Here is a 57,671-nt window from a genome sequence, read left to right as displayed (position 1 = left end):
TCTCCGACGGTTTGGAAGGCCTCGGTGCCGCTCTGGCCGCCATGGCGGAGCAGGGCATCCAGATGGTTTACACTGATCTGCACATGGTTGTTGCCGAAGGTGATTTCGTTTTCACTGCATCCGAAGGTGCGCTAGGTGGCGCACCGACGGCTTTCTTCGACCTGTTCCGCGTGGATGGCGGCAAGATCGTCGAGCACTGGGATGTGATCGCGGATATCCCTGCCAAGATGGCTCACGAAAACGGTAAATTTTGATGGAGAACAAAATGAAAGCACTACTGACGACAGCTTTCATGCTTTTAGGGAGCGCAGCAATGGCACAAGACAATGGGGTGATCGAGATCATTACCATGAACCTAGCTGAATGCGTCACGGCCGAGGCTTTTGCACCCATCGACAAGGCGATGGAAGACGAACACGTTAGCAAGCAGCCCGGGTTTATCTCGCGTCAGTCGGCATTCAGCGACGGCAAATGGGCGGTTGTTGTAAACTGGAAAAGTCCAGAAGAGGCCCAAGCCTCGATGGATAGCTTTGCTTCTGCCCCCGGCCGCAGAAACATTCATGAGCATGATTGATGCATCCACAATGGCTATGACGCGCTACAATCTGGCGCCTTAGGCTTGCGAATTCAGGAAAGGTACCCGTGTTAGTTCACGGGTACTTATCCGTTTTGGTGGCCGCTTGATCATGGGGTGTCTTGGGGGGATTAGAGCTTACAGCGCATCGCAGAGTTCACCTTCGGTGGGGTGCAGACAAAGTAGAGCGGATTGGGGCAGAAAACGGCCCATCTTACTAGGTACGTGCAGCTTCAAAGGCTGCCCACGCAGCTTCGAAAGCGTCGAAATCAAATCCGTCCTTGCGTGCGGGTTCAAGAACCAGTTTTTCAGTGTCGAGCAGACGGTGGATGGCCTCTTCCAGATCTGGAAGAACCTCGGGCGGAATGACAAGCGCGCCATGCCGGTCGGCGTGAACCAAATCTCCATCGGCAATCTCCAAACCGAACACGGATACGGTTGTTCCGATCTCTTTTACATGCACAAACCCATGGCTGGGGCCGATGGAGCCGGCGACGACTGGGAATTCGTCGGGTAGATCCCCCAGATCGCGCATTACGCCGTTGGTCAATGCACCAGACAGGCCAAAGCCTTTGTGAACCGTCGTGTTGATCTCGCCCCAATATGCGCCGATGCAATGTGGGAAATCGATGTCTTCCACAACCGAGATGGCTGGGCGCGGCCCTTCGGCCATATGACGATAGTAATCCATGCGGCGGGATTTGATGACTTCCGGTGGTTCTTCTGGCGGCGCCACAGCTGCGATCTTTGCAGTGCGTGCGTATCCGACCATGGCGGGTGCATCGGGATGTGAGGCCAACATCGTGCCACGTGTGAAAGCGTTGAACCCGCGTTTGCCTTGCGCCACTTCGATGGCATTGCACACGGTCGGTGTGTCGACCTTCTTCAGCAGGTTTAGAAGCGTGTCGTCCATTTAATCCTCCAGCCAGCGGGCAAGCGCTGCATTGGTATTTTCCGGTTGCTCTAATGTCGGCAAATGACCGGCCCCCTCGATAATTTCGAGCCGCGCATCCGGGATCAACTCGGCCATCAGTTCGTGGCGAGACACCGGGCAGAGCGTATCTTCTCGCCCGCACAGAACCAATGCGGGGAGATCGGTGTTTCGCAATGTCTCGGACTGATCGGGGCGGTCCATCAGGGCACGCGATTGGTTCAGAAAGACATGCGGCCCGAGTTCGAGCGCCATATCCATGCAAAGATCGAGGATCGCAGCTTTGCGCGGGCCGTCGCTTAGATAATTGGGTTTCATTTCGTCGCGCATGACCGAGGAAAGATTGCCCTCGCGCACGGCCATCATCTGGGGCAGACGACGGGTTTTTACCACCTCTTGTTCGGCCAAGGGGTTGGTGTCAAGAAGGGCTATACGCTCTACCCGCTCGGGGGCCTGCTTCAAGATTTCCATCGCAACGATCCCGCCCATCGACAGGCCCAGCAACGCGAACCGCGACGGTGCATAAGACAAAATACCCGCTGCCAATTCCTCGACGCTGGAATGCGCCGAGATCGGAGCACAAATGACGGCCCGACGGCCCGAAAATGCAGCGATCTGGGGCTCAAACAGCCTCGCGTCGCACATCATGCCGGGGATCAGGACAAGTGGCGTCATTTGACCAACGCTGCCCCTTCGGACAGGGCTGACAGTTTGGCATAGGCGATGTCTGGGTCGACCGCGCCAAAGCCCGCAAAGGTACCAAAACCGCAGTCTGATCCGCCGATCACGCGGTCTGTGCCGACGATGTCGACGAAGCGTTCAATGCGCTGTGCAACCAATTCAGGGTGTTCCACAAAGTTGGTGGTGGTGTCGACGACGCCGGGCACCAGAACCTTGTCATCAGGAATGTCCGCCTTGCGATTGCGGAAGGTCGTCCATTCATGCCCGTGACGGGGGTTAGAGGTCTCAAACAGCACATAGCGCGATTTCGTCGACATCAGCGTGTCGAACATCTTCGACATTGGAATGTCACAGCAATGGGGACCTTCGTAGTTACCCCAACAAATATGGACGCGCACTTTATCGGCAGGCACGTCGGACAACGCGTGGTTCAATGCCTCGACATGCAAGTTCGCCACCTTGATGAACTCGTCATCTGAAAGGTCGGTGAACAGCATGTGACGCGACAGGGCAAGGTCTGGGCAATCCAGTTGAAGATCCAGCCCCGAAGCAACGATGGTTTCGTATTCCGTCTTCATAGCGTCGGCCAGAGCTGCCAGATAGGCCTCACGCGATTTGTAGTAGTCATTCTGCAGGAAGAGCGAAATCACACCGGGGCTGGCGGCGTTCATGAAACCACGTTCCGCACCATGCTCGTCCATTGCGGCCTTGAGGTTCGCGATGTCTTTCTCAAGCTCGCCTTGCCCCTTGGACTTCACCTCACCCACGCACATTGGGCGCGCATATTGCGGCGTGCCACCGTCATCCGCCAACCGCTGCAGAAAACCCGGGAACATCTTCAGATCGGCGGGCGCGTTGCGCGGGCTGTCACCCCCAAAACCGGTGTAGCGATCCTTCACATAAGTGGCATAGGAAATCTTGGACGTTTCACCGTCCGAGACAATGTCGATCCCAGCCTCAACCTGTTTGCGAACTGTGTCCGAGACGGCCGAGGTCATACACGTATCAAATGCGGCCTGATCAAATGGCGTTTCGTTCTCGCGCGCGAAAATGAAATCCACGACGTCCTGAGTGCGCGGCAAAGAGCCCACATGAGTTGTCTTAATCTTGGTCATAATGGGCGCTCTCCCTTTGATTATTCTACCGAACCGGTCAGGCCAGCTGGGTCGTCCGTTGCGCGGATACGATAGAGGCTGGCTTCGCCCGTCATAGACGGCGTGACGGAATGCGCCTCGCCTGCTTTGATCAGGCAGGTGTCGCCTGGGTTCAGAACACTTTCTTCCCCTTGGATACTGACTTTCCAATGCCCGCGCACAGGCATCAGAACGGTGTTCTGATCATGCGTGTGCACATCAGGCGAGATCGAGTTGCGCGACAGGAAATCCACCTCGAACCCGGGACGATCACGCAGGATCGCGTCGGCACCAATGACCGTGGCAGGCTGTTTGTCTGACAACGCCATCAAGTCCCAGTATCGTGCAACGTGATTTGGCAGAACGTCTGCCGTGGTCGGCTCGGCCCGCTTGGCCAGGTCTTCATCTGACATGAGCGGCATGGGATTGACGTTGTGGGGCAGTTCATCGCCCTTCTTCGTGTCATAGAGCACCCCGTTTTCGCCCAGCACGAGGCCATGGTCCGCCGCATCCTCGATCACCTGTGGTGCCCAATGCACGCCACCACCAGCGTCGTCGCCGCCAAGGACCGCCATGATCATTCCATAGTCAGTGCCGATGTTTTCAAACCCGCGAAATATGCCGGTCGGGATGTTGAAGATGTCACCCTCTTCCAACGTCACCTCGCCAGCATCACCCCAACGGCCCCAGAAGAACCGCCACTTTCCCTTCAGGACAAAGAAGACCTCGGCGGTGTTGTGGTCATGCAGCGAGTTGCGACAACGTGGTGGTTGGCCAGCGGCGCCAATGTTGAATCCGATCTGGTCAGCGATATGCACGTGCTGGTCAGGGCTTTCAGACACACCGCCACCGATGATGGTGAAGTTTTCCTTCTGATCCGACCCCGGCGTATGGGCGTCGATGAAGGCGGTTTTACAGGGCTTCAGATCGCCGTAGCGAACGATGTGGTTCTCAATGTTACTCATTTTCTAATCTCCTTTGGTTTGGGTTTGAGTGGTTCAAACCCGCCCTCCGGGGGGACGATTGTTTAGCCGACGCGCGCGCAAAGATGCCAAGAAGCCATGACGATGTTTTAGCTGGAAGGTTTCGAAAAGTTTCATTCCTCATCCTTCCAAACTTCGCTTCGTTCGGGTCGAAAAAGAAATTTCAAATGATGTCCTTGTGAATGCTTCAAGGTTTTCAGCGTTTCTTCATTGAGTTCGCTCAGGTCGTTACCGCCCCAAGCTTCCGAAATTAGATGGAAATGCTCATTTGATGAGTTGCCCTCAGGAAGCTCAAGCGCCATGAGCCGCTCAACGATTACATCGCGTGCCTTCCTATCCATGAATAAGATCGCTTCACCTTGCTCACCAACTGATAGACCAATTTTCATAGATCACCCGTCTGCATCAGGATCTGCTTCCAGATCGAGACATGGTCAAACAATGTCCATTCACGGCGCAATCCGTATGGTCCAAACTCCGCGTGGGTGAAGCCCATCACATAGACGTCAGCCCCAGTCGGCTGGCCAAACATGCCCCATCCATCGTGCTTGCCATGCAGGCTCCAACGGATAGCAGCACGCGGCGAAAGCATGGGATCTTCGCGCCCAATCTGGTGCTCGATTTTAAACTCTGCATTCGGGAAAGACGCGCGCAGCCCCATCCAGAGCTTTTCAGTATCCGCCCATGAATGCACGGTGGTTGAGGCTGGATGCTCGGTCTGTACGGCGCGGTCGTACTCGGCACGGATCACGGCAAAATCCTTGTCCATCATCCGGGTCAGGATGTCGGCCATTCGTGCTCCCCATTCGTTGTCGTTGCCGCGCCCTTTGTAAGGGCCTTCGACATCGACAGCGGGGCAGAACGGTTTGACGCAATGCGCCGGTCCACCTTCACGCGCGATCAGGTTGCGTGCGAATTTTTTGGGTTTCATTCCCAATTGCAAAACAATGCCTGCGGTGTCGCGGATCAGCCATTCATCGTTGATCTGGTCATTGATCGCGGCGCAATCGGCAATGGCGCGGATCACGAACCGCTTGCCGGTGGCAGGTCCGAAATAGCCGCCGCCCGTATGCGTACCCATGGTCAGCAAGCGGTGCGAAGATAGAAAACCATCGTCTTCGTTGCCGGACCAGATCACATCCTCGCCCGTCAATTCGCGGTCCGGAAATTCAGCCAGCGTGGCCAGCGTGCCATTCATCGTGCGTTGGTTGCCGATCGACACGCCCTCGGGAAAGCGCATCGGGATGTCTTCGGCATAATAGTGGTTCAGAGTGGCGATGCCGCGCTCTTCCCAGATCTCTCGGGTAATTTTCAGGATGTAGTCCGGGAAATCGGTAAACTTTGGGTTAAATCCCTTCATGTGGTCCATCCTTCTGGAATGCGGGCTGATCCGCGCAGGATCAGCGGGCCATCAATGGCGATCCGGCGTGGTTCGCCTTGGTTGTTTTCAATTTGGTCGAGCAGGATTTCGACCGTGTCAGCGACCATGCGATTGGCAGGTTGGCGCACAGTGGTCAGGTCATAGGCCGGCCAACCAGCGGCAGGCACATCGTCGAACCCCACGACCGAAACGTCGTCGGGCACCTTCAGGCCAAGTTCAAACCGCAGCGTATCCATGACTGCGACAGCCATATGGTCGTTGGCGACGAAGACGGCTTCGGGTGGGTCTGATGCAAACATCTTACGGGTGGCTTCGGCGGCTTTCTCCATGGTGAAATCGCCCGAGGCACGGGAATGCAAAGTAACCCCCGCCTCAGCGAGCGCCGAGATGAAGCCCGCCTCTCGGTCACGTTGGGTTGATGCGCCTTCCCACCCTGCGATGTGGCCGATTTTGCGATGCCCAGCGGCCAGCAGGAACTCTGCAATCTTGCGCCCACCAGCATAGTTGTCCGAGGTTACGGCTGACATGTTCGGGTCATCTTGGCTCCGGTTGAACAGCACCATCGGCACGCCTGCGGCCCGGCAGCGTTCGGACAGGTCTGACGACATGGCGACCGAGGCTGCGATGATTCCATCCACTTGATAATCAAGAATTTCCTCTACAACCGCGTCGATATTTCCTGCCGTTTGCTCGGCCAGAAAGATAAGAACGTGATAGCCACGCTGTTGCAGCTCGTTCGACAGTTTTTCAAGCGCTTCGGGGTAGAACTGGTTTTCCAGGTAGGCCACGATCAAGCCAATGATCCGGCTTTTGCCTGACACCATCGCCCGGGCCAGAACATTTGGGCGATAGCCCAGCTCAGCTGCCGCTTTGCGCACCTTCTCAATCGTCTTTTTGGAAGCGGAGGCCCCAGGTGTGAACACACGGCTGACAGCCGATTGGCTGACACCTGCGCGTTCGGCAACTTGTTGGGATGTGACCTTGGTTGTGTTCATTCTGCGGTCCAGCCTCCGTCGATCATCAGGGCTGAGCCGGTTACCAATGCCGAGGCATCGGAAGCGAGATAGGTTACCGCGCCCATGATATCTCCAACCTCGCCTACGCGCCCCAACTTGATCTTGTCTTCGATCCACGCACGTTTGTCTGGTTGCTCGAAAGTTGATCGGGTCAGGTCGGTCAGAATGAAGGTTGGGCAGATCGTGTTGACCCGAATGCCCGCTTTGCCCCACTCGATCGCCATGGATTTCGTGAAACCCTCAACCGCGTGTTTGGTGGCGCAATAAACCGCGCGATCCAGCCCGCCCACATGCGCCATCTGCGACGAGATATTGATCAGGCTTCCGGGTTTGCCCGCAGCAACCAGCCCCTTGGCGACCGCCTGTGTCAGGAAGTAAGCGCCTTTCACGTTCAGGTTTGCGACCGCGTCAAAATCATCTTCTGTCGTTTCGCTGGCCGGGCTATGGCGCGCCAGCCCGGCAGAGTTTACAAGGATGTCGAATGGCCCATTTTCTGCGATGGCTGCCTGTGTGCCCGCCACATCCGCCACATCCAAAGGCAGTGCGTTGGCGGACATGCCTGCCGCCTGCATCTCAGCAACCAGGTCGTCCAGAACGTCTGCGCGACGGGCAGCCAATGTTACCTGTGCCCCAGCTTCACCTAATGCGGCAGCGCACGCCAACCCAATACCAGAGCTAGCACCGGCCACTAACGCGCGTTTGCCATCAAGGCGGAATGAAGGGGTTTTGGGCAGGGTCATCAGGCGGCTCCTATCGGGTATGGAATGCGACCCGGAACGCGTGCTTTGTTGAACTCGCGCAACCGGGCAAACACATCTACGCCCAGCTGGGCATAGACGTCCAGCAGATCAACCAAAACCCAGTTTTCCCGAATGTGGTCGCCTTCGATCCGCCAGAAATCAAGGCTCTTCATGGTGATCTTCTGCCCAGCAGGGGCGATGCCCAGCCAACCGCCTCCGGTCACAGTCATTTGCATATTGGGCCAACCGGTCACGGCGACGTAATTGCCTTCAGCAAAGAAGTGCGAATTCAGCGTGCCGGTGGTACCGCCCTTGCGGTCGGGCAAAGCGTTCAAGAATGGGATCTGGTGCCAGTTGCGAAAGCCCGCAATGCCACGCGCAGTGCCGATACCTGCAGGCCCATACCAGTTCATGCGTGGGTGCCAGAAACGCTCGGCCTGCATGATTTCTGGCCCGCCTTCGGACGGATGGCGCGACAAGTGGGTGAGCATGTCAATCACCAGATCATGGCTGGCTTGACTGCGGGATGGATCATGATCCGAAAGCCCGTCTTGCGTCATCGGAGCAGGCACGCAGAACTCGCGCCCAAGACTAGGTGACATCGGCCAAGCGCCTGCTTGCATCATCACCTCGGGCACATCCCAGATCGCCTGAATCTCGACCACCGCGCCGCCATCCAGCCGAAAAAACTCGTGATAGCGCATATGGACCAGATGCCCGGTGGGCGGAATGTCCAGAAATGGGGCAACAAACGTGCCCATATAGTGACCCAGACAGCCGATCCACTGCGCCCCGTCACCATCCGTTCCCGTGACGATAAGCATGTCGCGACGTTCGAGATCAGGCAGGGCGTCAAAGAGCGGTGCATAGGCGCGTTCGTAAAGCTCGGTCCCGGGCATGTCGCCCAAGGGATGTGAGAGCCTTACCTTTGCGTCCTTGGCCAGAACCTTGGTCAGAGCCGCGCGCACTTCACCCTCGGAGAACTCCGACATGGCCGCGCGCAGCGGCGCGATCAAGGATTTGAGATACGCGGGCGTGCTCATTACTCGGCAGCCTCGCCATATGGCACGTTTTGACCGCCATAGCGGCGGACGCGCAGGTTGCATTGCTCGGCATGGCCTACGAACCCTTCAAGCAGGCAGAGCCGCGAGCCGTAGGCGCCGATCTTCGCCGCGGCTTCGTCTGTTGTGATCTTCTGATAGCTGTGCGTCTTGAGATATTTTCCGACCCAAAGTCCACCCGTGTATCGCCCAGCCTTCTTGGTGGGCAGCGTGTGGTTGGTGCCGATCACCTTATCGCCGTTTGAGACGTTGGTGCGCGGGCCAAGGAACAGCGCACCATAGCAGGTCATGTTCTCAAGGAACCAATCATCGCGGTCCGTCATCACCTGCACATGCTCGGACGCAATGTCGTCTGCAACCTCCAGCATCTCGTCATAAGTGTCACACAGGATAACCTCTCCGTAATCTTTCCAGCTGACGCCAGCGGTGCCTGCCGTGGGTAGGATTTTGAGAATGCGATCGACTTCGCTCAGGGTCTCTTCGGCCAGTTTGCGTGAGTTGGTCACCAGAACGGCGGGCGAGTTGTAGCCGTGTTCGGCTTGCCCCAGAAGGTCGGTCGCGCACATCTCTGCGTCGACGGTTTCGTCGGCGATGACCATGGTCTCGGTCGGGCCTGCGAACAGGTCGATCCCGACGCGACCAAATAGCTGCCGCTTGGCTTCGGCGACAAAGGCGTTGCCGGGGCCGACCAACAGATGAACGGGGTCGATACTTTCCGTACCAAGAGCCATCGCACCCACGGCCTGAATGCCACCCAGAACATAGATCTCATGTGCGCCGCCCAGATGCATCGCGGCGATCACGGCGGGGTTGGGTTCTCCGTTGAAGGGCGGTGTGCAGGCGATGATACGCGGCACGCCAGCGACCTTGGCAGTGGCGACCGACATATGAGCCGAGGCGACCATCGGGAACTTGCCGCCGGGCACGTAGCATCCGACCGACTGCACCGGAATGTTTTTGTGACCCAGAATGACGCCGGGCATGGTCTCGACCTCGATATCCAGCATGCTGTCGCGTTGGGCTTGGGCGAAGTTGACCACTTGTTCCTGCGCAAACTTGATGTCTTCAAGGTCGCGCGGGCTGACCTTGGCGATCAGGGCGTCGATTTCATCCTGCGTCAGGCGATAGCTGTCGCGGTCATAGCCATCGAACTTGTTGGCAAGCTCGCGCACGGCTGCATCGCCTCGCGTCTCGATGTCCTTCAGTGTTGCGGCCACGACGGCGGCCGTTTTCGCATCGTCTTCGGCGCGATCTGCTTCGGGTTTGCCACGTTTGAGGTATTCTATTGTCATTGCTTTTTCCTCGCTTACTCGGGACGAGGGGCTTCACGTTCGCCCCTGTCATATGCTTCCCAGCCTTCTCCGTTGAAAAGGTCGACACCCAACTGGGCGGCCACATGGGCGAAATCCACATTCACCCAGTTGTCGACGATCTTGCCATCTACCACTTTCCAGAAATCCATATAGCGGATCTCGACCCGTTTTCCTGTGGGTGCGATACCCAGAAACTCACCCGAATGGGTGGCTTCCTGACGGCCAAATGCTGCGGCCCATTCGCCCATATAAAGGCGGGCCTCGTCGATGCAGGTTTTGTCGGAAAATGCCGCCTGAAAGGGGCGCTGCCAATTGTCCTGAAATTCCTTCAGGCCGGCTTTCGTACCGCAACCCTGATTGCCCATCCAACGAAAGCCTTGGCTGAAAAATTCGCCAATATCGTTGATGCGGTGGTCATTCAGACCATCCACCATGGTTTCGATAACCCGGCGAGTGTCTTCGGTCTTTGACATGTCCGTGTCGCGGGTTAAGACCGCTTGTTCGGGGCGGGAACCTTTCATGTTGCATCCTCTGCAATTAATTGTGCGGCGCGATGGCCAATCATCATGGACGGGGCGTTGGTGTTTGCTGACGTGACAGCCGGCATGACGGAGGCATCCGCCACCCACAGCCCGCGTGCGCCACGCACTGCAAGGCGCGGATCGACAGGCGCGGCTCCGTTGCCCATGCGCAAAGTGCCAACAGGGTGATAGGCCGTTGCACCACGATCCCTAATGTGCGCCCGCAATGCGTCGTCAGACTGCACGGCTGGGCCGGGGAAGGCTTCTGGGGCATGCCTCGCGCCAAAATCCACCTGCTCCATCAGGGTTCGCAGCCGCTTCAATCCAGCCACCAGCGTGTCCATGTCCGAGCTGTCATTGAACAGCCCCAGATCGATATCTGGCGCGGCTTGCGGATCGCGGCTGGTCAGCCTCAGCGCGCCGCGTGATTTGGGACGGCAGACACCAACATCCGCGAAATAGCCCGAGCCATACACGTACCGTTTGCCTTCCCATCCCAACTTGAAGGGAATGAAATGGCTTTGAACGTCCGGGGCCTCGTCCAATCCGCGCGCGTTGAAGAAGCCGCCACCTTCGACGGTCGGGGAAGCGAAACGCCCACTGCGGGCCAACAGGTATTGGAACGGTGCAAGCGCCCAACCCGGCATTTGCGCGGGCGTTATGCCATAGCCCGATCCTGGACCCGCAAAATGCAACCCGGCCGCGGGGTGGTCATGCAGATTGGCACCGACCTCTTCTGCGTCGTATCGAACATCGATCCCAAGCGCTTCCAAATCAGCCCGAGGGCCAACACCAGACCGCATCAAAATCGACGGAGACCCGATAGAGCCCGCCGATAGGATCACACCCTTGGTTGCGTGCAATTCGCTGCCATCCACAAGGCGTATCCCGCAGGCCGTACCGTCTTTGAAAAGAACCTTGTCCACCTCGAACCCGGTCACGATACTCAGCCCGTCTGGTGCAGGTTTGACGAAGCCATCTGCGGCCGAGCGTCGGCGTCCATCCACCATGTTGAATGCGAACACACCAGCACTTTCGTGCTCGGGTGTCGGGGGCGTTGTTCCGTGTTCCGGGAACAGGCTGTGCAAGCCCTCGGTCAGCGGGTGCGCGCCGCGCATTCTGCTGGGGGTCAGGCGAGCTTCAATGGCCTCGAAGGCAGGTTCAACATCGGACCATGTCCAACCAGGAAGCTGCCAGTTGTCGAAATCATCCTTGCGCCCGCGAAACCAGACCATCGAGTTGATCGACCCTGATCCGCCCACCATACGGCCACGCGTAACGTTCAGGCGGCGCCCGCCAAGATGTGTTTGTGGCGTTGAGACATACCGCCAATCGCGTTTTGAACTGCCCATCATCCAGACCAGACCGAAGGGCATCTTCACCAATGGCGAATTATCTGTGGGGCCAGCCTCAAGCAACAAGACCGAACCGGCCTCGCGTCGGACCAGCTCGGCGGCGGCGATACAGCCGGCAGACCCTGCGCCAACGACGATGAAATCAGCCGACATGGTCATCCCGCGATCTCCAGATCAGCAAACAGATCAAGTCCGAGTTGCTTGAGCACGTGGGGAACATCCACAAAGACCCAGTTTTCGACCAGAAGTTCGTCCTCGCGGCGCCACCAGTCGCAGACACGCATGAAAACGCGCTCGCCAGTAGGTTCCTGTTCAAGGAAGGATTTGACATTGACGCCAGTCAGCGAAGGCCACCCGCCCGAACAGGAGTAGTTGCCATCGCCGAAACGCGTGAAATGGCGGGTCATGCCGTTGTTCTTTGATCCACCCGACCAGCCGTCGAATTGGCCTTCAAAGGGCACCTGGAAGGATGCGAAATGCTCGATCCCGATGAATGACCCGAACGCACCGGGGCCATACCACATCATGTTTTCGTGCCAATAAGGCCGCCAAGCTTCGTCCTTGGTCGCCAGCTTTAGCAACATGTCCGAGGTGATCTGGTAGCTTTTCGCACTTTCTTCCGGATCCTGCGGCTGGATCATGACACCATCTCGCGTAGCCGGTCCGTGGATCATGCCGGTATATCCACGCTCATTGCCCGGGCCGGTAGAGATGGGCCATTGACCCGATGCGATCATCAGTTCCGGGATGTCCAGATAGATATAGCTTTCCACCGAGACACCGTTTTCCATCCGGTGAAATTCACCGTATCGCAGATAGGCCAACCGACCCGTGGCCCGAATGCCTATCCAGTCACTGCTGAAGTGACCGACGTAATAACCAGTGGCGGTGATCCAATCGCCATCTTCAAACTGTCCTGCCATAACGATATCGTCGCGGCGATACAGTCCGGAAAAGGCTGCCTGAAGCGGCGCAATCACCGCATGGTGATAGCAGCTGCCGTTGCCAGTTTCGTTGAACGGGTGCACCACGTTGATTTGGGCGTTGGGTGAAAAGAAACGTTCTGTTGCCGGGGCGAAGTTGCCAGGATGGCGTTGCGCGGCGGCATATTCAAGGTAAGGGGTTCGGTCGAGGGAGCGCATTGGGCCGTCCTTTTAAACTGGAATTCTAATTGCTTCGACGGTGCGGGCACATGGCCCGGCCCGCGTTGAAGCAAATGGAATCCGCCCTGGTCTCCTTGACCGGCGCGCAGCGACATTCAAGCCAGCACTGCGCGCATGGGCATGGACCGATTGAGGGTTGCAGCGCCCCACCGCGTCACCCTTTGACCGCGCCGGCGGTCAAGCCACCAACAATCTGGCGCTGGAAGAACAAAACCATCAGGAATAAAGGCGCTGTCACCGAGACAACAGCAGAGACCGCGAACATCACATTGCCCTTGGTCTGAGTGGTGCCAAGGAAGCTGTTGATCTTTGGGATCATGGTTTGGTTTTCTTTCGACAGCAGCATCGCCGTGACCGCAAAGTCGTTGTAGGCCAGAAGGAATGAAAACAGTCCTGTGGTGATCACTCCCGGCCACATCACCGGAATGATCACGTTGCGAAACGCCTGAAAGCGGGTGCAGCCATCAACCATCGCGCTTTCGTCCAGCTCGGCCGGAATGTTTTTAAAGAACGAATGCAGCATCCACAGCGTGAAGGGTTGATTGATGGCAACCAGGACGATGATCGTTGTCGCGGTGTGACCCCAAAGGTTCCATTGGAAAAACACCGGCAAATATCCTGAAACCAGCGTGATTGGCGGCATGGCGCGGAAAATCAGGGCTGCCAGCAAGAACCAGAACGCGTAGCGATAGGTGGAACGTGCCAGTGCGTATCCGCCAAGTGTGCCAAGGGTCAAAGAAATCGAAACCACGAAAATGCAGACGATCACGGAGTTCAACGCCGCGCGCCAGAACTCTTCCTGAACCCATGCCCCATAGTAGCCGTCGCCGGTAAAGCTGCCGCCGGTTTCGGCCTGCGTCAGGGTACCCTTGATGGCGTTGGCCCAGTCGGCCTTAGAGAAGAAGTCGCCTTCGACCTTGAAAGACCCCCATAGCGTCCAAAGGAACGGAAAGGCGGCTAGGATCATCCAGATGGCCAGAACGGTAAAGACCAGAAGCGAAATGGCAGGGGGTTGGCGTTTCAATTTGCTAGACATATTTCACCTACTTCCGATCGAATTCGCGCCATGTGCGCACGAGGACTGGTGACAACAGAATGGCCACACCAAGAATTGTCAGAACCGAGGTCGCAGCCGCAGACGAAAGCTGTCGGGTTTCTCCACCTAGGTCGTTGTAGATCGCCCAACTTAGCGACGTTGCGTGTGCGTTGGCAGCAAAACTGACGATCGGCTCAAAGACTCTGAAATTATCCATCAGCTGCATCAGCGCGATGAAGGTCGTAAGGGGCAGCAAATGAGGGATAATGACGTGCCGTATTTGCAGCCAGCGGTTGGCCCCATCGACGCGTGCAGCCTCGAGCGTGTCCTGACTGACCGTCTGAAGACCCGCGTAATAGACGATGAAGGCAAAAGGGGCAGCATGCCAAACGCCATAGACCATCAGCATGATCCACATCAGCGGCGTTGACGCTTTGACAGATAGATCCGGATCGCCTGCCAGATACTGCAGCGTAGTTCCGATGATCCCACGTGCATCAACCATCCAGAACAGGATCAATGCGCCAACAAGCGGCGTGATCATCATGGGAAGTAGCGAGAAGAAGATCAGTACGCCACGCAGCCGTTTGGCCGCGCTGTTGACTGCCACGGCAATGACAAATCCAAGGATGATGACCAGCGGTGTGACAACAAACGTGAAGGTCAGGGTGAACCCAATTGCCTTATAGAAGGGCAGGTTCAGCATTTGCGCCCCGAAATCACGCCAGCTGTTGGTTCTGTTCCAGGTCGCGCTGACTTCGCTTGTGGCGAGGTGATTGCGGTCGAGATAGGTTTTAAACCCAGCAAACTGGCCCAAAGGCTTTGCTTCTTTCAAAGCCGCCGTGGCCTCTTGGTCAATGGTCGTGGATTCTTTGCACCCAAACAGGTCGCAGGTTTCAACAGTTTTGATGACCTGTTCATGCTCGACATGGAAGGACTGAACAATCACCGAAATGATTGGAAAGAAGATAAACAACAACATCGCCAAGGCTGACGGAAGAACAAACCAAAAGAACGATCTATGTTTCATTGTCCAGGTGCCTCGGGGTTGTCTGTTGATGCGAGGGATTGTCCGGGGCAAACAGTGTTGCCCCGGACCAGTTGAGTTTCCTTACTGAAGGAAACCTTTTTCTTTTGCGGCGGCTGTATACGCGGCTTCCGCGTCGGCGAGTGCTTGTTCAGCCGATTCTTTGCCCAACAGGAAGTCTGCCAAGTTGTCGCCCAAAGCTGTATGCAGCAAGCCCTGGTAAGGCAGCATCGGGTAGGACTGGGTGCCCATTTCGATGGCTGCGAATACGCCGTCATTTACTGGCGCAGGCGTGTAGCCTTCAATCATCCAGACGGCCTGGCTCATCGTTTCGTCGTTCAGAATGGCAGGGCTTGTGCCGTGCTTCATCGCGAGGAACGTGGCAACAGCATCTTCGTCTGAGATGTTCTTGGCGACAGTCCAGCCGTCCCACCACAGGGTCGATGCCGGGGTCGAACCACCACCAACGGTCAACGGCGCACCAACGGTGATGTTAGAGTAGACCTGCTCTTCAGCGCCTTCCTCATCCATCAGGTTGCCCATGCGCGAGCCCCACATGTTCATCAACATAACGTTGCCTGCTTCCATCTCGGCGCCGGTGGCGTTGCTGTCATGGGTCAGGAAATCGGGGTTCATGTACGCGGTCAGCGCTTTCATCATCTCAAGCGCGGCAACACCTTGTTCATTGTTGATTGCAACTTCTGCAGAGCCGGGTTTGAAGAACTCACCACCGTGGCCGACATACATGTTCACGAATTCCTCGGCGAGGTTCCAGCCAGCGGCGTAAGCGCCACCAACGGGATACTGGCTGATGCCAGCGGCACGGATTTTCTCAGCGGCAGCCAAAACGTCTTCATAGGTTTTTGGAACGTCAACGCCGATTTCTTCCAGCACGTCCTTACGATAGGCGAGCGTCTGGGCGTTTGCCATGAAGGCAACAGCCATGACTTTGCCACCGATGGTGATCAGCTGGTTTTTCGGGATGTCCTGTCCGTATTCGGCGACAAGATCGTCGAGCGGACGGATCACATCCTCGTTCATCAGGGCAACAACCGACGAGTTAGCGATAATGGCTGTCGAGTACTCAGCCGGGTTGCCCTGCATGCCTGCAACGTTGATCTTTTGGTGATCGGCGGTCAGATTCGATTTCACCTCGCCGCCGGCACATTGCGCGGCACCATTTGCGACTGTGTGAATGGCCGGAAATTCGTTGCCAACAATGCTGACATTGCCGGAGATCTGGCAATCTGCCATTGCCGTTCCGGCCATCAAGGCCAATGCACTGGCCAATGCTGCGTGTTTCAGAAACATATCGTCTCTCTCCCTGTTTGGTTGGATGCACCTTCGAAGCCTGCACCCGATTGCCCCGCTCTGCGGGAAGTTGCGAAGGTTTAACCTTCGATACGCGCCCCTGTTTCTGTATCGAACAGGTGGCAGTGATCTTTGTGGACACGGATGGATACAGCGTCGTCGATTTCCGCGCGGAAGGTCTTGTCTGCTTTCACGCTGACCAAGGCGCCGCTGATGCGGACTGACACCATCGTGGCGTCCCCCAAAAGCTCCATTGTATAGATCGGGGCGTTGATCTCGCCGCCGCTTTCAACGACCTCGGCATCCTCCGCCCGGAAGCCAAGCGTGACTTTGCCATCTGGCCCGTTCAGCCCCGAGATCTCGGTGTTCTTTGCGCGGAATACGCCGCCCTGTAATTCACCTTCCACAAGGTTCATAGCCGGACTGCCGATGAAGCTTGCGACAAAAGCATTTGCGGGGGCGTCATAGATTTCGGTCGGGCTGCCGACTTGCTGAACCACGCCTTGTTTCATCACAACAACGCGGTCGGCCAATGTCATCGCTTCGATCTGGTCATGGGTCACATAGATCGTGGTCACAGCCAGCTCGTGGCTGAGGTTCTTGATCTGCGCGCGGGTCGAGACACGCAGCTTGGCATCGAGGTTCGATAGGGGTTCATCCATCAAGAACACATTGGGCTCACGTACAATTGCGCGAGCCAAAGCCACTCGCTGGCGTTGGCCGCCAGACAGTTCAGCGGGCTTGCGATGTAAGAACTCATCCAGCTCAACCATTGCGCTGGCGCGTCGAACTTTTTCGTCATGCGTGGCAGGATCGATGCCCCGTACTTTCAGCGGAAAGCGGATGTTCTCATAGACGTTCATGTTTGGGTAAAGCGCGTAGCTTTGGAACACCATCGCCACATCACGATCTTTAGGCTCAAGGTCGTTGACGCGCTCACCATCAACCAGAATATCCCCTTCGGTCACATCCTCCAATCCCGCGATCATCCGCATTGTCGTGGTTTTGCCGCACCCTGAAGGTCCGAGCAGAACAAGAAACTCTTTATCGGCAATCGTCAGGTCGAAATTGTCGACGCCAACAAAACTGCCCCAGCGCTTGGAAAGATTGCGCAGTTGAATTTCGGCCATGGTTCCTCCCCGGGCGGAATCGTTTTGCATACGTTTGCAAAAGGCTAGACTCCACTCCGGCGCTTTGGCAAGGTATTTTTGCAAACGTATGCAAAAACGACTCAGGCAAGGCTTAGTCCCACATGAAAAACGCTTCTTTTCAGAAAGAAAAACAATTTGTTAGAGATTACTATGCCCAGTTTGATGCGGCGACGAAGGCCGAAATGCACTCGGTGCAGGAACAGTATGTCGCGGACGATTACCTATGGCGCGGCTTTCACCCCTTTCACGAGATTCGGTGTGCGAAAGAAGTCGCGGACCAGTTCTGGTCGCCCCTGAAAACAGCGCTTTCCAGCATGCAGCGGCGCATGGATGTGTTCATGGCCGGACAAAACACGATCGAAGGTCAGGGCGGTGTTTGGGTGGTCTCGATGGGTCATCTGATGGGGTTGTTTGATAAACCTTGGCTTGGCATCCCACCGACAGGCAAAATCGCCATGCTACGCTATTGTGAGTTTCACCGCGTCGAAAATGGCGAGATCTCCGAGACCGCGATGTATTTCGATATTCCACATCTGATGATGCAAGCAGGCCTTGAACCGTTTCCACCTCAAACTGCTGCCCATCTGGTACAGCCTGGGCCGATGACCCATGATGGTTTGATGTTCGATGCGCAGGATCCCGAAGAAGGACGTAAAACGCTGGACATTATCCAACAGATGATCCGTGATCTTGGGCAATGGGACAGTGAACTTAGCCTTGAAGATGAACTTCGCCAAACCTGGTCAGAGGGCATGATCTGGTGGGGGCCTGCAGGAATCGGAGCCACTTACACAATCGAGCGTTACGCCAAACAGCATTCCGGCCCATTTCGCGCCGGGCTGACCGATCGCACAAGAACCCAACATATTGCGCGATTGGCCGAAGGTAGTTTTGGCGGCTTTTTCGGATGGCCGAATTTCATGGCGACGCCAACAGGCGGGTTCATGGGTATGCCAGCGACCCAAACACCAGCCGAATTTCGGGTGATTGATATCTACCGCCGCGACGGAGACAAGCTGGCCGAAAACTGGATCTTCATTGACCTGCTGCATTTCTGGAACATGCAGGGCATCGACATCCTTGCCCGCACGACCAATATTGCAGCAGGCCACGAAACCGGTGCCCGCGGAGCCACGCCATGATTGACGCACACCACCATCTTTGGGATCTGAAAGCGGTGCACTACCCGTGGCTGATGGCAAAAGGCGTTAGGCGGTTTTTTGGGGACCCGGCGCCCATCCAACGGGACTACTTGCTGGATGAATTTCGTGCAGATGCAGCCCCCCACGGCTTCACAGGTTCAGTGCACATTCAAGTCGGCGCCGAAGATGGCTTGGAAGAAGCGCGTTGGGTTCAATCTGTTGCCGATGCAAACCCGGACTGGCCTTTGAAACAAGTGGTGTTCTGTGATCTCACCGCGCCGGACCTGAACAAGCAGCTGGATGCATTTCAAAGCCTATCTACCGTTGTTGGTGTGCGCCAGATTGTTGGCCGTGCGCCGGAAGAGGATGCGACGACCGGAACGAACGACCTTTTGAACAACCCAAAGCTTGTCGAAGGTTTGCGAGAAGCTGGCGCACGCGGTTTAAGCTTCGACTTGCAGCTTATCCCTGAACTGATGAGGAAAACGGCACAAGTTCTAGAACGTGCGCCCGATACGAAGGTCGCTCTCTGCCACGCAGGGTCCCCGCATGACCGCTCAGCCGAAAGGTTGGCCAATTGGGGGGTGAAATTAGAGCACCTCTCGGCGCTGCCACAGGTGTTTTGCAAACTGTCCGGGCTGGGGATGTTTGATCACAACTGGACGAACGAGAGTATTCGCCCAATCGTGGAAACTTGCCTGAACCAATTCGGCCCTGAGCGCAGCATGTTTGGCTCAAACTTCCCGGTGGATAAGCTTTACTCGGATTATGGGTCTGTTGCTGACTCCTATCGTCGACTTGTTTCGCCTTCAAACCACGATACGGTATTCAGGAACACGGCCAGGCATTTCTACTTATTTACAGAGACCTAAAAGCAGGAATTGGCTTCTTTCAAGCCGACCGCGCTGCAGCATCAACATGTGCCGACAAACGTCAGCTTAGGGCCGATCCTTGAAGGTCTTGAGCCATCTACACTACAAAGGATGCTGCGCTGACCCTATCGACCGCAAGGAACTCAGTTCTTAAATGCTGCAAGAAGCTCTAAGGGCAGAAATACGCACCACTCCAGCCATATGGTTGACCGGCAAGAAGGCCAGCTTTCATCCGACCGGAAAATGGCCCAGAGCTCTTTGGTATGCGCAAACTGATTTACATCAATCGGCATGCGAGCGTTTGGGAGAATGCGGCGGACGAGACTAAACTTGATTGAATGAGCATATCTGAGTGTTGCGAAGGCCAATTCATGAGCACCAACTCAACTTAAGCCTCATCACTAAAGTCAGTATCAATTCAAAGGAACATGCGTACGAAGGCGCTACTCCAGTCGATTTTGAACAGTACACGGAACTCGATGCACGGTTTTACGAAGTCTTTTGCGAGCATTGCGGCAACATCTACCTACGAAACGGATATCAGACAGTCGGTGATATGGCACAAACGATGCGGGCGCATCTCTCTAAGCGCTCGGAACAGACGGCAAAATCGTTTTCTGAATATGGATCAACCGTTGCACACTTGACCGAGGGCAAGATCAAATCGGCAGCAACTGTCCTGAAGCGGCGGAAGAAGTGTGGAACGTCGCGAAACTTTGACTCTATGCGCGGGATTTTCTGAATCATTTCAGCATAGCGCGTCATTCAATTCTGACCCAAACGTCAAGCATTTCTGACCTAATATGATAATGCAGCCGTTCGTTGTGTGTGCCGCGAAAGCCGGGTGCGAGCCCAAAGTGCCCGATGCTGCGCTTTGCACAAATGTCAGCTTCGGTTGACTTCTTCGGATAATGCCAAGGCAATCTGTCGGGTTTCAGAGCGTTGTCGAGAGGTATGCGGAAGGTTCATTAGGATGAAGCGGCCTGTTGTACAGGAACGTTCGTCCGCCCTCACCAGCGTGCCGGACGCCAAAGCTTCTTCAATCAATGGCAGATGTCCCATCAGTATGCCGGCGCCCGCCTTTGTCTCCTCAACTGCGAGGCTATACAGCGAAAAATGTGCACCTTTTTGAGGGCTGTGTAGCTTCACTCCAACAGTTTCTGACCATAGTCGCCAATCATCGATCCAGACCTGATCGTGCAACAATGCACAGTGATTGAAATCCTCAAAGCTTGTCAGAACCGATGGCGCGCACACAGGGACAATTTCGTCCCGACAAATGGAGATTTGGTTTTCTGCTGGCTCGGGCACGCCAATGAATAGTGACAGATCGAACAGTTCACGCGACAGGCTGGGCGGAGTTTCCATCGCTGTGACGGAGAAATTGATCTGCGGGAAAAGTGTCCTGACGCGCGCAAGTCGCCTTGGCAGCCAAAGCTGGGCGAGCGCCGGAAGGGCAGCAATGTGAAAATCTGTATCCGGCCTAAGGTTGCGTAGTGCATGGGTTGCGTCTGCCAACTCGTCGAAGGCAACGGTGAACATCGGCAACAGGTCAGCCCCCGCGGAGGTCAGCGTGACGCCCTGAGCGTTGCGGCGAAACAAGGGCGTGCCGGCCCAGCCTTCGAGCGTCTTAACGTGCTGCGAAATCGCACCAGCCGAAACGTTCAATTCTTCTGCTGCGGCAACAAAACTTACATGTCTTGCTGCGGCTTCAAATGCCCGCATTGCATTCAGAGGAGGTCCTTTGGGGCGCTTGGGCGCAACGCTCATGGGTGTAGCCTTAGTTTTTCTATGCCAAGAAATAGCATTTCTGTTTTGCGCTGTCACCTCAATCAAATGCACACTACCGAAAATGGAGGATGTTCGATGACGCTCATGAAAAGAGACTGGGTGCCCAGTAACTGCGAAACACGGGTACAGAACATTGTAAGCAAGGCGTCTAGAATGTCATCTGTTGACCTTCTATCGCGAATTGAAAGTCTTGCCGAACAGAACCGCGTGATACACGAGGAAGAGTGCTTCAACCTCAACCCAGCCACCAATGTGATGAACCCCAAGGCCGAAGCGCTTTTGTCCTCTGGCATCGGCTCGCGCCCGTCATTGGGGTATCCTGGCGACAAATATGAAATGGGTCTGGAAGCAATTGAAGAGATCGAGGTTGTTTCCGCTCAGTTGTGTGCCGAAGTGTTTGAAGCGCAGTTTGCCGAAGTTCGGGTGCCGTCAGGGGCGTTGGCCAACCTTTATGGTTTCATGGCGACTTGTAAGGCAGGCGACACAATCATCGCGCCGCCTGCATCAATCGGCGGGCATGTCACGCATCACCAAGCGGGATGCGCAGGGCTTTTCGGTGTGCACACCATTGATGCCCCGGTGAATGCCGATGGCTACACTGTCGATTTGGATCAGCTTCGCACATTGGCGCTATCCGAACGCCCAAAGCTCATTACAATCGGTGGCAGTTTGAACCTGTTTGAGCATCCAGTGGCCGAGGTGCGAGCAATCGCGGATCAGATCGGTGCAAAAGTCATGTTTGATGCGGCTCATCAATGCGGGATCATTGCGGGCAAAGCATGGTCCAATCCGCTTGCTGAAGGCGCACATTTCATGACGATGAGCACTTACAAGAGCCTCGGCGGTCCGGCTGGTGGTTTGATCGTCACCAATGATGCCGACATAGCCAAAGCACTCGATACCATCGCGTTTCCCGGAATGACGGCCAACTTCGATGCGGCCAAAACGGCAGCTCTGGCTGTGACCATGTTGGATTGGAGAGACTATGGCGAGGCCTATGCGCAGGAGATGATTGCCCTGTCCAAGAACCTGGCCTCGTCATTGAACGACATTGGCGTGCCAGTATTCGCTGGTGCTAGCGGCTTCACCAACTCACATCAGTTTGCAGTAGAGGCATCTGTCTATGGTGGTGGTCAAGCGGCCTCCAAGACCCTACGCAAGAACGGTTTTCTGGCCTGTGGCATCGGGCTTCCCATCGGCGCTGTAGAAGGTGATATGAACGGTCTTAGAATTGGTACACCTGAATTGGTCCGCTGGGGTATGACGGCCGGCGATGCAGACCGATTGGCCCAGTTGATAAAACGCGGCCTGACGGAGCCTAGTATGGCAAGCGAAGTCGCAGACTGGCGGCGAACGTTCAGTAAAATGTGTTTTGCCCACTAACGGGCAAGCGGTCGTTCGATTGTGCCTCGGAAAGGGCTGCTTTGTCCCGCATCCGGTGATTTCAATCTCCAAAAACGAATGACCGCAATGGTGGCGGGGCTGATGGCCCCGCCGCTTTCATTTCGTGGGCCAGCGGGTTTTGGACAAACCAAACGCCCCTGGCCGTCAGGGTGAGGGCGCTGCCCTCCCCCTCGGGCAACCCTATTAGACAGGGCCGTGTCCTCGGCTGCGCCTGCGGGCCGCACCACCCCTGTCGAATAGCATTGCCTCGCCCCCTCCCGCGTTCGCCACGTAGCAGATCAGCAGGAACAGGCGGCTTCGCCGTCTGACCTGCTAATCAGCCCTGATTTTCCGAAAGGGAGGTCAGATCAACGCAACAGGCCACACGGGCAAAAACGGGAATTGGGTCACGTTATGACACTTGGGTCAGGTTCGTATGACATTCAACAAGAAGAAAGTGGCGCTCTGGGGAGGATTCGAACCCCCGACCCCCTGATTCGTAGTCAGGTACTCTATCCAGCTGAGCTACCAGAGCGCGGTAGGCGGGGATGTAACTGGCCCGACGGGGGTTTGCAAGGGCGAAAGTCGACCTTTTTTCGAATTTTTCGACCTTATGGACCTGACCGGCGGAGCCGATTTTTACGGTGGTCTTGAAAGGGTCAGCGCGCCCAGCGGTTCAGTATGCCATGAAGGTTCTGCGGGATCTGATCACAACCAGCTTGGGCATCTTCCGTGTGTTCAGAAAGCTGAGGGGCGGGGGAGGGCTGGGTCACGCCGTTCAGCTTGGTAAAGCTGTCTCGCGCTGCATTATGTGGGTGATTTGGGGCCTCTGCCAATGACAAGACAGGCGCGCAGCAGGCATCCGTTCCTTCAAGGATCTCGGCCCACTCATCGCGGGTTTTTTCCTTGAACTTGGTGCTGAACTTCTCGCGCAGGATTGGCCACGCGGGAACGTCGTGTTGTTCAGGAAGGCCGGCGTCTGCCAGCCCGATGCGCTCCAGAAGCTCGGCATAGAATTTCGCCTCAAGCGCACCGACAGACATGTGGCCACCACAGGCGCATTCATAGACTGCATAGAAGGGCGCGCCACCATCCAGCAGGTTGGCCTCGCGTTCATCCGCCCAGATCCCTGACCCGTAGAGCGAATAGATCATAGCCATCAGATGCGCGGTGCCGTCCGTAATGGCGGCATCTACCACCTGACCCTTTCCAGTTGTTTTTGCAGCGTGCAACGCAGCCAGCATCCCTGCGACCAGATACATGCCGCCCCCGCCGAAATCGCCAAGCAGGTTAAGGGGCGGAACCGGATGAGCGCCACCGATGGCATGAAGCGCCCCGGTGATCGCGATGTAGTTGATATCGTGCCCTGCAGATTGCGCCAGCGGACCGGTTTGGCCCCAGCCGGTCATGCGACCATAGATCAATGCGGGATTTTCGGGGAAATCCTTTGGTCCTAGCCCCAGACGCTCCATCACCCCGGGGCGCATGCCTTCGATCAGCATATCTGCGCGCGTGATCAGATCATGGGCGTGCTTCAGGTCCGCGTTGTCCTTGAGGTCCAGTTCGACATAACCCCTTCCGCGGTTCAGAACATCCGCCGTTTGAGGGATGAGGGGTTTAAGGTTCGGACGTTGGATGCGCACCACATCCGCCCCCATATCAGCCAACCACATGGCGGCAAATGGAGTCGGGCCAAGCCCCTGTATTTCTACAACTTTCAATCCATCGAGCGGGCGCATTAAGGGCTCCGTATTAGGTGTCGATCGAACGTGCGATCAACTCTTTCATAATCTCGTTCGTGCCACCATAAATCATCTGCACTCGTGCGTCCGCATAGAGACGCGCGATCGGGTATTCGGTCATATAGCCGTACCCACCGAACAGTTGCAGGCATTCGTGCATAATCTCGTTTTGCACTTCGCTGCCCCAGTATTTCGCCATGGAGGCGGTCGGAGCATCAAGCGTCCCTTCGATAAGCTGCGCGATGCAATCATTGACGAAGCTGCGCAGCACCTCTGCCTTGGTTTTGCATTCGGCCAGCTTGAAACGGGTGTTTTGAAAATCCATCACGCGCTGGCCAAAGGCTTTGCGCTCTTGCGTGTAAGCGATAGTTTGCTCCAGGGCGAAGTCAATTGCGCCCAACGCCTGAATAGCAATCAAAAGCCGCTCCCACGGAAGCTGCTTCATCAGTTGGTAGAAGCCTTGCCCCTCTTCACTGCCCAGAAGGTTGGTCAGTGGAACCTTTACGTCTTCGTAAAAAAGCTCGGACGTGTCGTTGGCTTTCATGCCCAGCTTTTTCAGGTTCTTACCGCGCTGAAATCCCTCGCACTGATCGGGTTCAACAACGATCAGCGAGATACCTTTCGATCCCGCGTTCGGATCGGTCTTGCAAACCGAGATGATCAGATCCGCCGCTTGGCCGTTGGTGATGAAGATCTTGGAGCCATTGATCTTGTACTGGTTCCCATCTTTCTCGGCCCGCGTTTTTACCGCCTGCAGATCAGAGCCTGTACCCGGCTCGGTCATGGCAATCGCGCCTACGATGTCACCTGACGCAAGTCCTGGCAGCCAGCGGGCTTTCTGTTCTTCTGTGCCGTAAGCGGTGATGTAGTGGGTCACGATTGACTGGATGCCATATCCCCATCCACAATCCCCAGTGCGGGTTTGTTCATAGATTACAACGCTTTCAAAGCCCATGTCTCCGCCGGCGCCGCCGAACTCTTCGGGCGTGGCGCCCCCCATGATGCCTGCTTGACCAGCTGTGCGCCAAAAATCGCGATCCACAATACCCTGATCGACCCAGCGTTCTATGTTGGGGCTAAGCTCGTCTGCAAAGAAACGATTAGTCATGTCAGCAAACATGCGGTGTTCGTCGCTAATCCAGCTGGCCGAAGGCGAAAACAGGGTCATTTTGGGCTCCGATTTTGAGTGTTTTTTTGAACTATACGCGGGTCTTAGTGTAATCGGACTGGTAACGTGGCGTTACACGGGTTAAGCCGACGCAAGGGAACGTGTGCATTTACGCGACAATGCCCCACAAACCGCCGATGCGGGTATGTTTTGCGTGCGTTGCTTGCGCGGATCACGTATTGAGATTGGAAAAAGACTTTAGACGGAGACTGCGGTGACTACTGCACGGGTGGATTATCTCAAATATGCGCTGCTTGGATTGCTGGGCACAACAGCGACACCAGCGATGGCGCAAGTCGGAACCGAGACTTCAAGCTACACGCTGTTCGGTACGCCGGGCTTGATCCTGATGCCAACCGCCGAGGTAGCGCAAGACAGCGAATTGGCGTTTTCCTATTCGCAATTCGGCCCAAACGCGAATGGCACACTGACCTTTCAGATCCTGCCCCGCTTATCGGGCAGTTTCCGATATACCAAACTGGATAACTACTGGAACAGCGGTCCTCTGCGCGGTCAGGATTTCTTTGATCGCAGTTTTGACCTGCAATATCGCGTCCTGAATGAATCGAAATACCTGCCGGCCGTATCGGTTGGCATCCGTGATTTTATCGGCACCGGAATTTACTCGGGGGAGTATGTCGTCGCAACAAAGGGCATTGGTGACAAGCTGCGGGTGCACGGTGGTTTGGGTTGGGGGCGTTTGGCCTCGCACAATCCGATCGGCCGGATCGGGGATGTACGGCCCGATTGGGATTTCGGACAGGGTGGCAATCTGAACTTCGGCCAGTGGTTTCGCGGGGATTTCGCCCCGTTTGCCGGTCTGAGCTACAAGGTCAATGACAAGCTAACCTTCAAGGCCGAATACTCGTCAGATGCCTTCGTGCGTGAAACCGAGCGCGGGACGATGGAGTATAACTCGCCCTTCAACTTCGGCATCGACTATGAACTGTCACCGGCCTTCCACCTGAATGCATCTTACGTCGCGGGCAGCATGTTTGGCGCTGGTTTGACCATTCGCCTGAACCCGCGCAACCCGCAGGCGCGTTCGGGTAATGAAAAGGCACCACTTCCCGTCAAGCCGCGTCCGGCGCGAGCAAATTCCGCTGCATGGAGCACCGATTGGGTGTCGACGCCCGAGGATCAGGCAAGCATTCGCAAAGTGGTTGCTGATGCACTTGGCAAAGAGGGCATTCGTCTGAAATCGCTTTCGCTGGGTGCAACACGTGCCGAGCTGAAAATCGACAACAAACGTTACAACTCGCAACCGCAGGCCATTGGACGTACTGCGCGCGTGCTAACACATGCCCTGCCGCCATCGGTCGAGAGCTTCAAAATCACGCTCACGCAAAACGGTATTCCATTGTCCACGGTCACAATGCGCCGCAGTGACATTGAAAAGCTGGAACACGCACCCGCAATCGACATTTACGAGCGTGTAACAATTGACGAGGCTGATCCGAATTCGCTGAAGAACTCGGATCTTCCGAATTACGACACGCGGTTTACTTGGGCGCTGGCACCCTACATGGCGATCAGCTTCTTTGATCCTTCCAGCCCGGTACGCGGAGACTTTGGTCTGCGCCTCAGTGCGAAATATGAACTGGCCCCGAACATCATCCTGTCTGGCGCCATTCAGAAAAGCATCTGGGGCAATTTGGATGATGACCAACACCTCGATACATCTGTCCTGCCGCACGTACGGACCGATGGGGCGCTGTATGCTCAGCAGGGTGACCCTGCGATCGAGCATCTGACCGCGTCGTGGTACGAGCGCCCGGGTAAGAACCTCTATAGCCGTGTGACCGTTGGTTACCTGGAGAAGATGTTTGGCGGTGTTTCTGCAGAAGTGCTTTGGAAACCAGTTGATAGTCCATTAGCTGTCGGTGCCGAAGTCGCTTGGGTTAAACAACGTGACTATGATCAGCTGTTTGGTTTCCGCGACTACGATGTCGTGACGGGGCACGTGTCCGCCTACTATGACTTCGGCAATGGCTTCTCGACCCGCGTTGACGCTGGCCGATATCTTGCAGGGGATTACGGGGCGACATTCTCGGTCGACCGGACCTTTGCGAATGGCTGGAAAGTTGGTGGTTATTTCACCAAGACCAATGTTTCGGCCGAAGATTTCGGCGAAGGCTCATTCGACAAAGGGATCCGCATCTCGATCCCATTTGAGTGGGCGCTGGGCACACCATCGAAAAATGAATCAGCTGCAGAACTGCGGTCTCTTGAACGTGATGGTGGTGCGCGCCTGAATGTCGATGGACGCCTGTTTGATTGGGTGGAAGAAGGTCACGGCGATGCCTATGCTGGCCGCTGGGGCAAGTTCTGGAGGTAACAGTGCTGGGTTTTAATCTGAAATCGCCGCTTCGCGCGGCAGCTTTGGTTATGTTTGCGGTTGCAGGTCTTACAGCATGTGGATCTGACAATGACGAAATCGCGCTTTCGAAAGCGACGGCTGGTTTCTTGAAACAGACCGGCAAGAAGATCACGTCCAAGGTATCCGGAGGAGGTGGCAATACAAAAGCCGCCGCCGCTCAACCCGCTGCCGCAGCTGATCCAAATGCATTGATCGCTAACGCGCTTTCGGCCACAAAAGGTCCGATTGCGATTGTTGTTCGTCTTGATACCAACGCCGTTCTTGCTATGAACCCGGTGGGCCGAAACGGGGACTACGTTACCTGGGGCAGCGCGCCGGGGCAGGGGATCACCTATAAGCGTGGTGTGATGACTAACACACGTGGATTGGGTGAAGATCTGATGTCTTCACGTGTTGATACTGCGATTTCGGCAATCACTTCGCGACGCGATGCGGATTATTCGCGCGAGCATTTCTATCTTGGTGATTTGGGTCAAACCAGTCAGTTGACACTTAACTGCTCGCTGCGCCGTTCAGGCACCGAAAAGGTGGCAATTGGCGAGGTCAATGCAAACTCTGTCATCATGAAAGAAAGCTGCCGCAAAAACGATATCGCCTTCACCAACATCTATTGGGTTGATGGGGCTGGTCGCGTGTTGAAATCCAGCCAATGGGTTGGGCAACGTATGGGCAGCCTAGCGATTCAAAACTTGCGCATGTAACGGGCATTCGCCTACGCGCTATGATCGCGCGTAGGCGTCTTCGTAGCGTGTAATGTCATCTTCGCCTAGATAAGCGCCGGTTTGCACTTCGATCAGAACGACATCTTGCGTGCCGTTGTTTTCCAATCGATGCTGCGCGCCCAAGGGAACATATACGGATTGGTTGGCGGGCACGTCGAAACTGTCCGGACCAATCGTAACAGTTGGACAACCTTCAACAACCACCCAGTGCTCAGACCGATGTTCGTGCGACTGTAAAGAAAGCACACCACCGGGATGCACGGTAATAATCTTGACCTGAAAGCCGGGTCTGCTGACCAATCGCTCGAACCAGCCCCAAGGGCGATAGTCGCGCGGCATGGTCTTTGCTTGCACCTTGCCCAGCTTGCTCAGGTCTTTTACCAGCTCCCCAATCTCGGCTGATCGGCATTTGTCCGCGACCAGCACAGCGTCTTTGGTTGCGACGGCAATCATGTTTTCAAGCCCCAGTCCCACCAGCAATTGCTCTGGATCATCGGCGAGCAACAAAGATGACGTGCAATCCACCGCATGGCTGTCACCCAGCGTGACCGTTCCATCATTCGAGGTCTCGGACTGTTCTTCACGCCATATACTCTGCCACCCACCCAGATCTGACCAACGCCCGCCAAACGGAACTACGTGAAGATCACGCTGTTTTTCCATGATTGCGTAATCGATCGAAACGTCAGGCAGTTTTTCCCAATCGCCTTTGGGTAACCGGGTGAATCCCAAGTCACGTTCTTTGTTATCCAATGCCGATTGAACTGGCGCGATCATGTCGGGTGCGTGTTCTTTGAAGGCATCGATCATTTCTCGCGCGCGGAAAAGGAATATCCCTGCGTTCCACAAGTGACGCCCCCCTGCGAGCATTTGCACAGCAGTTTCGGGATCGGGTTTTTCGGTAAAGCTTTTCAGCGGCATGGTGCATTGGTCGGGTGTGGGCTTGCTGGAAAGTTCCAGATAGCCGTAGCCGGTTTCAGGCCGATCCGGTGTAATTCCAAATGTGGTCAGATGCCCATCAGCGACAGCTTTCATCCCCATCACAACACTGGTCGTGAAGTGATCATGGTCTGGCAGTAAATGATCAGCTGGCGTGACAATGCATATTGCGTCGGGATCCTTGTCATAGGCTGACAGGGTTGCGGCCAGGACTGCCGGGGCCGTATTTCGCGCGACAGGTTCTAGAAAGATCTGTTCCGGCAAGCTGGCGATCTCGCCCATCTGCTCAACGACGTGGAAGCGGTAGTTCTCGTTGGTCACAACGATAGGGCGCAAATACGCCGAACCTTGAAACCGTTTGATGGTGTCTTGAAACAGGCTATCCGCACCGGCCAGTTTTCTGAACTGCTTGGGATAGGATTGTCGCGAGATTGGCCAGAGCCGAGTTCCGATCCCGCCTGCCAATACAATCGGAACAATCTTTTTCACGTTGGAGATTCTCCGGATGCATGATGCCTGAGCCCAAGACGTACTACACACGCCTTGATAGAATCATGTCCTGTCCAACAAAAAACGGCAAGCCCGAAGGCTTGCCGTTTCAAACGAAAGCTTCTTGCGAAGCAGTCGTTTTTATTCGCTCGACGAATCCGAAGCAGCGATGATGCCAGCAACCAGGGCCAGGCCCAGCAGTGCCATACCGGTGTTACCCAGCGAGCTTGCAGCTTCTTCAACTACTACTACTTCTTCTTCAACAACCGGGTCGCTGTAACCGCCAGCAAAAGCAGGTGCGGTCAGGGCGAACATGCCAGCAGCGGCAAGGGTCATGACTTTTTTCATGTCTCATACTCCATAATTAATTAGCGGGCGCCGCTTGTTTAGCGAGCCGTCCATGATTGTTTTGCACACTCGTGACTGCATTGGAAGTCTGATTTTTGGATCAACGCCCATATGATAGGTAAGTTTTTGCCCCTGTGGCAGTGTTGCAATACCCATGATCAGCCCGAAAATATCTGGGTAAGGAAAACCGCACCACAATGTCGGGAATTGGGGCGAATCCCTGCGCCAGCACCGGTATGGCGCAGATTTCGGCGCAAAATGTTCTTTCTATGGCCGGGTGATTCCATCCATTCGCGCACTGCGAGCTGCGCCAAACTGCGATAGCTATGGCGCCCAATTGGCTTACCGGACGGGGTGGTAAATACACATTTTCCGGAAGAGCGAATCATGAACCGACGACCGTCGATATTGTACAGGCGCATGACGCCGATATTTTCGGCGCCGGTCTTGTACTTGAGCCCAGATGACTTCAAGCGTTTGCTGAGCGTCCTTGAAGATCCACCTGAGGCTTTGTGGCTCAACTTGCCGGACCGCGCCATCCATACCGAATGCTTGCTTGCTTGCCGCCGTAGACCACTGGCTGGTGCAAGCTTTGCAAGGCCATGTTTGCAGCGATAAAAGTTCACCTGTGCAAGGATTGCTGCATCCAACTTTGCCTGGTTTAACCGTTTGGAAGATATGATTTTTTCTTCTCCGGACACACGCTGAACCGCGCATTTTGCATGGGCGGAATTCGGCGTCACGACAATGGTTAAGCAGGCCGTCAGAACAAGGGGCAATATTTTGCGCAGCATTTCAGGCTCCGGTTCAAGTGGTGTGATATGGTCTAGCATGTAATCATTGTGCGAGTCATTGAGGAATGCAGGGCGAATTTCAGGCCATAATATGGCGCTTTCCATTGACTTGACGCGGTGTTTCCCGCACCAAAGTTCTACTGATTTATTAATTACATGAGAGAAAAGACCGATGAAAATCGCGATGATTGGAACGGGCTACGTTGGGCTTGTATCGGGTGTTTGTTTTTCTGATTTTGGGCACGAGGTTGTGTGCGTCGACAAAGATCCGCGCAAAATCCAGATGCTTGAGGCTGGTAAGGTTCCGATTTACGAGCCCGGCCTAGAAGATTTGATGGCTAAAAACGTTCAGGCGGGCCGTCTGACCTTCACCGAAGATCTAAAAGCAGCGGTAAAAGATGCCGATGCCGTCTTTATTGCTGTTGGAACGCCCACACGGCGCGGAGATGGGCATGCGGACCTGACTTATGTCTTTGCCGCGGCCGAAGAAATTGCTGATTCGCTGGATCACTATGCGGTAATCGTCACCAAATCGACTGTCCCTGTTGGCACCAACCGCCGGGTTTCCGAGGTTGTTGCAAAGGCCAACCCAAACCTCGAATTTGATGTGGCTTCGAACCCAGAATTCCTGCGTGAAGGTGCCGCGATTGATGACTTCATGCGTCCGGATCGTGTGGTGGTTGGCGTTGAAAGCGACCGCGCTGCAGAGGTTATGGCGGACATTTATCGCCCCCTATTCCTGCGCGACTTTCCGATCGTCACAACTGATTTGGAAAGTGCCGAAATGATCAAATACGCGGCCAACGCCTTCCTGGCGACCAAGATCACCTTCATGAACGAGATCGCGGCGCTGTGTGAGCGCGTGGATGCGGATGTGAAACAGGTTTCCAAAGGTATTGGGCTGGATGGCCGCATCGGAAACAAGTTCCTGCATGCAGGGCCGGGCTATGGCGGCAGTTGCTTCCCGAAAGACACCAAGGCGCTTGCTCGTATCGGTCAGGAAAACGGTATGGCGATGCAGATCACCGAAACCGTGATCAATGTGAATGAAGATGCGAAGCGTCGGATGATTGATAAGGTTATCGACATGTGCGGGGGGGCTGTAGCAGGCAAAACCATTGCTGTGCTTGGCGTCACCTTCAAGCCCAACACCGATGACATGCGCGACGCGCCCAGCCTGACCATCGTCCCAGCCTTGATCGGTGGTGGCGCGACCGTCCGCGTGGTGGACCCTCAGGGTCTTGCAGAAGGCGAAGCACTTTTGCCGGGTGCACATTGGTTCGAAGATGCGTATAAGGCTGCCGAGAATGCGGATGCGGTTGTGCTTTTGACCGAATGGAACGAGTTCCGGGCACTTGACTTGAAACGTCTGGCAGAGTGCATGGGGACACCAGCAATGGCCGATCTGCGCAACATCTATTCGCCATCGGATGCGGAGCGCGCAGGATTTACGACCTATAGTGCCGTTGGTCGACGCGGGTTTGGCACCGGAGAATGGAATGACTGAGGCAACCTTCCAAGACTGGGAGGCGGCAGGCAAAGAACGGAACGGGCAAAAGTTGAAACGACTTTTCGACATTGTGTTGGCACTTGTGCTTTTGGTGCCAGTGATTCCCGCGCTTGCGGTGCTGTATGTTGTCGTGTTGGTGAAGGATGGACGCCCGTTCATTTATCGCTCGCGTCGCAACACAGCGTTTGATCAGGAATTTGACCTGATGAAAATCCGCACGATGCGAACCGTACCCGAGCATGAGAATGTTGGTATCACCGGTGGGCACAAAAAAGGTCGAATCACCAAGCTTGGTCGCTATTTGCGAAACCACCGCTTGGATGAGCTGCCGCAGCTGTGGAACGTTTTGAAGGGCGAGATGAGCTTTGTGGGCCCCCGCCCGCCAGAGCCACGCTATGTTGCCGAATGCCCAGAGATCTACAAACAGGTGCTTTTGGATCGGCCCGGGATTACGGGCTTAGCCTCGATCATTTTCCATTCGCATGAGGAAAAGATGCTGGCCGAATGCGAGTCTCAAAAGGAATCGGAAGAGGTCTACATCCGGCGCTGCATTCCCCGAAAAGCGCATCTGGACATGATCTATCACCGGAACAAATCGCCGATGCTGGATATGTATGTACTGTACCTGACAGCGGCAAAGCTCTTGCCGCTGCCCGGGCGTCGCGCCGCCCGCATTCGTGGGCAGTAGAACGCTGGTTGCTAACGGCTACAGTGCGGTACCATCAGCAACTTTCAGCCATGAAGACCCGTCACAATAAGCCAGTTGCGCGCCTCCTGTGGCGTCTGACACGAATGCAACCCCACCTGCGCCAATGGTTGCGGGTGTCGGCAAGTTGGCGGTTAGAACTGGGGCCAGCTTCATTACGCCATCCACGTCCAGCTTGGCATCCGGCGTCTTGCCAATCCCCACATCTCCGTCCCCGGTTGCGACAAGTGTGTTGTTCCATGTCGATCCGTCCGGGCTTGTTTTGACCGAGAAGTCGTCGCTCCCCGCCAACCCCATTTCCGCACGCCCAGACCAGTTGTCTTGAAACAGAAGTGACCCAGTGTCGCTAAGACCTGCCTTGTTGATCTTCAACTGATGTGAGCCGCCGGCATGCGACAGAAGCGTCGCCTCAGACGAGACTGCAAGCCGGTTGGTGGCATCGGCACTTGTGTTGATCCCAACCATGTTCAGGTTGTTGGTCTCTGGCGTAACTTCAACCCAAACACTTCCGTCAAAGCGCATCTGGGAAGAGGTTGCAGCCACATCTGCGCGCCAGCCTTCTTGGGGGGCGAAGAACAGCCAAACGCCATTTTCAAGCAATGCGATGGTATGGTCCTGACCAACCCAATCACCTGTTGCGCCAGAGGAAACAATATGGCGGTCTCCATCCATGGCAGCGATAGGAGGGGACGTGTCATCGGAACTGCGCACGTTCAACTGAACCAGCACATCCAGCACCCGCAGGGCTTCGTTATGGGTCACATGTTTTTGTGCCTGAGAAGGTTGAATAAGGGGTAGCGACAGGACTGTTGATTGGCTCATGGGGATCTCCGCGAAATGGTCGTTCCCGTCCGAGTGATTGGTGAAATTGATTAACAGCAGCAAACTCAAGCGTACGTTGCTGGGCACGATTTTCGCTTAGTAGAAGTCAATATTATCCTTCAAATGCGTCAGGCTACTGATCCCATCAATGATCAGTTTATCGCCGTCTCCAAAATCGAAAACAGCTTTGTTTCCTTGGATTTTAGCAAACTTCAGGATCATCTTGACGGATTTGCGTCCACCACCCCACAGGTCATTTTCGAAAAGAAGTTTGTCGTGACGATGATGAAAATCTCGAATGCGATCGACGCCGCTGTTAAATACAAACGTGTCGCGCCCCTTTCCGCCAATCAGCGTGTCTCGTCCAGTGCCGCCGTCCAACATGTCGTTTCCGTTCCCGCCGCGCAGAGTATCGCGCCCAGCGCTGCCAGCAAGTGTATCGCGACCACTATTACCCCAAATGCGGTCATTTCCCCGTCCGCCGGTAAGTTGATCAGCGCCATTGCCACCTAACAACACATCATTACCACTAGCACCCGCCAACGTATCCGAACCCGCTCGTCCAACCAACCGATTGTTGAAGCCATTACCAACAAACCTGTCGCCATAATTTGTGCCAATCAGGTTCTCGATGTTGATGAATTGATCCCCCACCATGCTTTCATCACCAGTTCCAGCCGTCAGGTCGACAGTCGCGGCCGAACTGTTGGCGCGCATGTCAATCGTATCGACCCCTGCAGAGCCGTCGAACAAATCCGCGCCGTTCCCGGCAATGAATTTGTCACGGCCATGCCCGCCGATCAACGTGTCATCCCCATCGCCACCGTTGATCAGATCGTGTCCTCCTCCACCTTCCAGAATATCATCTGTTCCCGCCCCAATGAGGGTGTCTGCGCCTCTTCCGCCCGCAACTCCTTCAATAGAATCAAACGTATCGTTTGCCGCCGCCCCCGTGTGGTACCCGGTGGCAAAGTTGAAGATGAAGCCGTCTATTTCGTGGCGGTAGTCAGCAATGTCGATGCCACCGCCCCCAAGAAGAGTGTCCGCACCTTCTCCGCCGATCAGCCGGTCGTTGCCGCTTTGACCGTAAAGCAAGTCATTCCCATCACCGCCTGATACAACATCATGCCCTGTACCACCCCAGAGCCGGTCATTCCCATCACCACCCAAAACGGTATCGTCTCCGCCATTGGCGCGGATCGTGTCATCTCCTCCGTTCCCAACTAAGGTTTCGGCGTCATTCGATCCGCCCAAGTTATCTTTAAATTCTGTTGCAACGATTACTTCGATCGAATGAAACTGGTCTCCTATCGCCCATCCTTTTCTTAGCCCTGTCAAAAGATCCATGGTGAGGGCAGATCCCATTGATGAAAAGTCAGCCGTGTCGATACCGCCGCCGCCGATGAAATGATCCGCTCCGCTTCCACCGATCAGAAAGTCATCGCCATCCCCTCCGTCCAAGACATCGTCTCCATCGCCGCCGATGAGTGTATCGTTTCCATCATTGCCGAACAGCTCATCATTGTCCCCCAAACCGTTCAGGATGTCGGCACCGCCGCCTCCAGCAAGCCGGTTCTCCCCATCATCTCCGGTTACATCATCAGCATGCGCACTGCCGACCACACCTTCGATGCTGATCAGAACATCCCCCGTGCCGCCTGTACCATCCTGAAGGGATATGGTGATACCCTGTGCGCTGGTGGCATAGCTCACGCTGTCCAACCCAACGCCGCCATCCAGCCAATCCTGACCAGCGCCACCACACAGAATGTCATCCCCAGCCCCCCCAACCAGAGTGTTGTCTCCGGCGTCCCCGACCAGAACATCATTGAAATCCGAGCCCGTCAGGTTCTCGATTGAATCGAATTGCTCGCCTAATGCAGCGTGATCCGTTTTGCCGGTTGCAAGATTGACGACCACGCAGTCGGTGGCACCGGCATAGGACACGGTATCGATACCCGCGCCGCCGTAAAACAAATCTCCCCCGCCGGACCAAAGCAACACATCGTCGCCGGCCATCCCGTGCAGCGTGTCAAAACCTACACTGCCTTCGATTGTGTCGTTGCTTGCTGTGCCGTTTACGGTTTCGGGGAAGTAATCAAACCCGCTTGGCGGCCGGTCTAACGTCAACGTATCCTTGGTCTTGAAATGTGAGGCATCCAGCGATCCGCCCCCGCCACGAGAAACATGTAGGACCTCATCCCGGTAGGTGATGATGGCCCCCCAACCTGTCGAGGTGATCTGTAATTGCTTGGCATCATACAGCATGTGATAGCCGCTAAGATCTAACGTATCCTGCGCGGGGTTGAAGTCGGTGATCGTGTCGACATTTCCATCACTGGTCAGGCGAAACACATCCGCGCCGGCCCCCCCAGTCATCGTGTCCTGACCGGCGCCGTCCTCCAAAATGTCGCGTCCTGCACCACCTGACAACGTGTCGTCGCCATATCCGCCCAAGATTAAGTCGCTGTTGCTGCCGCCTGACAGGGTATCTGCTGAGATCCCGCCCTGCAGCGTGACCCCAGCAGGCTCTGTATCGACAGTGAAGCGCGTTATGCCGGTTTCAGTTTCACTGGTGGCAAAGACCACAATCTGCCCGTCCACAACGGCGGCATCTAAAGCAGATACGTTTTGTAGAGCGGTGCTGTTGGTGTCCCAGACCGTGTCTAGATGGACCAGCTTCCCGTTTGGAAGCAAAGTGAACAGAGAAAGTCCATCATCCGAGCCACCGGCAATAACGTAAAGGCGATCTCCCACCTGCACGGTCGTCATCTCGGTCACGTCAGAAAATCGGGTGAACTTGTTGTCGATCACGTGGTCCACGGGGGTCAGCTCCCCGGTCGACTCGACCTTCAAGACCGTCAAAGACGAACTGCCCGCGCTGGCCATGACAACAAATTTCTGGTTCCCGACGGCTCCAGTTGCAAGTTTGGTCGGCGTACCCACAGGCAACACCGTATCGGCAGAGTGTTCTGACACAAGCGTCGGGGTGCCGTTAGCATCCAAGACGTAACTGCTGACGCCATCCCCCGAAGACGAGGCAGTTATCAGGACTTTGTTTGCACCAAGGTCGACGGTCTCAAAGTCAACTAAATCCGGCTCTGTTTGATAGCCCGGCTGACTGAAGTCTCCTTGTAAGATGAATTCGTTGCTGCTGTTGATTGTGTAGTGGCAGAAGCCGGTTCCCGTGATGCTTGCCGCGTAGATATGTGTCGCGTCGTTGATCACTTCGGCATGCAGAGCTGTCAACAATCCAACGCCGCCCAGCCCCCACTGATAAGATGCCGGATTGGATAGTGTCGCGTTGGGTTCAAGCGTTAATCCACTGATCGCCCAATCGCTTTGACCAAAGGCCATAAGAACGGTTGTACCATTGTGATCGACTGCTTCAATCACCGGATTGGACGACGACACCGCCCCCCCTCCGGTCCCGACCTGATCCGATAGCGAAAGTGCCCCCCCCGAACCGATCTCATAGATCATGGCACCATTGCTGGATGCGCTGATCGACATCAGGAGCGCTTGGCCACCCTGCCACACAACTTGAAGATCCGTGATACCGGAATCGTATAACTGACTGACACCCGAACTGGTGCCAGCGAAACTGAATATGGTCACCCCAACCACCCTCGATTTCACCCACGCGTTAAAACGCTCTTCAAGTGTGTTGGCTGGGAGTTAACGACTGATTATTTGCCGTCAGGGATTTGTTTAGGAATTGTGAGCAATTGAATCTTACGAACTCCCTAACAACTGCGCATCAATTTGCCTAATTGAAGGCCGTGCCGTGTCGTCGTGTTGCCATAATTATTGCTTTGTTTGAGGTTCCGTGTGAATCAAACGCAAAATGGCCAATCTGTGGAGATTTCAAGAATGATGAGTGTCCTGCAAAACCCTAGTTTCGAGTTTCCGCAGCAACAACATGCTTCTCAGCCTACATACGCGCGCAAGCCGTACGGCGATATTGGCGATTTCGTGAAGCAGCTGACAGTGGACTTTGCGAACTACTTCGGAGATCCGGTTAACGCATCGTTCGATTTGCGCCCTGGGCGGGTGCTTACCTACAACGTGTCGAGCCTTTCCAACGCCGGTAAATGGTTTGCGAAGAAGGCTTTGGCAGCTTGGGGCGCCGCAACCGGAATCAAGTTTAATCACGTCAAGGCAAGCAACGCGGACATCAAGTTTGTTCAAAATGACCAATCCGGTGCTTACGCAGCGAGTTCTTATAACTCCAAAGGTGAGATCGTTAAGTCCAAGGTGAACATCCCAAAAAGCTGGTACAAAGGCGAAGAATTTGATCTTGGCAGCTACGGCTATCAAACATTTCTTCACGAGATTGGCCATGCGCTGGGGCTTGGGCATGCCGGAAACTATAATGGTTCTGGTGGGTTCCAAGGGGATGCGCGGTTTTCGAATGACAGCTGGCAAATGACAGTGATGTCCTATTTCTCTCAAACCGAAAACCCGAATGTTACTGGTTCTTTCGCATATGTCTTAACGCCAATGCCAGCGGATTTGGCGGGTATACACAAGCTCTATGGTGTGCCGTCGGGTGTGAAAAAAGTGAACACCGGTGAAACTACTTGGGGCTTCGATTCGAATGCAAAGGGACCAGCCAAACTATTTGCTGCGACCAAACCCGTAGGCACCATGACGATCTTTGATCAGGGCGGTGAAGACACAATGGATTTCTCGAAAACCGGGAAAAACCAGAAGATCGATTTGAACCCGCAAGCATTTTCGAATGTTCTTGGTAAAACTAAGAACATTCAAATTGAACGCAGCACATGGATTGAGAATGCCAAAACAGGGAATGGCTACGACAATTTGTATGGGAATACACTAGGTAACGATCTTCACGGTGGTGGAAGGGCAGATTTTATTGCTGGCCGTGATGGCAATGATCGGCTCTATGGCCAATCTGGCAATGATACTATTCGAGGCGGTGAAGGCGGCGATTTCCTGTTTGGTGCACTTGGAGCTGACAAACTGTTCGGCAACCAAGGAAATGATTATCTCCGTGGTGGCCCGGGCGCTGACTTTCTTACAGGTGGCGAGGGCAATGACGACCTAGTTGGCAGCGAGGGTGCCGATACATTCCTGTTTACGTCCGGAAATGACAACATTCTTGATTTCGATGATTCTGAAAGGGACGCCATTGAAATCGATGCGGATCTGGTTTCGACATCTGACGTGACGCAATTCCTGACCGACAACGCCACAATCGTGAACGGAAATACCGTGATTACATTTGGCAATGGCGACACATTGACAATTCACGGTGTAAATAACGCTTTGGACCTGGCCGACGATATCTCATTCGTCTGATTGAGGTTTGCTACGACCAAGGGGCTGAGCGTGAAGCGCATCAGCCCCTTTTTATTCCCTAAATCCGTTTGTTCCGATGCCTTCGAGCCATTCCTGTTTGCCAAAAAACGTGGGATGTGGAACAACGCCCGAGATATTCAGGTTGGAGATTGGGATGAACATCTTACTTGTCGGAGCAGGTCTAAGCGGCGCTGTTATCGGGCGCGAACTGGCAGAAGACGGGCATCAAGTTACCATCGTCGAAAGCCGCGATCATATTGCAGGCAACTGTCATACGGAGCGCGATCATGAAACGGGCATCATGGTCCATGTCTATGGCCCTCATATCTTCCATACAGATGACACCGAAGTCTGGGACTATGTGAACCGCTATACCAATTTCCTGCCTTTTAAGAACCGCGTGAAAACAACGTCAAAGGGCACAGTGTTTTCGCTGCCGATCAACCTTCATACAATCAATCAGTTCTTTGGCCGCTCGATGCGCCCGGATGAGGCACATGACTTCATCACAAGCGAACAGGCAGACACCTCGATTGATGATCCGCAAACATTTGAAGAGCAGGCGCTCCGTTTCGTGGGCAAAGACCTCTACGAGGCGTTTTTCAAGGGCTACACAATCAAGCAATGGGGGATGCAGCCTTCCGAGCTGCCCGCCAGTATCCTGAAGCGCCTACCTGTCCGCTTCAATTACGATGACAACTACTTCTTCCACAAGTTTCAGGGCATGCCCGAAGAAGGGTATACCAAGATGGTCGAAAAGATTTTGGATCATCCGTCCATCACCGTGCATCTGAACACCCGCTTTACCCGTGAACAGGCGGGTCAATATGATCACGTGTTCTATTCTGGCCCGCTCGATGGGTATTTTGACTTTGAACTTGGTCGTCTTGGGTACCGGACCCTGGATTTCGAACGCTTCACATATGACGGCGACTATCAGGGCTGTGCGGTCATGAACTACGGTGAAGAGGAGGTGCCTTACACACGCATCACCGAGCACAAGTATTTCAGCCCGTGGGAAGAACATGAAGGGTCGGTTTGCTATCGCGAGTTTTCGCGCGCCTGCGAGCCTGATGACATTCCCTACTATCCCATCCGCCAAGTAGATGAGAAGGCGTTACTTGCGGAGTATGTTGAGCTTGCAAATACCACCAAAGGCGTGACTTTCGTTGGACGTTTGGGCACCTACCGTTACCTCGATATGGACGTGACCATCCGTGAAGCATTGAACACTGCAAACATGTTCCGAGACTCTGTTGCAGATGGTTCTGATATGCCCACCTTCGCAGTAACACCTTAAGGAAACGACCATGGCCAAGCTGATCCTCCATGTCGGGCTGGGTAAAACCGGGACAACTGCGTTTCAGGACGCGATACGGGAAAGCTCTGAGCCTTTAAAAGAAGCCGGATATCTTTGTGCTGGCCCTCGGTTAAAATTCGCTGTTCCAAAGGACGAGGAGCTGGAAGCTCAGTATTTGGCAGGGGAAGCTGAGCATCTGGCCAAGGCGCTAAGGTCTTTAGAGAAGGTCGCAGCAAACTCGCCGGATATATCGACTATCGTTTGGTCGAACGAGACTATGGGGATGGCACCCGACTTACCTGCAGTGGTCGATGTAATCGCGCAGTTTATCGATGAGACCAGCGTATTTGAGGCGCTGGAGGTGGCAATTTGCTTCCGACGTCAGGACGAATGGGCAGAATCCGCGTATCGCCAGTGGAGTTTGAAGCACAAGATGATGCAGCCACGTGGGATTGAATCACCCGAGGCATGGCTGGAGCGATCTTGGCAGTCAATGGACTATCTTGGACAGTATCAAGCCTGGGCCAAACTCGGCGCTGATCGCATCCGGGTGATGACTTATGATGAAATGCGTGAGGCTGGCGGCAGTGTGCCTTTCCTGTGCACTGCTTTTGGCCTGCCAGTCGATCTTATCACTGAAGATATTCACGGCAAAAAGCACGTTTCGTTGGGGCCGGCGCAAAGCTATTTGAATGCACTTTTTAACAGCAGTTACGATGGCCCTGTGCGCCCGATTGAATTTGCCGGGGTTTTTGAAGCTTGCGAGCTACCAGAGCTGGATGAAAAAGGAAGTTGCTTTCTTTCAGCAGAGTTGCGCCAGACAATTCTAGACCGATGTCAGCCGGATAATGATGCCCTGGCAAAGCAAGTGTTTGGCAGAGAACATCTGTTTTCGGATGCTCCTGTGGGTGGGCAGGTGCTGTATGCAAATGGGCAGTCAGACACCATGTTATATCTATGCCGGATTGTCGGTATTCAGCAGCAGATTCTGGACCGCCAGCAGCAAACAGTGGCCCGTCAGCAGCAGATTCTGGATCGTCAGACGGTTGAGTTGAACGAAAAGAAACATCAGGTGAACAGGCTCACAGGTCGATTGAACCACGAAGCAGAACATCTTGCTTCGGTCGCGGCGCGACTTCGTGACATGGAGAAGCCGGGTTACCTCTACCGCAAAATCAAGCGGCGTTTGAAAGCCAAGTTTGGCCGCGAAACGTAGACCTCAATTTCCGACTTTAGTCATTTCCAAGATCTCTGAATGCGATCGCGTAGTGCGTTTGCGCAAACCATCTGAAACGGCTGCCCGGCGCAACGCGTTATAAGCAGATTTCTTGTCTCCATAACGGCTCGCCGCCATGCGCCAAGACACCAGAAGCATCGGTAACAAAGCCCAGAACAGTACACCTGCTGCGCGGCGATACATGATCAACCCGTTGCGATAAGCGTAATAGACCTTCCAAAGCGGCTTATAGGTCTTCTTTTCGTTTTTCTGAAAGGTCGAGCAATCGTGGACAAAACGTGCGCTCGGGTCGAAGTTGATCTTGAACCCACGTTTGCGCAGCCCCAAGGTATAGATCACATCGTCGCCGTAAATGAACAGCCCCGGATCAGGCAGTCCCACCGTATCCAACATCTTTTTCGAGATGAAGAGCCCTACGAATGAAGTCAAGTCGATTGGGGTTGGTTGCTTGGCGGTATAGGCGCTGTGCGGGATGTGATAGCCGTCACGTCGTTTGATCAATGTGCGCAGGAAAGTTCGAGGCGACCAAAACGGATTGACTGATGGACGGTTCATCTCGCAAATGCGGCCGTCTGGATAATATACAGCCGCTGCAACAGCGGTATCATCCGGGCGCGTATTCGCCATGAAGCTATCCAACATACCCGGTTCGGGCCACGCGTCGTCATCCATCACCACAAACCAATCGGCTTTGTGCTGGGTTAGGGCGTGGCGCAAGCCTTGTTCAAATCCGCCCGCACCGCCGCGATTGGTTGGGCTTGTGAGGATATCTAGCCGAGGGTCATCTTGCGTGGAGAGCCATTCCGCTGTGCCATCTGTGCTTGCATTGTCGACAACCACGATTGAAGCCAGACCCATAGGGGAGTTTTTCAACAGGTTCGCCAGCGTCAGTTTCAGTTTAGCGAGCCGGTTGAATGTCACGACAACAGCAACCAGAGCGCCATTCGGACTGGCATTATCGTGCATTTTCAAAACCTTGTTCTAATAGTGGCGTGCATGGACGTCGAGCTGGGTTTTCCCCTTATTTTGCAAGGCTTGTCAATGCTCTTGCCCTTGGAGGGTACTAATTAGAAACAAAGGGCAGATTTAAGGCTGCAAGGTTTGACCTTTGGGGCGGGGGGCTTTAGGTGAACGGGCAACGAATACAGATATTTTACTGGGCAAATGAACATGAAAAATTCAACTTCGCTGGTGTTGATCGGGGGCTTTGGCTTCGTAGGGCGCAACATTTTGGACGTGATCGCCCAAGACGATCAGTTCGACGGGCTGGAACCTATGGTGATCGACGATCTATCGAATGCTGTGCCCGGACACGAAGCGCTGGATCTGCCTAGCTTTGCCGGTGGATACGAGGACGCGGGCGCGATTGATTTCCTTGATCAACAAAAAGCCACTGACGGTGGGCGGATTTTTGTGTTCCTTGCAGGCGAAACGCGAGTGGCTGAATCGAAAGACCGTCCTTTGGACTTCATCGATGCAAACATCGCCAACCCCTCGAAGTTCGTGATGGAGGCTGTCCAGCCAGGCGACCATTTCATCCTGATTTCAACTGCGGGCGCGCTGTTTGACGGCACCTTCGAAGTGCGCACCAGTTCGGCCTATTGCCCGAAAAACTTCTATGGCGCAACCAAGGCTGCGGAAGAGATGATCCTTGAAAAGCTTGTGGAACTACGGGGTGGCACATTCTCGGTCATTCGAATGACCAACGTCTATGGCCGCTTCTCGGACAAGAAGAAAAGCGCGATCCACGCCTTCACGCGCGCCATCGTTGAAGGTGGTGAAGTGTTCATCAATGGCGACGGCAAACAGTCGCGTGACTTCATCTATGCAGGTGATATTGGGCGTGGCATTGCCACCCAAGCCAAGCGCGTGCGCGATGGCGAGGATTATGACCGCGTGAACATGCTGGGTGCTGGTGTGTCGACCACATTGATGGATGTCGTAAGCGCAATCGAAGAGGCCAGCGGTGAAAAATTGAACTACACCAAGATCCCAGCTGAGGATCTTTTGAAGACCGAACCTCGTGACGTCATCGCCTCGGCTGATGATGTGAAGGTCCTTCTGGGTGACCAGATCACCGATTTCGCCGAGGGCATTCGCCAAACCTATACCTACTATTCGCGCTAGGCTGTCGCAGCTTCGCGGATAGAGGTTTTCCTTTGTTCCAAACGGGTCTATAGCTCGTTCCAACCTAATTATAGCGGGTAGAGAAACATGAAAGTAATCATTCTAGGTGGTGACGGATTCTGCGGCTGGCCGAATGCCTTGTATCTGTCGAACCGTGGTCACGATGTCATTATCGTCGACAACCTGTCGCGCCGTGAAATTGACATTGAGCTAGAAGTAGACAGCCTGACCCCGATCCGTCCGATCGGCGAACGCATCCGCGTTTGGAAAGAGCTGACTGGTAAAGAGATCAAGTTCCACAACTTCACTGTGGGCGAGCAATATCACCGCCTGCTGACGCTGATCAAAGACGAGAAGCCGGATGCGATCATCCACTTCGCCGAACAGCGCGCAGCCCCTTATTCGATGAAATCGGCCCAGCACAAACGCTACACGGTTTCGAACAACTTGAACGCCACCAACGATGTGTTGGCTGCGGTTGTTGAAAGTGGTCTGGACGTTCACCTGATCCACTTGGGCACTATGGGCGTCTATGGTTATGGCACCGCAGGCATGAAGATCCCCGAAGGCTATCTGAAGGTGAAGGTCGACACCCCCGAAGGTGAGACCGAAACCGAGATCCTTTACCCGACCAACCCGGGTTCGATCTACCACATGACGAAAAGCCAAGACCAACTGCTGTTCGCTTTCTACAACAAAAACGACGGTGTGAAGGTTACCGACCTGCACCAGGGCATCGTATGGGGCACGCAGACCGCGGAAACCAAGATGGACGAGCGTCTGATCAACCGTTTCGACTATGACGGCGATTACGGTACCGTTCTGAACCGCTTCATCATGCAAGCGGCTGTGGACTATCCGATGACCGTTCACGGCACTGGTGGGCAAACGCGTGCCTTTATCCACATTCAGGACACCTGCCGCTGCATCGAGCTGGCGCTGGAAAACCCACCGCAAGCTGGCGAGCGTGTGAACATCCTGAACCAGATGACCGAAACGCACCGCGTGCGTGATCTGGCCCAGATGATCCACGACATGATGGGCGCCGAGATCGCTTATCTGGAAAACCCGCGCAATGAAGCAGCCGAGAACGAACTGCACGTCGCCAATGACCGCTTCCTGGGTCTGGGTCTTGAGCCGATCAAGCTGCAAGGCGGCTTGATGGACGAAGTCAAAGAGATCGCCGAGAAATACTCGGGTCGCTGCGACACGACCAAGATCCCCTGCGTCTCGCTTTGGAAATAAAGCTTACATGGGCCGCTGTCGAAAGGTAGCGGCCCCTGCTAATTTGTCATTCAGATACCAAAGGCAGTGTAATGCACGCTCTGGAAACGAATGCACGCATTGAACTGCGTGAAAAAGCGCAGGGTCTGACCGAAAGCTATGACCAGTTAGCCGCGGAAGACGTTCTAAAACACGCGATCAAAACATTGTTTCCCGGACGGATCGGGCTTGTGTCTTCTTTTGGAACAGAAGCTGCCGTGCTCCTACACATGGTCTCGCAGATTGATCCTTATGTTCCAGTGATCTTCTTGGATACAGGCATGCACTTCCCTGAAACGCTGTCCTATCGTGAAGATCTCGTTTCGAAACTTGGCCTTTGTAACATCCAGACCGTCCACCCGCGACCAGCCAGCGTGACAGCCGACGATCCTGATGGCGTTCTACACCAGTCGAACTCGGATCTGTGCTGCCACGTACGCAAGACACTGCCGATGCTAGCGGCGCTGCGCGGGCTGGATTGCTGGATAACTGGGCGCAAGCGCGGACAAGCCAGCACACGTAACGACCTAGAACTGTTCGAGACACAGGATCGATGGCTGAAGGTCAATCCACTGCTCAATTGGACCGCTGACGACGTGGCTACCTATTTCAAGACACATGATTTGCCCGATCACCCGCTGAAAGAACGCGGCTATCTATCCGTCGGATGCCTTCCCTGTACACGTGCCGTTAAACCGGGCGAAGATGCCCGCGCAGGGCGCTGGGCTGACAGCGAAAAGACTGAATGCGGCATTCACATCGTTGACGGAAAGATCGTACGTGGCGGTGGAACCTGAACGAGGCTAATCGCTATGATTTGGCCGCATTGCTATGTGGGAATGCCTGTTTTGGTTCCGGCACCTGATAGAAATTCGCCAGCGCTGAGTAGCTTTTCAGATCACTCCAGCGAAGTTCAATACAATGTTCTGGAAACGTATCGGCCAAACGTAGGAAAGCTTCATGATGACGTTTCCAGAAAGCCAAGCGGTTGGCGATACGCGCCTCTGGATCGCTTTCCCATAGTGTGTGTTGGCGATAGATCTCTGGGTGCGATATTTCCCATTTTCGGACGCTTTCTAACCAACTTTCAGCGTCACGGTTGACCCAGATGAAACGCGCTTCCGGTGCAAGGATCTTGCGGATAAATGGGTGCAAATGGGCATGTCCCATAGGAGCATCATGAAAGATATCGTATCGGGCAGCTTTCGCGACCAAAGGCTGAAATTTCTCTAATAGTTTGTTTCTTTCAGCGGCTTCAAAGCTGTGAAAGTCCATACCATTCCCAAGTGCTTTGCGATAATATGAAGCTGCTGGTCGGATACTCTTTAAAAGCGCGCCATCATGCGGCATTTCGCGATGTCCGACACCCAACGCAATCAGCGATTTTCCGATCGAAGTCGATCCTGTCTTATATGGCGATGCAATGATATGTACCTGTCCCTCAATCTGCGAGGGCGAAGGGTCGCGCTGCAAGAGATTTCTTAGAGATTTCAGTACCTTCTTCATTTCCTCACCGGATTTTTCGAATTGCGTTGTAAGCGAGAAGAAGCGGGCGGTTCAACGCAGGGAACTTTTGTCCAACTGCTTTGCCGGCTTCGACAATACGTGACTTTCCAATCAGATTGCGCTGGCTGGTGGCTTGCAAATTCGCCATGACCTCACCGTAGTAGGGGGTATTGATCAAAGCTTGCCAATAGTAACCAGATTGCGGAACAGCAACACCGTGCCAAGGTTTGTAAGCACGATCGGCATAGTGAATAATCCATGGATCGCGACGCGCCTCCATAGCCTTCATATGATTTGGTTTTGGCACTTTGGAATAGGCAGCATCAACCGAGTTGAAGACATTCCAGCGGGCATCCAAGAGGCACAAATCATCTTTGAATGCTTTGTTCAGAATGTCCTGGTCGCGGAATAGATAGCGGCCGTTCTGTGCCTCATGCAACAAGTGACGTCCCAATGCATTCAGATCGCCCATTGTTTTGAAGTTGAACAACAAAACGCCTGCGTTGAAATAGCGTGCGATCTGCGCATCCGACATCTCTAGACGATTGCGGTGGTAAGCCGAAAGATCGGGCACATCGGGGTCAATCGTAGGGATGGGGCCGGTCAATGTGCGCGTCATGATCCAATCTGGAACAGCGCCAATTTTGGCGTCGCCAATGTCTGCGTCATAGAGTTTGCAGACGTCTTCTTTCAGGATGATATCCACATCAAGATATAGCAACCGGTCCAAGCCGGGCAGCAGGTTGAACAGCAAAAAGCGATTGTAGGTCGCATTTGAGGGCGCGCGGCTGGATGACCGATAGCTTTCATCGAAGTAGTTGCCCGTGTCGATTGCATGAAGTTGGATGTTCGATTGCTGAGACTTCAGCCATCCGTCAAACACTTCGATGTCTGCGTGACCAATCCCAGAATGCAAGAAATACAACGCGATAGGACGCTTGGGATCTGCCTTGGACAAAAGCGAATTCATCATTGCTGAAGCATGGGGAAGATAAGCGCGGTCTGCTGCTATTGCGATGTTCACCACGTCATCAGCGGGTTTATCCTGCTGGGTAAGATACGGTGTAACGACTGCCTTCGATAGGTTGATAATAGAGGTCTCACGGATCCGGGTGGACGGGTTTGTTTTTTGCTCATGAATGATAAACGCGGTCATCAAACGCTCGGCCAAAAAGCCAATATAGCGGGCTTGGTAAGAGCTGTAATTCGTGCGGTCAATCTGCGCCGCATCCACTTTCAGCAGGATGTCAAACAACCAAGAGCAATACCTTTCAAAGACCTCACGACGCATTAATGCGATATTGCCCAGTCGAATATCTGTAGACTTGGCAGCGGTGTTAAAAGCCTCCAAATACTCTGGGTGATCATTTGCGATCACGTCGCGCATTTTGTCGAAATCGTCTTTGTGGTGCCCGCGGAGATAGTTGTTTTCGACGCTCACTCCCATTTCATGAAGGCGTGGCAGAACGATGTCCCAATTGTCCAGTTCAGCATCAATCCAAGCTTCGGCGCGTTCTGTCCAATCGTCGGTATTCAGGGCACCCAAATAGACTTCTGTTTGGCCTTCGGTGATGCTTCCGGTTACGTCCAGAAGGCGGCGATAATGCATCAGCCCGATGAAATCGCTTTCGGTATCATTTTTCCAAGCCCAGTACAGAGCAGTAAGTTCGCAAAACGATCCGTTTTTGTCCGAAATATGATCGCCCGTGTTGTCGGCGAGCATGCCCGGCAGCGTGTTGCCAGCGGCCGCAGCGCCAACGTGAATTGGCTTGATGCTTTTCGACGAAACCCGCGGCGATAACTTGTGATAGGCAGAATAAACCGAAACTTTCATAACAGACCTTTCTTGCGTCGCGGGTTGTATAGTGTCGGCGGGGTGGACATACAAGAATTCAAGGCGTTTCAGCGGGAGAAAGCGCGCTCAGCCATTGTTCTATCTCGGCTTCCGAGACGTCATCGTTCCCGACTTCGGGGTAGCGTGACAGATCCGTATTGAAATAGTGAGGATTGCTGGTGTCTCCAAGCCACGTAGCAAGCCGTCTATTGCTTTCTTGAAATTGGTCGAGAAATGACTGCGCCGCGGCCCGTGAAGGGACAAGTTTGTCTGTATCGTTAACCTTCTCAAGCGTGCGCTTGATTATGCTTTCTTGAACGCCTTTGGAACGCAAATACAACCCTATCAGAAGCTGCTTTCGCGAAAGTGCTTTGTTGACGTCTTCCCCCCAGTTGGGTTCTTCCAAGCCCAGCAGATGGAAAAAGTCGGCAACTGTATCTCCTTTGAAAAGAGAATCTCTTTCAAATTTTCGAACTGTTATGTTCTTGGCGCCAAATATGTCGGCCCAGATCTTCAGCTTCTGATCGTAGCAAAAATAGCTGTCTAAGGATTTGCGATAGGATGGCAGCGCAGATACTTCGGCGCTGTAAAAATCCAATGTTCCTTTACGCATAATTGTTTGCTTGCGGTGAGAAAGCGCCAAAGAATCCTGCCGTCGCAGGTAGACGACGATTTTTATCTCATCGAACTGTCGGCGCAGCACCCAAGCCAATTTTCGAAGCTGCCACTTGCTGTAGACCCAAAACAAGTTCTCAGTCGAAGCGATATAGTCTCCGTCATTTGGAAATGCTTGCTTGAACGCGCGGTAATCAATTTTTGATCTGAAACTGCGATCTGAGCCGCTAATTTTTACAAACCTGTTGATGTTTGTCCCGTTCGGAACATGTGCGTAGGCGCGATCGCCAAGTAATCCATTCTGATGGGCGTACAGAAGCGCGCATTGAAGAGAAGACGTTCCTGTTTTGTGAGACCCGATATGAATCAGAAGAACGCGCTTGGCCTGCTTGCGGCTGCTAAAAATCATGCTCTGCCCACTCCAAAGTCTGCAAACAACGAACAGTTTCAGTCACTGCCATGCATCACCCTGTTTGCACACAGCGTGGGTGACATTGCATCAAGCAGCGGTCAGATCAAGTATATGTATTTGAATGGGCGCCCTCAGTGGCCCAAATGGCGCTTACTTGTACAAAATATCGTCGTGGTAACGGCTTAGTAGGGTTAGACCGGCTGCCATAGTCGTCAACGAGACCGCAAACACAAAAACATACGACAGATACGTCGGTTCGTAGGTCGCATAGACTCCCATGCGCATTTGACCCACGACGTGCACAATGGGGTTCCACCACAAGATTTCCTGCGCAAAAGCGGGCAGGTCATCAAAATTATAAAGCACGCCGGAGATGATGAAGAGCGGGCGCATGATGACCTTCCAGATTTCTTGCCACCAGTCGAAACGCCAAAACAAGAAGCAATTCAGCGTTCCAATCCCAATCCCTAGCGCAATCGCCATCAGGAACGACAACATCATCTCGGGGATGTTTAAAAAGACAAAGGATGGGCTTACCAGCACCATGCCGCCGATCAACACAGCACTGATCAACATCTGAGTAATACTGTTCAGAATAACGCGCGCCAAAATCGTGTCGATGAACGTCACACGCGGATAGCCCAACAGAGGTTTGGAATACTTGATCGCATTAGCAGTCTTACCGCTGAGTTGCCGAAAAAGCCCCAGCGGCAACATTCCAGTCGCGTAATAAAGCGCGAAGCTGTCTCCGATCGACGGCGATCGCAACGCAAACGAAAAGACAACGGTTAGAAACGCGATGCCGCTAATGGGTTCGATCAGTGCCCAGATGTATCCCCCGGTCGACCGGCCATATGTCGATGACATCTCGCGCAGCATTAGCGCGAAGATGGTACGCCCCATCTTGAAACGGGTAGGATCTGCAGTGCTCGTGGCGGTCATTTGGGTAATATCGAGTTGATTCGTCCTTAGAGGTATCCGATAACTGCCCACAATGCATATGATTTGCAAAATGTTTTGCCGTGGATAACCGTATGACCAAACCCCCTAATGCGCCCAAGCCTAAGGCCGAGGCCGGAAACGACAAGGATGCGTCGATCTCGCAAGCCGAGATTGATGAGCTGGACGAGGACGGATGGGGTGAAGAAAACAAGAAAGAAGAAAAGCTTCCACCGCTTAAACCTCATGCGAAACCCGCGCGCGCGCGAAAGCGGCACAATATGATCCGGAACCTGTTCGTTCTGGGCGTTTTAGTGCCGATTTTAGCGGCAACCGTGTATCTCTATGTGATCGCCACGGATCAGTACGCGTCATATCTTGGATTCTCTGTTCGCGCAGAAGACAATGCCTCTCCGGTTGAGATGCTAGGTGGAATTACAGAGCTGACAGGGTCATCCAGCGGTACCGATACCGATGTTTTGTTTGAGTTCATCCAAAGCCAACGCATTGTACGCCTGGTAGATGCAAAGCTGGATCTACGCAAAATGTATCATATGCCCTCAGATCCCATCTTTGGTATAGATTCTGATGTCACCATCGAAGGGCTTCAGAAGTTCTGGGGGCGCGTGGTCAAAGTGTTTTACGACAGCGGGTCAGGTCTGATTGAAGTTCGGGTAACCGCTTTCAGCCCTCAAGATGCCAAAGCTGTCGCCGATGCTATCTATGACGAAAGCACCGTGATGATTAACAAGCTGACTGCCGTTGCACGAGATGATGCCACCAGCTATGCGCGCAGTGAGCTTGAAAAAGCAGTCGAACGTCTCAGCAATGCCCGCGCGGCCATCCAGAAATTTCGGTTGGAAACGCAAATCATTGACCCCGAGGCTGACATTGTGGGCCGTATGGGGTTGTTGAATTCACTACAAAACCAATTGGCCTCAGCGCAGATCGATTTGGATATCCTGATGCAAACTGCCCGCGAAGGGGACCCGCGACTTGTTCAGGCACGTCGTCGCGTCGGCGTGATCCAGCAACGCCTGGATGACGAGCGCGCGCGGTTCAGCGCGACCGATGGAACGGTGAATGGTGCGTATGCGAACCTAATAGGGGATTATGAGCGTCTGTCGGTTGACAAGCAGTTTGCCGAACAGGCCTATCTGTCTGCCCTTACAGCCCTTGATTTGGCAACTGCCGAAGCGGCCCGAAAATCGCGTTACCTTGCAGCTTATATCGAGCCAACTTTAGCTGAGAAACCCGAATACCCACAGCGTCTTATCATACTGGCGACGTTGGCTGGCTTCCTGATCGGGATATGGGTGGTTGCGGTCATGGTTTACTATTCGGTTCGTGACAGACGATAGGACTGTTGCATGATCCGCATTCGAAATCTGCGAAAAGCTTATCACCTGCAAAGGCAAACCAAGGTTGTGGCTGATAATATCTCGGTTGATTTTGAACCGGGTAAGGTGATCGGGCTTCTGGGGCGTAACGGTGCGGGTAAATCCAGTCTGCTGCGCATGGTTGCCGGAACCATGCGCCAAGACAGCGGCACGATCGATATCGAAGGGACCGTCAGTTGGCCGGTTGGATTTGCTGGCAGTTTCCACAAGGATCTAACCGGTGCTCAGAACACCAAATTTCTTGCACGCATCTACGGCGTTGATACCGAAGAACTGCGTGAATATGTCGAAGACTTCGCCGAACTGGGCCAGCAGTTTTATCTGCCTGTCCGCACCTACTCGTCGGGCATGCGGTCGCGACTTGCATTTGGGCTTTCGATGGGAATCAAATTTGATGTCTACCTTGTGGACGAGGTCACCTCGGTCGGTGATGCTTCATTCCGGAAAAAAAGCATGCGCGTTTTCCGTGATCGGATGGAAACTAGTGGTGCGCTGTTGGTGACCCACAATCTGCGTGTCATCGAGAATGTGTGCAATGCGGCCTGCATTTTGGATGAAGGCCGGTTAACCTACTATGATGATGTTCAGAAAGCGGTCGAGATTCATCGCGAAATGACATCTTAAACAATCAACGCGCCGGACAAGGCACTGCAAATTGTGCACAGTCCGCAAATAACCTCGAAATGTGCTTCTGCGTGCTTGAGAATTTAGCGCTTCGTTACTAATGTGGCGCGCAATTGGTTTGCTGCCTTAAACCACAAAATTATCTGGGGGTTGCGCGTATGCGTTTTGTATTAATTGCAGTTTCGGCTCTTGTATTAGCCAGCTGCGGAGCGCCGCGTGGTGCGGCTGTTCAGTCCGAAATTGTAGGCGGCAACGCCGAGGATCGAACTGATCTAGCTGTATATACAGTAACCAAAGCGACTTTACCGGCGATTTCTCGCTGGCCAGCGCCGAACACTGATGGAAACTACTCATGGCCATCGCGCGGTTCTGCCGCCGCTGATAAGCCGATCCGCGCTTTTGATCGTGTGGATGTGACTGTTTGGGACAGCGAAGAATCTTCGCTTTTGTCGGCGCCAAACCAGAACACCGTTCAGATGCAAAACATGCAAGTTTCCGCCGGAGGGACGATTTTCTTGCCCTTCGTAGGAACAGTACATATCGCGGGCATGCCGCATTCGACTGCCCGCGCGCGCATTCAGCGTAAATACGTCGAGGTCATTCCTTCGGCGCAGGTCCAGCTGAATGTTGTTCAAGGCACACGCGGAACAGTGTCTGTCGTTTCGGGTGTTGCCCAACCGGGGCCGATTACGCTTGATGACCCCAGCTTTACTGTCCTCAACGCGGTTGCCGCCGCCGGAGGGCCTGCAAAGGGCTTGGACAATCCGAGCGTCAAATTGATCCGCGGAAATCGGACCTATCTACGCCCGCTCGATCAGGTGATGTCAAACGCCTCATATGATGCGTTCCTGCGTCCCGGCGACAAGCTCGCTTTGGAATCTGACCGCCGTTATTTCCGCTCGCTCGGCGCCGCTTCAAAAGAAGCTCTGATCCCCTTCGCCAAATCCGAGATTTCGGCCCTTGATGCCATGTCACTGATTGGCGGTCTGACAGATTCTCGTGCCAATCCGAAAGGCATTCTGGTGTTGCGTGAGTATCCGCAATCCGTAGTACGCCAAGACGATAAAGGACCGGACAATGCCCGAAGCGTCTTTGTGATCGACTTAACGACGGCTGACGGTCTGTTCAGTGCTGGCAAGTTTAAGATCCGAAGCAAGGACACCGTTCTTGTCACCGAAAGCTCCGTTGCCGTTGCAAACACCTTGGTTGGATTGCTGCGCCAGCTGACTGGTATCGCATTTGACGTCAATCGGCTCTAGGGCCTGACAGTTAATTTTACACTTTAAGGGCGTGCTTAAGTAGCACGCCCTTTTTCGTTGCGGATCTACGGCCCGAGCCCCTTCCCAGACGTCCAATTGCTTGACCCTTCCGCGCCCGGTCCTTACCCATTGAGTTTCAAGGAGGACCGCCCATGCGCAATGCAGACGAAGCCCTGATCGTGATCGACGTGCAGAACGATTTCTGCCCCGGTGGCGCACTTGCTGTCTCTGAGGGCGATCAGATCGTGCCTTTAATCAATGCGATGCTGCCCGACTTCGCTGTGAAGGTCTTCACGCAAGATTGGCACCCGGCGGGCCACAGCTCGTTTGCAACGTCCCACAAAGGCAAGGCCCCGTTTGAGGTGACCGAGATGCCCTATGGCACCCAGGTCCTCTGGCCTGACCACTGCGTGCAGGGCACCGATGGCGCGGCCTTCCACAAGGACCTGCTGACCGATCCCGCCGACATGGTGATCCGCAAAGGTTTCCGCCCGCAAATCGACAGCTATTCCGCCTTCTTCGAGAATGACCAGACCACCCCCACCGGGCTCGAAGGCTATCTGCGCACCCGTGGCGTCACCAAGCTGACCATGGTTGGCCTCGCCACTGATTTCTGCGTCGCGTATTCGGCCATCGACGGTGCGAAACTCGGCTTCGATGTTACCGTATTGGAGACCGGCTGCCGCGCCATCGACCTTGATGGTTCGCTTGCTGCCGCCCGTGACAACATGCGCGCCGCTGGCGTGAAATTGGAGGCTTAATATGGTCGACATCGCCACCCGCGTCTACAATCACAGCTTCAAGATCGACCCGATCGTCCGTTCGCTGATCGACACCGACTTCTACAAGCTTCTCATGTGCCAGTCGGTCTTCCGCAACAAACCTGACGCGCAGGTCACCTTCAGCCTGATCAACCGCTCGAAACACGTGCCGCTGGCCGACCTCATCGACGAAGGCGAACTGCGCGAACAACTCGACCACATCCGCTCGCTCTCGCTTTCGCGTGGTGAAAGCACATGGCTGCGCGGCAACACGTTCTACGGCAAACGCCAGATGTTCCGCCCGGACTTCATGGAGTGGTTCGAGGGTATGCGCCTGCCGCCCTACCACCTTGAACGCGTGGGCGACCAATACGAGCTGACCTTCGAAGGTTCCTGGCCCGAGGTCATGCTGTGGGAAATCCCCGCGCTTTCCGTCCTCATGGAACTTCGCTCGCGTGCTGTCCTGCGCGGTTTGGGCAAGTTCGAACTGCAAGTGCTCTACGCCCGCGCCATGACCCGCGCGTGGGAGAAGATCTCGCAACTTCGCACCCTCGACGGCCTCCGCCTTGCCGATTTCGGCACAAGACGCCGCCACTCCTACCTTTGGCAGGACTGGTGCGTGCAAGCCGCGATGGAGGGGCTGCCGGGCAGCTTCGTCGGCACCTCAAACTGCCACATCGCCATGAAACGCGATATCGAGGCCATCGGCACCAACGCCCACGAGCTTCCCATGGTCTACGCGGCCTTGGCCCAAGATGACGACGCATTGGCGCAGGCCCCCTATGACGTTCTGGCCGATTGGCACGAAGAACACGAAGGCAACCTGCGCATCATCCTGCCCGACACCTATGGCACACAGGGCTTTCTGGACAACGCCCCCGATTGGCTGGCCGGCTGGACCGGCATCCGCATCGACAGCGGAGACCCCGCAACGGGCGCCGAGATCGCCATCAACTGGTGGAAATCCCGAGGCGAGGATCCGACCCAGAAAATGGTCATCTTCTCGGACGGTCTGGACACCGATAAAATCATCGAACTGCACAACCAATTCGCAGGCCGCGTTCGCACCAGCTTTGGTTGGGGCACGCTGCTGACCAACGATTTCCGAGAGCTCGTGCCAGACAACGCCCTCGCCCCATTCTCGCTGGTCTGCAAAGCGATCGAGGCGAACGGCCGCGCGACAGTGAAGCTGTCCGACAACCCGAACAAGGCGATGGGTCCAGAAGACGAGATCGCGCGCTATAAGCGCGTGTTTGGGGTTGGCGAGCAGGTTGGGCTGGAGGTTGTTGTTTAGGACTTTCGCTTGCTTGCCGATGGTTTCAACGTCCCATCAATGAGGTGTAGAAAGTGCGATTTGGCAAAATCACTATTTTCCTGCCTGATTTTGTTCAATCGATCCCATTTTCCGCCGATTTTTCCGACATCTATGAGGACGTAATGGTTTTTACTAGATTTCTCTGCCTTTGAATATGCGCCCAATTGTTTTTTATACCCCGAAACAACTTGAGTGTTCGTTGAGAGTTTTATCTCAACAAGAACGCTGTCGAAGCCATTATTAAACTTAAAATCGACCGGTCCCACTCCCGCGTCTGCCTCGGGGGATATCCCAATATCAGCGACTTCACAGTAAGATGCTGCGATGGCGTAGAACAGCATTTGTGCGAAACTTTCGTGGCGTGGTTCCTCCTTATGAAAGAAGACGCGGTTTAACCTGCAATCCTCAACAAGATGTTGAAACTGTTCAATAACTCGCTGAACTACCGAGTTGACGCGATCGATTTTGGAAAGTGAACTGTCAACTTTGAAGTCGAGTTTATGGATGGCGACTGTCGATTCAGCAATATCGCGCCAGACTAACAAACCATCAGGATCATTGTGAATATCATATCCTTCTGTCTCCATCAGCCTGAGTAGATCAAGGAGGGACTGAAATGCCGTAGCGCTTGCGAGTGCTCTGTCTTTGATATGCTCTTTGTCTTTTTTTGTTCTGGTCTTGAATATAGTCCCGATGTGTTCATTCACGCGTTCTCGAAGTTCGCTGTTGCTTTCAAGCGCTTCAGGTATTCTCCTCGGGTCATCCATAACTGGAAGATGGTCCAAGACATCATCGGCAACTAGTATTATGGGCGCGCCAGCATTTGAGTATGGGTTTTGAATTAGGTCATACTCCGATCCTCGTAGCCTAAACTTTGAGGTTGGTAAGGATCCCCCGGTCGCAGTATTCAACTCACCGATAACGCGTGAGTTGAATTTAGCGACACAGTCAATGGATATCGCAATAAACATGTCGCTAATCAAATCTACTCCAATACCGTCTTCGAATAGCGGTAAAGCAGAAAAGAGCTCTGGGTCTTTCACGCCCAGATCGATCACCTCTTTTGCCCATCTTACGGATTGTTTGGATTTCTCAGGGCCGAAAGCATGCCCATCGGTGCCTCGCTTGCTGTAGCCCAAGCAAGTTCCACCCATGCCCTTTGATTCCGAGAATTGAAATCTCTCCGTCGCGGCGCGCCACGCCTTGTCACCTTCTTGTTTTGAAGCGAGAATTAAGCTGTAGATCTTCTGAAAATGCTGTTCATAGGTTTCGAAAGCACATTCTGAAAACTCAGGATGTTTGCTATGCCGCACCATAAACGGATTGACGAAAAGCTTTGCGTCCACGTCAAGAGTTGGATCAAATACACCGATTTTCCGCATTATTTTTTGATCAATGTCGAAGGTCTTTGAAAAGGATTTTCCGAAACTCACTTTAAATACTCCGCTTTACCAATGGTAAGAGTGTTCGCCAATAAATTGCATAGCGCAAGCGGAATGTAAGGCTTCATTCAGGCATGCAGACAGATTTGTCTTACATCGCAAATCTCATACTTCCGAACCTCAC

At 54.4% G+C, this 57,671-nt stretch carries 52 protein-coding genes and 1 tRNA gene (2 of these 53 only partly in view); 20 read left to right on the top strand and 33 right to left on the bottom strand.

Annotation, left to right across the window (positions count from 1 at the left end; all coding sequences use genetic code 11):
* Positions 1–254, top strand: the 3' end of a protein-coding gene (locus tag MWU55_RS01385) for a nuclear transport factor 2 family protein (protein WP_246933910.1). 517 nt of this gene lie to the left of the window's left edge; the window shows 254 of its 771 coding nt (coding positions 518–771); its start codon lies off the left edge, out of view; the stop codon is at positions 252–254.
* Positions 255–265: 11 nt separating this feature from the next.
* Positions 266–574, top strand: a complete 309-nt coding sequence (locus MWU55_RS01380; RefSeq protein WP_246933909.1) for a hypothetical protein — start codon at positions 266–268, stop codon at positions 572–574.
* Between the two features lie 217 nt (positions 575–791).
* On the opposite strand, the gene MWU55_RS01375 is transcribed toward MWU55_RS01380, so the two are convergent.
* The 17 genes from MWU55_RS01375 to ugpC all read right to left on the bottom strand — a co-directional run bounded on the left by MWU55_RS01375 (position 792) and on the right by ugpC (position 17,356).
* Complete coding sequence (locus MWU55_RS01375; RefSeq protein ID WP_246933908.1) at positions 792–1,487, bottom strand: RraA family protein; 696 nt, start codon at positions 1,485–1,487, stop codon at positions 792–794.
* Complete coding sequence (locus MWU55_RS01370; protein ID WP_246933907.1) at positions 1,488–2,180, bottom strand: alpha/beta fold hydrolase; 693 nt, start codon at positions 2,178–2,180, stop codon at positions 1,488–1,490.
* The gene (locus MWU55_RS01365; protein ID WP_246933906.1) at positions 2,177–3,301 is read right to left on the bottom strand and encodes a cobalamin-independent methionine synthase II family protein; all 1,125 of its coding nucleotides are present in this window, start codon (positions 3,299–3,301) and stop codon (positions 2,177–2,179) included. Before MWU55_RS01365 ends, MWU55_RS01370 begins: the two co-directional genes overlap by 4 nt.
* 20 nt (positions 3,302–3,321) lie before the next feature.
* Positions 3,322–4,284: a cupin domain-containing protein gene (locus MWU55_RS01360; RefSeq protein WP_246933905.1), complete on the bottom strand. Its 963-nt coding sequence runs from the start codon at positions 4,282–4,284 to the stop codon at positions 3,322–3,324.
* A gap of 131 nt (positions 4,285–4,415) precedes the next feature.
* Complete coding sequence (locus tag MWU55_RS01355; RefSeq protein ID WP_246933904.1) at positions 4,416–4,691, bottom strand: hypothetical protein; 276 nt, start codon at positions 4,689–4,691, stop codon at positions 4,416–4,418.
* The gene (locus MWU55_RS01350; RefSeq protein ID WP_246933903.1) at positions 4,688–5,662 is read right to left on the bottom strand and encodes an ester cyclase; all 975 of its coding nucleotides are present in this window, start codon (positions 5,660–5,662) and stop codon (positions 4,688–4,690) included. Before MWU55_RS01350 ends, MWU55_RS01355 begins: the two co-directional genes overlap by 4 nt.
* On the bottom strand, positions 5,659–6,678 hold the full coding sequence (locus tag MWU55_RS01345) for a LacI family DNA-binding transcriptional regulator (RefSeq protein ID WP_246933902.1): 1,020 nt from the start codon (positions 6,676–6,678) through the stop codon (positions 5,659–5,661). Before MWU55_RS01345 ends, MWU55_RS01350 begins: the two co-directional genes overlap by 4 nt.
* Positions 6,675–7,439: an SDR family oxidoreductase gene (locus MWU55_RS01340; RefSeq protein WP_246933901.1), complete on the bottom strand. Its 765-nt coding sequence runs from the start codon at positions 7,437–7,439 to the stop codon at positions 6,675–6,677. Before MWU55_RS01340 ends, MWU55_RS01345 begins: the two co-directional genes overlap by 4 nt.
* Positions 7,439–8,482, bottom strand: a complete 1,044-nt coding sequence (locus tag MWU55_RS01335; RefSeq protein ID WP_246933900.1) for an ester cyclase — start codon at positions 8,480–8,482, stop codon at positions 7,439–7,441. Before MWU55_RS01335 ends, MWU55_RS01340 begins: the two co-directional genes overlap by 1 nt.
* A complete protein-coding gene (gene hisD, locus MWU55_RS01330; RefSeq protein ID WP_246933899.1) occupies positions 8,482–9,792 on the bottom strand; it encodes a histidinol dehydrogenase in 1,311 nt (436 codons plus the stop codon). Before hisD ends, MWU55_RS01335 begins: the two co-directional genes overlap by 1 nt.
* 14 nt (positions 9,793–9,806) lie before the next feature.
* Positions 9,807–10,334, bottom strand: a complete 528-nt coding sequence (locus MWU55_RS01325) for an ester cyclase (RefSeq protein WP_246933898.1) — start codon at positions 10,332–10,334, stop codon at positions 9,807–9,809.
* Positions 10,331–11,848 carry a GMC oxidoreductase gene (locus tag MWU55_RS01320; protein ID WP_246933897.1) on the bottom strand — a complete coding sequence of 506 codons (1,518 nt, stop codon included), beginning with the start codon at positions 11,846–11,848 and terminating at the stop codon, positions 10,331–10,333. Before MWU55_RS01320 ends, MWU55_RS01325 begins: the two co-directional genes overlap by 4 nt.
* The gene (locus MWU55_RS01315) at positions 11,845–12,831 is read right to left on the bottom strand and encodes an ester cyclase (RefSeq protein ID WP_246933896.1); all 987 of its coding nucleotides are present in this window, start codon (positions 12,829–12,831) and stop codon (positions 11,845–11,847) included. Before MWU55_RS01315 ends, MWU55_RS01320 begins: the two co-directional genes overlap by 4 nt.
* 175 nt (positions 12,832–13,006) lie before the next feature.
* A complete protein-coding gene (locus MWU55_RS01310; protein ID WP_246933895.1) occupies positions 13,007–13,888 on the bottom strand; it encodes a carbohydrate ABC transporter permease in 882 nt (293 codons plus the stop codon).
* A gap of 7 nt (positions 13,889–13,895) precedes the next feature.
* The gene (locus tag MWU55_RS01305; protein WP_246933894.1) at positions 13,896–14,918 is read right to left on the bottom strand and encodes a sugar ABC transporter permease; all 1,023 of its coding nucleotides are present in this window, start codon (positions 14,916–14,918) and stop codon (positions 13,896–13,898) included.
* An 81-nt stretch (positions 14,919–14,999) separates the two neighbouring features.
* Complete coding sequence (locus tag MWU55_RS01300; protein WP_246933893.1) at positions 15,000–16,226, bottom strand: extracellular solute-binding protein; 1,227 nt, start codon at positions 16,224–16,226, stop codon at positions 15,000–15,002.
* Between the two features lie 80 nt (positions 16,227–16,306).
* A complete protein-coding gene (gene ugpC, locus MWU55_RS01295) occupies positions 16,307–17,356 on the bottom strand; it encodes a sn-glycerol-3-phosphate ABC transporter ATP-binding protein UgpC (protein ID WP_246933892.1) in 1,050 nt (349 codons plus the stop codon).
* A 122-nt stretch (positions 17,357–17,478) separates the two neighbouring features.
* Here ugpC and MWU55_RS01290 point away from each other — a divergent pair, with 122 nt between their 5' ends.
* Together MWU55_RS01290 and MWU55_RS01285 are read left to right on the top strand one after the other, a co-directional pair.
* Positions 17,479–18,519, top strand: a complete 1,041-nt coding sequence (locus MWU55_RS01290; RefSeq protein WP_246933891.1) for an ester cyclase — start codon at positions 17,479–17,481, stop codon at positions 18,517–18,519.
* Positions 18,516–19,391 carry an amidohydrolase family protein gene (locus MWU55_RS01285; RefSeq protein WP_246933890.1) on the top strand — a complete coding sequence of 292 codons (876 nt, stop codon included), beginning with the start codon at positions 18,516–18,518 and terminating at the stop codon, positions 19,389–19,391. Before MWU55_RS01290 ends, MWU55_RS01285 begins: the two co-directional genes overlap by 4 nt.
* 885 nt (positions 19,392–20,276) lie before the next feature.
* Here MWU55_RS01285 and MWU55_RS01280 read toward each other — a convergent pair.
* Positions 20,277–21,161 carry a LysR family transcriptional regulator gene (locus MWU55_RS01280; protein WP_246933889.1) on the bottom strand — a complete coding sequence of 295 codons (885 nt, stop codon included), beginning with the start codon at positions 21,159–21,161 and terminating at the stop codon, positions 20,277–20,279.
* A 96-nt stretch (positions 21,162–21,257) separates the two neighbouring features.
* Here MWU55_RS01280 and MWU55_RS01275 point away from each other — a divergent pair, with 96 nt between their 5' ends.
* Positions 21,258–22,565 (top strand): aminotransferase class I/II-fold pyridoxal phosphate-dependent enzyme, encoded by a 1,308-nt coding sequence (locus tag MWU55_RS01275; protein ID WP_246933888.1) that lies wholly within the window; start codon positions 21,258–21,260, stop codon positions 22,563–22,565.
* A gap of 458 nt (positions 22,566–23,023) precedes the next feature.
* Here the strand turns inward: MWU55_RS01275 and MWU55_RS01270 are convergent.
* From MWU55_RS01270 to MWU55_RS01260, 3 genes are all read right to left on the bottom strand, one after another.
* Positions 23,024–23,100, bottom strand: a tRNA-Arg gene (locus MWU55_RS01270).
* Between the two features lie 124 nt (positions 23,101–23,224).
* Positions 23,225–24,304 (bottom strand): CaiB/BaiF CoA-transferase family protein, encoded by a 1,080-nt coding sequence (locus MWU55_RS01265; RefSeq protein ID WP_246933887.1) that lies wholly within the window; start codon positions 24,302–24,304, stop codon positions 23,225–23,227.
* 13 nt (positions 24,305–24,317) lie between these two features.
* Positions 24,318–25,475, bottom strand: coding sequence for an acyl-CoA dehydrogenase family protein (locus MWU55_RS01260; RefSeq protein WP_246933886.1), 1,158 nt, complete (start codon positions 25,473–25,475; stop codon positions 24,318–24,320).
* A gap of 214 nt (positions 25,476–25,689) precedes the next feature.
* On the opposite strand from MWU55_RS01260, the gene MWU55_RS01255 reads away from it, so the two are divergent.
* Positions 25,690–27,813: a YjbH domain-containing protein gene (locus MWU55_RS01255; RefSeq protein WP_246933885.1), complete on the top strand. Its 2,124-nt coding sequence runs from the start codon at positions 25,690–25,692 to the stop codon at positions 27,811–27,813.
* Positions 27,814–27,815: 2 nt separating this feature from the next.
* Positions 27,816–28,556 (top strand): YjbF family lipoprotein, encoded by a 741-nt coding sequence (locus tag MWU55_RS01250; RefSeq protein WP_246933884.1) that lies wholly within the window; start codon positions 27,816–27,818, stop codon positions 28,554–28,556.
* An 18-nt stretch (positions 28,557–28,574) separates the two neighbouring features.
* Here the strand turns inward: MWU55_RS01250 and MWU55_RS01245 are convergent, their stop codons facing one another.
* The 3 genes from MWU55_RS01245 to MWU55_RS01235 all read right to left on the bottom strand — a co-directional run bounded on the left by MWU55_RS01245 (position 28,575) and on the right by MWU55_RS01235 (position 31,252).
* Positions 28,575–30,005 (bottom strand): mannose-1-phosphate guanylyltransferase/mannose-6-phosphate isomerase, encoded by a 1,431-nt coding sequence (locus MWU55_RS01245; protein WP_246933883.1) that lies wholly within the window; start codon positions 30,003–30,005, stop codon positions 28,575–28,577.
* Between the two features lie 141 nt (positions 30,006–30,146).
* Positions 30,147–30,353, bottom strand: coding sequence for a hypothetical protein (locus tag MWU55_RS01240; protein ID WP_246933882.1), 207 nt, complete (start codon positions 30,351–30,353; stop codon positions 30,147–30,149).
* A gap of 158 nt (positions 30,354–30,511) precedes the next feature.
* Positions 30,512–31,252 (bottom strand): CAP domain-containing protein, encoded by a 741-nt coding sequence (locus MWU55_RS01235; RefSeq protein ID WP_246933881.1) that lies wholly within the window; start codon positions 31,250–31,252, stop codon positions 30,512–30,514.
* A 67-nt stretch (positions 31,253–31,319) separates the two neighbouring features.
* Between MWU55_RS01235 and MWU55_RS01230 the strand changes: the two genes are divergently transcribed.
* Both MWU55_RS01230 and MWU55_RS01225 read left to right on the top strand, forming a co-directional pair.
* Positions 31,320–32,654 (top strand): UDP-glucose/GDP-mannose dehydrogenase family protein, encoded by a 1,335-nt coding sequence (locus MWU55_RS01230; RefSeq protein WP_246933880.1) that lies wholly within the window; start codon positions 31,320–31,322, stop codon positions 32,652–32,654.
* Complete coding sequence (locus MWU55_RS01225; protein WP_246933879.1) at positions 32,647–33,345, top strand: sugar transferase; 699 nt, start codon at positions 32,647–32,649, stop codon at positions 33,343–33,345. The genes MWU55_RS01230 and MWU55_RS01225 overlap by 8 nt, the downstream gene beginning before the upstream one ends.
* Before the next feature lie 18 nt (positions 33,346–33,363).
* Here the strand turns inward: MWU55_RS01225 and MWU55_RS01220 are convergent, their stop codons facing one another.
* Both MWU55_RS01220 and MWU55_RS01215 read right to left on the bottom strand, forming a co-directional pair.
* Positions 33,364–34,185 carry a DUF2793 domain-containing protein gene (locus MWU55_RS01220; protein ID WP_246933878.1) on the bottom strand — a complete coding sequence of 274 codons (822 nt, stop codon included), beginning with the start codon at positions 34,183–34,185 and terminating at the stop codon, positions 33,364–33,366.
* Between the two features lie 96 nt (positions 34,186–34,281).
* A complete protein-coding gene (locus MWU55_RS01215; RefSeq protein WP_348646201.1) occupies positions 34,282–37,803 on the bottom strand; it encodes a calcium-binding protein in 3,522 nt (1,173 codons plus the stop codon).
* Positions 37,804–38,061: 258 nt separating this feature from the next.
* Here MWU55_RS01215 and MWU55_RS01205 point away from each other — a divergent pair, with 258 nt between their 5' ends.
* The 3 genes from MWU55_RS01205 to MWU55_RS01195 all read left to right on the top strand — a co-directional run bounded on the left by MWU55_RS01205 (position 38,062) and on the right by MWU55_RS01195 (position 42,029).
* Complete coding sequence (locus MWU55_RS01205; RefSeq protein WP_246933877.1) at positions 38,062–39,513, top strand: M10 family metallopeptidase; 1,452 nt, start codon at positions 38,062–38,064, stop codon at positions 39,511–39,513.
* Between the two features lie 154 nt (positions 39,514–39,667).
* Positions 39,668–40,813: a UDP-galactopyranose mutase gene (gene glf, locus MWU55_RS01200; protein ID WP_246933876.1), complete on the top strand. Its 1,146-nt coding sequence runs from the start codon at positions 39,668–39,670 to the stop codon at positions 40,811–40,813.
* Positions 40,814–40,823: 10 nt separating this feature from the next.
* Positions 40,824–42,029, top strand: coding sequence for a hypothetical protein (locus MWU55_RS01195; RefSeq protein WP_246933875.1), 1,206 nt, complete (start codon positions 40,824–40,826; stop codon positions 42,027–42,029).
* Positions 42,030–42,032: 3 nt separating this feature from the next.
* Here the strand turns inward: MWU55_RS01195 and MWU55_RS01190 are convergent, their stop codons facing one another.
* Complete coding sequence (locus MWU55_RS01190; protein ID WP_246933874.1) at positions 42,033–43,016, bottom strand: glycosyltransferase; 984 nt, start codon at positions 43,014–43,016, stop codon at positions 42,033–42,035.
* Between the two features lie 204 nt (positions 43,017–43,220).
* Between MWU55_RS01190 and MWU55_RS01185 the strand changes: the two genes are divergently transcribed.
* From MWU55_RS01185 to MWU55_RS01175, 3 genes are all read left to right on the top strand, one after another.
* The gene (locus MWU55_RS01185; protein ID WP_246933873.1) at positions 43,221–44,177 is read left to right on the top strand and encodes an NAD(P)-dependent oxidoreductase; all 957 of its coding nucleotides are present in this window, start codon (positions 43,221–43,223) and stop codon (positions 44,175–44,177) included.
* A gap of 87 nt (positions 44,178–44,264) precedes the next feature.
* On the top strand, positions 44,265–45,422 hold the full coding sequence (locus MWU55_RS01180) for an NAD-dependent epimerase/dehydratase family protein (RefSeq protein ID WP_246933872.1): 1,158 nt from the start codon (positions 44,265–44,267) through the stop codon (positions 45,420–45,422).
* Positions 45,423–45,493: 71 nt separating this feature from the next.
* A complete protein-coding gene (locus MWU55_RS01175) occupies positions 45,494–46,237 on the top strand; it encodes a phosphoadenylyl-sulfate reductase (protein ID WP_246933871.1) in 744 nt (247 codons plus the stop codon).
* Positions 46,238–46,250: 13 nt separating this feature from the next.
* On the opposite strand, the gene MWU55_RS01170 is transcribed toward MWU55_RS01175, so the two are convergent.
* From MWU55_RS01170 to MWU55_RS01155, 4 genes are all read right to left on the bottom strand, one after another.
* Entirely contained in the window at positions 46,251–46,946 is a 696-nt protein-coding gene (locus MWU55_RS01170; RefSeq protein ID WP_246933870.1) for a sulfotransferase, read from the bottom strand.
* 4 nt (positions 46,947–46,950) lie between these two features.
* Positions 46,951–48,780 carry a DUF4422 domain-containing protein gene (locus tag MWU55_RS01165; RefSeq protein ID WP_246933869.1) on the bottom strand — a complete coding sequence of 610 codons (1,830 nt, stop codon included), beginning with the start codon at positions 48,778–48,780 and terminating at the stop codon, positions 46,951–46,953.
* A 58-nt stretch (positions 48,781–48,838) separates the two neighbouring features.
* A complete protein-coding gene (locus tag MWU55_RS01160; protein ID WP_246933868.1) occupies positions 48,839–49,804 on the bottom strand; it encodes a hypothetical protein in 966 nt (321 codons plus the stop codon).
* A gap of 153 nt (positions 49,805–49,957) precedes the next feature.
* Positions 49,958–50,749, bottom strand: coding sequence for an ABC transporter permease (locus tag MWU55_RS01155; protein ID WP_246933867.1), 792 nt, complete (start codon positions 50,747–50,749; stop codon positions 49,958–49,960).
* Between the two features lie 92 nt (positions 50,750–50,841).
* On the opposite strand from MWU55_RS01155, the gene MWU55_RS01150 reads away from it, so the two are divergent.
* The 5 genes from MWU55_RS01150 to pncB all read left to right on the top strand — a co-directional run bounded on the left by MWU55_RS01150 (position 50,842) and on the right by pncB (position 56,084).
* Complete coding sequence (locus tag MWU55_RS01150) at positions 50,842–52,107, top strand: sugar transporter (protein ID WP_246933866.1); 1,266 nt, start codon at positions 50,842–50,844, stop codon at positions 52,105–52,107.
* A 9-nt stretch (positions 52,108–52,116) separates the two neighbouring features.
* Positions 52,117–52,770, top strand: coding sequence for an ABC transporter ATP-binding protein (locus MWU55_RS01145; RefSeq protein ID WP_246933865.1), 654 nt, complete (start codon positions 52,117–52,119; stop codon positions 52,768–52,770).
* A gap of 158 nt (positions 52,771–52,928) precedes the next feature.
* On the top strand, positions 52,929–54,029 hold the full coding sequence (locus MWU55_RS01140) for a polysaccharide biosynthesis/export family protein (protein ID WP_246933864.1): 1,101 nt from the start codon (positions 52,929–52,931) through the stop codon (positions 54,027–54,029).
* A gap of 152 nt (positions 54,030–54,181) precedes the next feature.
* Positions 54,182–54,790: a bifunctional nicotinamidase/pyrazinamidase gene (gene pncA / locus MWU55_RS01135; protein WP_246933863.1), complete on the top strand. Its 609-nt coding sequence runs from the start codon at positions 54,182–54,184 to the stop codon at positions 54,788–54,790.
* A 1-nt stretch (position 54,791) separates the two neighbouring features.
* Complete coding sequence (gene pncB / locus MWU55_RS01130; protein WP_246933862.1) at positions 54,792–56,084, top strand: nicotinate phosphoribosyltransferase; 1,293 nt, start codon at positions 54,792–54,794, stop codon at positions 56,082–56,084.
* Here pncB and MWU55_RS01125 read toward each other — a convergent pair.
* The gene (locus MWU55_RS01125) at positions 56,081–57,487 is read right to left on the bottom strand and encodes a hypothetical protein (protein WP_246933861.1); all 1,407 of its coding nucleotides are present in this window, start codon (positions 57,485–57,487) and stop codon (positions 56,081–56,083) included. The genes pncB and MWU55_RS01125 overlap by 4 nt on opposite strands.
* 180 nt (positions 57,488–57,667) lie before the next feature.
* A protein-coding gene (locus tag MWU55_RS01120; protein ID WP_246933860.1) for a phosphotransferase crosses the window boundary here: on the bottom strand, positions 57,668–57,671 show its 3' portion. It continues 941 nt past the right edge of the window; only the last 4 of its 945 coding nucleotides appear in the window; the start codon falls outside the window, past its right edge; it ends in the stop codon at positions 57,668–57,670.

This window comes from Aliiroseovarius sp. F20344, assembly GCF_023016155.1.
Taxonomy (GTDB): Bacteria; Pseudomonadota; Alphaproteobacteria; order Rhodobacterales; family Rhodobacteraceae; genus Aliiroseovarius.
Note: the sequence above shows the minus strand (reverse complement) of the source record. Positions and strands in the feature narration are given on the sequence as shown.

Excerpts from the sequence above, each read along its gene's own strand:
- MWU55_RS01235 (WP_246933881.1), bottom strand. The coding sequence starts at position 31,252 with ATGGAAAGCGCCATATTATGGCCTGAAATTCGCCCTGCATTCCTCAAT.
- MWU55_RS01160 (WP_246933868.1), bottom strand. The coding sequence starts at position 49,804 with ATGATTTTTAGCAGCCGCAAGCAGGCCAAGCGCGTTCTTCTGATTCAT.
- MWU55_RS01325 (WP_246933898.1), bottom strand. The coding sequence starts at position 10,334 with ATGAAAGGTTCCCGCCCCGAACAAGCGGTCTTAACCCGCGACACGGAC.
- MWU55_RS01265 (WP_246933887.1), bottom strand. The coding sequence starts at position 24,304 with ATGCGCCCGCTCGATGGATTGAAAGTTGTAGAAATACAGGGGCTTGGC.
- MWU55_RS01285 (WP_246933890.1), top strand. The coding sequence starts at position 18,516 with ATGATTGACGCACACCACCATCTTTGGGATCTGAAAGCGGTGCACTAC.
- MWU55_RS01175 (WP_246933871.1), top strand. The coding sequence starts at position 45,494 with ATGCACGCTCTGGAAACGAATGCACGCATTGAACTGCGTGAAAAAGCG.
- MWU55_RS01345 (WP_246933902.1), bottom strand. The coding sequence starts at position 6,678 with ATGAACACAACCAAGGTCACATCCCAACAAGTTGCCGAACGCGCAGGT.
- MWU55_RS01275 (WP_246933888.1), top strand. The coding sequence starts at position 21,258 with ATGACGCTCATGAAAAGAGACTGGGTGCCCAGTAACTGCGAAACACGG.
- MWU55_RS01230 (WP_246933880.1), top strand. The coding sequence starts at position 31,320 with ATGAAAATCGCGATGATTGGAACGGGCTACGTTGGGCTTGTATCGGGT.
- MWU55_RS01220 (WP_246933878.1), bottom strand. The coding sequence starts at position 34,185 with ATGAGCCAATCAACAGTCCTGTCGCTACCCCTTATTCAACCTTCTCAG.
- MWU55_RS01335 (WP_246933900.1), bottom strand. The coding sequence starts at position 8,482 with ATGAGCACGCCCGCGTATCTCAAATCCTTGATCGCGCCGCTGCGCGCG.
- MWU55_RS01280 (WP_246933889.1), bottom strand. The coding sequence starts at position 21,161 with ATGAGCGTTGCGCCCAAGCGCCCCAAAGGACCTCCTCTGAATGCAATG.
- MWU55_RS01360 (WP_246933905.1), bottom strand. The coding sequence starts at position 4,284 with ATGAGTAACATTGAGAACCACATCGTTCGCTACGGCGATCTGAAGCCC.
- MWU55_RS01375 (WP_246933908.1), bottom strand. The coding sequence starts at position 1,487 with ATGGACGACACGCTTCTAAACCTGCTGAAGAAGGTCGACACACCGACC.
- MWU55_RS01170 (WP_246933870.1), bottom strand. The coding sequence starts at position 46,946 with ATGAAGAAGGTACTGAAATCTCTAAGAAATCTCTTGCAGCGCGACCCT.
- MWU55_RS01140 (WP_246933864.1), top strand. The coding sequence starts at position 52,929 with ATGCGTTTTGTATTAATTGCAGTTTCGGCTCTTGTATTAGCCAGCTGC.
- MWU55_RS01205 (WP_246933877.1), top strand. The coding sequence starts at position 38,062 with ATGAGTGTCCTGCAAAACCCTAGTTTCGAGTTTCCGCAGCAACAACAT.
- ugpC (WP_246933892.1), bottom strand. The coding sequence starts at position 17,356 with ATGGCCGAAATTCAACTGCGCAATCTTTCCAAGCGCTGGGGCAGTTTT.
- MWU55_RS01260 (WP_246933886.1), bottom strand. The coding sequence starts at position 25,475 with ATGACCCTGTTTTCGCCTTCGGCCAGCTGGATTAGCGACGAACACCGC.
- MWU55_RS01180 (WP_246933872.1), top strand. The coding sequence starts at position 44,265 with ATGAAAGTAATCATTCTAGGTGGTGACGGATTCTGCGGCTGGCCGAAT.
- MWU55_RS01225 (WP_246933879.1), top strand. The coding sequence starts at position 32,647 with ATGACTGAGGCAACCTTCCAAGACTGGGAGGCGGCAGGCAAAGAACGG.
- MWU55_RS01300 (WP_246933893.1), bottom strand. The coding sequence starts at position 16,226 with ATGTTTCTGAAACACGCAGCATTGGCCAGTGCATTGGCCTTGATGGCC.
- MWU55_RS01305 (WP_246933894.1), bottom strand. The coding sequence starts at position 14,918 with ATGAAACATAGATCGTTCTTTTGGTTTGTTCTTCCGTCAGCCTTGGCG.
- MWU55_RS01315 (WP_246933896.1), bottom strand. The coding sequence starts at position 12,831 with ATGCGCTCCCTCGACCGAACCCCTTACCTTGAATATGCCGCCGCGCAA.
- pncA (WP_246933863.1), top strand. The coding sequence starts at position 54,182 with ATGCGCAATGCAGACGAAGCCCTGATCGTGATCGACGTGCAGAACGAT.
- MWU55_RS01240 (WP_246933882.1), bottom strand. The coding sequence starts at position 30,353 with ATGAAAAAAGTCATGACCCTTGCCGCTGCTGGCATGTTCGCCCTGACC.
- MWU55_RS01195 (WP_246933875.1), top strand. The coding sequence starts at position 40,824 with ATGGCCAAGCTGATCCTCCATGTCGGGCTGGGTAAAACCGGGACAACT.
- MWU55_RS01350 (WP_246933903.1), bottom strand. The coding sequence starts at position 5,662 with ATGAAGGGATTTAACCCAAAGTTTACCGATTTCCCGGACTACATCCTG.
- hisD (WP_246933899.1), bottom strand. The coding sequence starts at position 9,792 with ATGACAATAGAATACCTCAAACGTGGCAAACCCGAAGCAGATCGCGCC.
- MWU55_RS01320 (WP_246933897.1), bottom strand. The coding sequence starts at position 11,848 with ATGACCATGTCGGCTGATTTCATCGTCGTTGGCGCAGGGTCTGCCGGC.
- glf (WP_246933876.1), top strand. The coding sequence starts at position 39,668 with ATGAACATCTTACTTGTCGGAGCAGGTCTAAGCGGCGCTGTTATCGGG.
- MWU55_RS01145 (WP_246933865.1), top strand. The coding sequence starts at position 52,117 with ATGATCCGCATTCGAAATCTGCGAAAAGCTTATCACCTGCAAAGGCAA.
- MWU55_RS01365 (WP_246933906.1), bottom strand. The coding sequence starts at position 3,301 with ATGACCAAGATTAAGACAACTCATGTGGGCTCTTTGCCGCGCACTCAG.
- MWU55_RS01310 (WP_246933895.1), bottom strand. The coding sequence starts at position 13,888 with ATGTCTAGCAAATTGAAACGCCAACCCCCTGCCATTTCGCTTCTGGTC.
- MWU55_RS01185 (WP_246933873.1), top strand. The coding sequence starts at position 43,221 with ATGAAAAATTCAACTTCGCTGGTGTTGATCGGGGGCTTTGGCTTCGTA.
- MWU55_RS01125 (WP_246933861.1), bottom strand. The coding sequence starts at position 57,487 with ATGCGGAAAATCGGTGTATTTGATCCAACTCTTGACGTGGACGCAAAG.
- MWU55_RS01155 (WP_246933867.1), bottom strand. The coding sequence starts at position 50,749 with ATGACCGCCACGAGCACTGCAGATCCTACCCGTTTCAAGATGGGGCGT.
- MWU55_RS01370 (WP_246933907.1), bottom strand. The coding sequence starts at position 2,180 with ATGACGCCACTTGTCCTGATCCCCGGCATGATGTGCGACGCGAGGCTG.
- MWU55_RS01150 (WP_246933866.1), top strand. The coding sequence starts at position 50,842 with ATGACCAAACCCCCTAATGCGCCCAAGCCTAAGGCCGAGGCCGGAAAC.
- pncB (WP_246933862.1), top strand. The coding sequence starts at position 54,792 with ATGGTCGACATCGCCACCCGCGTCTACAATCACAGCTTCAAGATCGAC.
- MWU55_RS01380 (WP_246933909.1), top strand. The coding sequence starts at position 266 with ATGAAAGCACTACTGACGACAGCTTTCATGCTTTTAGGGAGCGCAGCA.
- MWU55_RS01190 (WP_246933874.1), bottom strand. The coding sequence starts at position 43,016 with ATGCACGATAATGCCAGTCCGAATGGCGCTCTGGTTGCTGTTGTCGTG.
- MWU55_RS01355 (WP_246933904.1), bottom strand. The coding sequence starts at position 4,691 with ATGAAAATTGGTCTATCAGTTGGTGAGCAAGGTGAAGCGATCTTATTC.
- MWU55_RS01290 (WP_246933891.1), top strand. The coding sequence starts at position 17,479 with ATGAAAAACGCTTCTTTTCAGAAAGAAAAACAATTTGTTAGAGATTAC.
- MWU55_RS01165 (WP_246933869.1), bottom strand. The coding sequence starts at position 48,780 with ATGAAAGTTTCGGTTTATTCTGCCTATCACAAGTTATCGCCGCGGGTT.
- MWU55_RS01340 (WP_246933901.1), bottom strand. The coding sequence starts at position 7,439 with ATGACCCTGCCCAAAACCCCTTCATTCCGCCTTGATGGCAAACGCGCG.